Annotated in this window: 65 protein-coding genes, 1 pseudogene and 1 other annotated feature (1 of these 67 only partly in view); of the genes and pseudogenes, 42 read left to right on the forward strand and 24 right to left on the reverse strand. The window is 32.4% G+C overall.

Translation table 11 applies throughout. The features are described from left to right. Nucleotides 1-704: the 3' portion of a glycosyltransferase family 4 protein gene (locus tag DW1_RS00370; RefSeq protein ID WP_074348475.1), read on the forward strand. 478 nt of this gene lie to the left of the window's left edge; 704 of the gene's 1182 nt are visible here — the last part of the coding sequence; its start codon lies off the left edge, out of view; the stop codon is at nt 702-704. Nucleotide 705: 1 nt separating this feature from the next. Beyond that, nucleotides 706-1008 (forward strand): hypothetical protein, encoded by a 303-nt coding sequence (locus tag DW1_RS00375; protein ID WP_074348477.1) that lies wholly within the window; start codon nt 706-708, stop codon nt 1006-1008. Nucleotides 1009-1170: 162 nt separating this feature from the next. Here the strand turns inward: DW1_RS00375 and DW1_RS15085 are convergent, their stop codons facing one another. From DW1_RS15085 to DW1_RS00415, 6 genes are all read right to left on the reverse strand, one after another. After that, nucleotides 1171-2229, reverse strand: coding sequence for a muramidase family protein (locus DW1_RS15085; RefSeq protein ID WP_083605430.1), 1059 nt, complete (start codon nt 2227-2229; stop codon nt 1171-1173). A gap of 120 nt (nt 2230-2349) precedes the next feature. After that, nucleotides 2350-3126, reverse strand: coding sequence for an ABC transporter ATP-binding protein (locus tag DW1_RS00395; RefSeq protein ID WP_074348479.1), 777 nt, complete (start codon nt 3124-3126; stop codon nt 2350-2352). Continuing rightward, complete coding sequence (locus DW1_RS00400; RefSeq protein ID WP_074348481.1) at nt 3110-4018, reverse strand: ABC transporter permease; 909 nt, start codon at nt 4016-4018, stop codon at nt 3110-3112. The genes DW1_RS00395 and DW1_RS00400 overlap by 17 nt, the downstream gene beginning before the upstream one ends. 1 nt (nt 4019) lies before the next feature. Beyond that, on the reverse strand, nt 4020-5039 hold the full coding sequence (locus DW1_RS00405; protein WP_074348482.1) for an ABC transporter substrate-binding protein: 1020 nt from the start codon (nt 5037-5039) through the stop codon (nt 4020-4022). Nucleotides 5040-5286: 247 nt separating this feature from the next. Then, nucleotides 5287-5706 (reverse strand): HutP family protein, encoded by a 420-nt coding sequence (locus DW1_RS00410; protein WP_074348484.1) that lies wholly within the window; start codon nt 5704-5706, stop codon nt 5287-5289. Nucleotides 5707-5824: 118 nt separating this feature from the next. Beyond that, a complete protein-coding gene (locus DW1_RS00415; RefSeq protein WP_074348486.1) occupies nt 5825-7216 on the reverse strand; it encodes a sodium-dependent transporter in 1392 nt (463 codons plus the stop codon). Between the two features lie 243 nt (nt 7217-7459). Between DW1_RS00415 and DW1_RS00420 the strand changes: the two genes are divergently transcribed. Then, nucleotides 7460-7843, forward strand: a complete 384-nt coding sequence (locus DW1_RS00420) for a lactoylglutathione lyase (RefSeq protein WP_074348488.1) — start codon at nt 7460-7462, stop codon at nt 7841-7843. 530 nt (nt 7844-8373) lie between these two features. After that, on the forward strand, nt 8374-10239 hold the full coding sequence (locus DW1_RS00425; RefSeq protein WP_074348490.1) for a methyl-accepting chemotaxis protein: 1866 nt from the start codon (nt 8374-8376) through the stop codon (nt 10237-10239). 258 nt (nt 10240-10497) lie between these two features. Here DW1_RS00425 and DW1_RS00430 read toward each other — a convergent pair whose 3' ends face one another. Then, the gene (locus tag DW1_RS00430) at nt 10498-11274 is read right to left on the reverse strand and encodes a DUF364 domain-containing protein (RefSeq protein ID WP_074348492.1); all 777 of its coding nucleotides are present in this window, start codon (nt 11272-11274) and stop codon (nt 10498-10500) included. A 233-nt stretch (nt 11275-11507) separates the two neighbouring features. Between DW1_RS00430 and DW1_RS00435 the strand changes: the two genes are divergently transcribed. The 7 genes from DW1_RS00435 to eutH all read left to right on the forward strand — a co-directional run bounded on the left by DW1_RS00435 (nt 11508) and on the right by eutH (nt 18863). Next, nucleotides 11508-13154, forward strand: coding sequence for an ABC transporter substrate-binding protein (locus DW1_RS00435; RefSeq protein ID WP_074348494.1), 1647 nt, complete (start codon nt 11508-11510; stop codon nt 13152-13154). A 4-nt stretch (nt 13155-13158) separates the two neighbouring features. Next, the gene (locus tag DW1_RS00440; protein WP_074348496.1) at nt 13159-14106 is read left to right on the forward strand and encodes an ABC transporter permease; all 948 of its coding nucleotides are present in this window, start codon (nt 13159-13161) and stop codon (nt 14104-14106) included. Then, nucleotides 14107-14916, forward strand: coding sequence for an ABC transporter permease (locus DW1_RS00445; protein ID WP_074348497.1), 810 nt, complete (start codon nt 14107-14109; stop codon nt 14914-14916). A gap of 10 nt (nt 14917-14926) precedes the next feature. Continuing rightward, entirely contained in the window at nt 14927-15574 is a 648-nt protein-coding gene (locus DW1_RS00450) for an ATP-binding cassette domain-containing protein (protein WP_074348499.1), read from the forward strand. After that, on the forward strand, nt 15561-16307 hold the full coding sequence (locus DW1_RS00455; protein WP_074348501.1) for an ABC transporter ATP-binding protein: 747 nt from the start codon (nt 15561-15563) through the stop codon (nt 16305-16307). The genes DW1_RS00450 and DW1_RS00455 overlap by 14 nt, the downstream gene beginning before the upstream one ends. A gap of 52 nt (nt 16308-16359) precedes the next feature. Continuing rightward, nucleotides 16360-17601 (forward strand): glutamate-5-semialdehyde dehydrogenase, encoded by a 1242-nt coding sequence (locus DW1_RS00460; RefSeq protein ID WP_074348503.1) that lies wholly within the window; start codon nt 16360-16362, stop codon nt 17599-17601. A gap of 143 nt (nt 17602-17744) precedes the next feature. Next, nucleotides 17745-18863 (forward strand): ethanolamine utilization protein EutH, encoded by a 1119-nt coding sequence (gene eutH / locus DW1_RS00465; protein WP_074348505.1) that lies wholly within the window; start codon nt 17745-17747, stop codon nt 18861-18863. Between the two features lie 59 nt (nt 18864-18922). Here the strand turns inward: eutH and abc-f are convergent, their stop codons facing one another. The 5 genes and pseudogenes from abc-f to DW1_RS16000 form a co-directional block, all read right to left on the reverse strand. Next, entirely contained in the window at nt 18923-20578 is a 1656-nt protein-coding gene (gene abc-f, locus DW1_RS00470) for a ribosomal protection-like ABC-F family protein (RefSeq protein ID WP_074348507.1), read from the reverse strand. A gap of 545 nt (nt 20579-21123) precedes the next feature. After that, nucleotides 21124-21585: a chemotaxis protein CheX gene (locus DW1_RS00475; RefSeq protein ID WP_074348509.1), complete on the reverse strand. Its 462-nt coding sequence runs from the start codon at nt 21583-21585 to the stop codon at nt 21124-21126. A 5-nt stretch (nt 21586-21590) separates the two neighbouring features. Further along, entirely contained in the window at nt 21591-22004 is a 414-nt protein-coding gene (locus tag DW1_RS00480) for a bacteriohemerythrin (RefSeq protein ID WP_074348511.1), read from the reverse strand. 316 nt (nt 22005-22320) lie between these two features. Further along, complete coding sequence (locus DW1_RS00485; protein WP_083605432.1) at nt 22321-23664, reverse strand: MATE family efflux transporter; 1344 nt, start codon at nt 23662-23664, stop codon at nt 22321-22323. A gap of 262 nt (nt 23665-23926) precedes the next feature. Beyond that, nucleotides 23927-24295, reverse strand: a pseudogene (locus DW1_RS16000) (hypothetical protein); the annotation flags it as partial. A gap of 281 nt (nt 24296-24576) precedes the next feature. Between DW1_RS16000 and DW1_RS00495 the strand changes: the two are divergent. The 7 genes from DW1_RS00495 to DW1_RS00525 all read left to right on the forward strand — a co-directional run bounded on the left by DW1_RS00495 (nt 24577) and on the right by DW1_RS00525 (nt 30217). Then, nucleotides 24577-25884: a putative DNA modification/repair radical SAM protein gene (locus DW1_RS00495; RefSeq protein WP_074348517.1), complete on the forward strand. Its 1308-nt coding sequence runs from the start codon at nt 24577-24579 to the stop codon at nt 25882-25884. A gap of 1 nt (nt 25885) precedes the next feature. Then, a complete protein-coding gene (locus DW1_RS00500; protein ID WP_074348519.1) occupies nt 25886-26620 on the forward strand; it encodes a TIGR03915 family putative DNA repair protein in 735 nt (244 codons plus the stop codon). Between the two features lie 107 nt (nt 26621-26727). Beyond that, a complete protein-coding gene (locus DW1_RS00505) occupies nt 26728-28506 on the forward strand; it encodes an aminopeptidase P family protein (protein ID WP_074348521.1) in 1779 nt (592 codons plus the stop codon). Nucleotides 28507-28677: 171 nt separating this feature from the next. Beyond that, the gene (locus DW1_RS00510; RefSeq protein WP_074348523.1) at nt 28678-29034 is read left to right on the forward strand and encodes a NifB/NifX family molybdenum-iron cluster-binding protein; all 357 of its coding nucleotides are present in this window, start codon (nt 28678-28680) and stop codon (nt 29032-29034) included. A 23-nt stretch (nt 29035-29057) separates the two neighbouring features. Continuing rightward, the gene (locus DW1_RS15225) at nt 29058-29243 is read left to right on the forward strand and encodes a hypothetical protein (protein WP_074348524.1); all 186 of its coding nucleotides are present in this window, start codon (nt 29058-29060) and stop codon (nt 29241-29243) included. Further along, nucleotides 29221-29667 (forward strand): DUF134 domain-containing protein, encoded by a 447-nt coding sequence (locus tag DW1_RS00520; protein ID WP_074348526.1) that lies wholly within the window; start codon nt 29221-29223, stop codon nt 29665-29667. Before DW1_RS15225 ends, DW1_RS00520 begins: the two co-directional genes overlap by 23 nt. Nucleotides 29668-29863: 196 nt before the next feature. After that, complete coding sequence (locus DW1_RS00525; protein ID WP_074348528.1) at nt 29864-30217, forward strand: DUF4870 domain-containing protein; 354 nt, start codon at nt 29864-29866, stop codon at nt 30215-30217. Nucleotides 30218-30281: 64 nt separating this feature from the next. On the opposite strand, the gene DW1_RS00530 is transcribed toward DW1_RS00525, so the two are convergent. After that, on the reverse strand, nt 30282-30614 hold the full coding sequence (locus tag DW1_RS00530; RefSeq protein WP_074348530.1) for a 4a-hydroxytetrahydrobiopterin dehydratase: 333 nt from the start codon (nt 30612-30614) through the stop codon (nt 30282-30284). Between the two features lie 122 nt (nt 30615-30736). Between DW1_RS00530 and DW1_RS00535 the strand changes: the two genes are divergently transcribed. The 3 genes from DW1_RS00535 to DW1_RS00545 all read left to right on the forward strand — a co-directional run bounded on the left by DW1_RS00535 (nt 30737) and on the right by DW1_RS00545 (nt 32110). Then, nucleotides 30737-31045, forward strand: coding sequence for a YaaL family protein (locus DW1_RS00535; RefSeq protein ID WP_242942408.1), 309 nt, complete (start codon nt 30737-30739; stop codon nt 31043-31045). 68 nt (nt 31046-31113) lie between these two features. Next, complete coding sequence (locus tag DW1_RS00540; RefSeq protein ID WP_074348532.1) at nt 31114-31386, forward strand: pro-sigmaK processing inhibitor BofA family protein; 273 nt, start codon at nt 31114-31116, stop codon at nt 31384-31386. A 97-nt stretch (nt 31387-31483) separates the two neighbouring features. Then, entirely contained in the window at nt 31484-32110 is a 627-nt protein-coding gene (locus DW1_RS00545) for a 50S ribosomal protein L25 (RefSeq protein WP_074348534.1), read from the forward strand. 76 nt (nt 32111-32186) lie between these two features. On the opposite strand, the gene DW1_RS00550 is transcribed toward DW1_RS00545, so the two are convergent. Together DW1_RS00550 and DW1_RS00555 are read right to left on the reverse strand one after the other, a co-directional pair. Beyond that, the gene (locus tag DW1_RS00550; RefSeq protein WP_074348535.1) at nt 32187-32366 is read right to left on the reverse strand and encodes a hypothetical protein; all 180 of its coding nucleotides are present in this window, start codon (nt 32364-32366) and stop codon (nt 32187-32189) included. Nucleotides 32367-32480: 114 nt separating this feature from the next. Next, a complete protein-coding gene (locus tag DW1_RS00555) occupies nt 32481-33416 on the reverse strand; it encodes a helix-turn-helix domain-containing protein (protein ID WP_143474322.1) in 936 nt (311 codons plus the stop codon). A gap of 539 nt (nt 33417-33955) precedes the next feature. On the opposite strand from DW1_RS00555, the gene DW1_RS00560 reads away from it, so the two are divergent. Next, on the forward strand, nt 33956-34279 hold the full coding sequence (locus DW1_RS00560) for an ATP-binding cassette domain-containing protein (RefSeq protein ID WP_074348539.1): 324 nt from the start codon (nt 33956-33958) through the stop codon (nt 34277-34279). Beyond that, nucleotides 34243-35061: an ABC transporter permease gene (locus DW1_RS00565; protein ID WP_074348541.1), complete on the forward strand. Its 819-nt coding sequence runs from the start codon at nt 34243-34245 to the stop codon at nt 35059-35061. Before DW1_RS00560 ends, DW1_RS00565 begins: the two co-directional genes overlap by 37 nt. A 631-nt stretch (nt 35062-35692) precedes the next feature. Here the strand turns inward: DW1_RS00565 and DW1_RS00570 are convergent. Continuing rightward, the gene (locus DW1_RS00570; RefSeq protein ID WP_074348543.1) at nt 35693-36370 is read right to left on the reverse strand and encodes a protease complex subunit PrcB family protein; all 678 of its coding nucleotides are present in this window, start codon (nt 36368-36370) and stop codon (nt 35693-35695) included. 205 nt (nt 36371-36575) lie between these two features. On the opposite strand from DW1_RS00570, the gene DW1_RS00575 reads away from it, so the two are divergent. The 10 genes from DW1_RS00575 to rsmI all read left to right on the forward strand — a co-directional run bounded on the left by DW1_RS00575 (nt 36576) and on the right by rsmI (nt 42854). Next, nucleotides 36576-36758, forward strand: a complete 183-nt coding sequence (locus tag DW1_RS00575; RefSeq protein ID WP_074348545.1) for a sigma factor G inhibitor Gin — start codon at nt 36576-36578, stop codon at nt 36756-36758. 282 nt (nt 36759-37040) lie between these two features. Beyond that, complete coding sequence (gene tmk / locus DW1_RS00580) at nt 37041-37676, forward strand: dTMP kinase (RefSeq protein WP_074348547.1); 636 nt, start codon at nt 37041-37043, stop codon at nt 37674-37676. A gap of 2 nt (nt 37677-37678) precedes the next feature. Continuing rightward, the gene (locus DW1_RS00585; protein WP_074348548.1) at nt 37679-38005 is read left to right on the forward strand and encodes a cyclic-di-AMP receptor; all 327 of its coding nucleotides are present in this window, start codon (nt 37679-37681) and stop codon (nt 38003-38005) included. A 71-nt stretch (nt 38006-38076) separates the two neighbouring features. After that, nucleotides 38077-38406, forward strand: coding sequence for a cyclic-di-AMP receptor (locus DW1_RS00590; RefSeq protein WP_074348550.1), 330 nt, complete (start codon nt 38077-38079; stop codon nt 38404-38406). Between the two features lie 12 nt (nt 38407-38418). Further along, on the forward strand, nt 38419-38871 hold the full coding sequence (locus DW1_RS00595) for a YaaR family protein (RefSeq protein ID WP_074348564.1): 453 nt from the start codon (nt 38419-38421) through the stop codon (nt 38869-38871). Nucleotides 38872-38884: 13 nt separating this feature from the next. Continuing rightward, nucleotides 38885-39865, forward strand: coding sequence for a DNA polymerase III subunit delta' (gene holB, locus DW1_RS00600; protein WP_074348566.1), 981 nt, complete (start codon nt 38885-38887; stop codon nt 39863-39865). 3 nt (nt 39866-39868) lie between these two features. Next, nucleotides 39869-40771, forward strand: a complete 903-nt coding sequence (locus DW1_RS00605) for a PSP1 domain-containing protein (protein ID WP_074348568.1) — start codon at nt 39869-39871, stop codon at nt 40769-40771. Nucleotides 40772-40869: 98 nt separating this feature from the next. After that, complete coding sequence (locus tag DW1_RS00610) at nt 40870-41040, forward strand: DUF362 domain-containing protein (protein ID WP_074348569.1); 171 nt, start codon at nt 40870-40872, stop codon at nt 41038-41040. Between the two features lie 214 nt (nt 41041-41254). Next, complete coding sequence (locus DW1_RS00615) at nt 41255-42001, forward strand: tRNA1(Val) (adenine(37)-N6)-methyltransferase (RefSeq protein WP_074348571.1); 747 nt, start codon at nt 41255-41257, stop codon at nt 41999-42001. Nucleotides 42002-42008: 7 nt separating this feature from the next. Next, nucleotides 42009-42854: a 16S rRNA (cytidine(1402)-2'-O)-methyltransferase gene (gene rsmI / locus DW1_RS00620; protein ID WP_074348573.1), complete on the forward strand. Its 846-nt coding sequence runs from the start codon at nt 42009-42011 to the stop codon at nt 42852-42854. 117 nt (nt 42855-42971) lie between these two features. On the opposite strand, the gene DW1_RS00625 is transcribed toward rsmI, so the two are convergent. From DW1_RS00625 to DW1_RS15720, 7 genes are all read right to left on the reverse strand, one after another. After that, entirely contained in the window at nt 42972-43211 is a 240-nt protein-coding gene (locus tag DW1_RS00625; protein ID WP_074348574.1) for an AbrB/MazE/SpoVT family DNA-binding domain-containing protein, read from the reverse strand. 82 nt (nt 43212-43293) lie between these two features. Next, a complete protein-coding gene (locus DW1_RS00630) occupies nt 43294-44061 on the reverse strand; it encodes a TatD family hydrolase (protein ID WP_074348576.1) in 768 nt (255 codons plus the stop codon). Nucleotides 44062-44073: 12 nt separating this feature from the next. Beyond that, nucleotides 44074-46041 carry a methionine--tRNA ligase gene (gene metG / locus DW1_RS00635; protein ID WP_200800447.1) on the reverse strand — a complete coding sequence of 656 codons (1968 nt, stop codon included), beginning with the start codon at nt 46039-46041 and terminating at the stop codon, nt 44074-44076. A gap of 219 nt (nt 46042-46260) precedes the next feature. Beyond that, nucleotides 46261-46506, reverse strand: a binding site (T-box leader). Nucleotides 46507-46699: 193 nt separating this feature from the next. Beyond that, nucleotides 46700-47149: a hypothetical protein gene (locus DW1_RS00640; RefSeq protein WP_074348579.1), complete on the reverse strand. Its 450-nt coding sequence runs from the start codon at nt 47147-47149 to the stop codon at nt 46700-46702. Between the two features lie 263 nt (nt 47150-47412). Continuing rightward, nucleotides 47413-47946: a spore maturation protein gene (locus DW1_RS00645; RefSeq protein ID WP_074348581.1), complete on the reverse strand. Its 534-nt coding sequence runs from the start codon at nt 47944-47946 to the stop codon at nt 47413-47415. A gap of 4 nt (nt 47947-47950) precedes the next feature. Next, a complete protein-coding gene (locus DW1_RS00650; RefSeq protein ID WP_074348582.1) occupies nt 47951-48526 on the reverse strand; it encodes a nucleoside recognition domain-containing protein in 576 nt (191 codons plus the stop codon). Nucleotides 48527-48838: 312 nt separating this feature from the next. Next, the gene (locus tag DW1_RS15720) at nt 48839-49513 is read right to left on the reverse strand and encodes a hypothetical protein (RefSeq protein ID WP_242942409.1); all 675 of its coding nucleotides are present in this window, start codon (nt 49511-49513) and stop codon (nt 48839-48841) included. Nucleotides 49514-49914: 401 nt separating this feature from the next. Between DW1_RS15720 and DW1_RS00660 the strand changes: the two genes are divergently transcribed. The 6 genes from DW1_RS00660 to DW1_RS00685 all read left to right on the forward strand — a co-directional run bounded on the left by DW1_RS00660 (nt 49915) and on the right by DW1_RS00685 (nt 55157). Then, nucleotides 49915-50946: a 3D domain-containing protein gene (locus DW1_RS00660; RefSeq protein ID WP_074348586.1), complete on the forward strand. Its 1032-nt coding sequence runs from the start codon at nt 49915-49917 to the stop codon at nt 50944-50946. A 267-nt stretch (nt 50947-51213) separates the two neighbouring features. After that, on the forward strand, nt 51214-51762 hold the full coding sequence (gene rnmV / locus DW1_RS00665; protein WP_074348588.1) for a ribonuclease M5: 549 nt from the start codon (nt 51214-51216) through the stop codon (nt 51760-51762). Continuing rightward, complete coding sequence (rsmA, locus tag DW1_RS00670; RefSeq protein WP_074348589.1) at nt 51746-52624, forward strand: 16S rRNA (adenine(1518)-N(6)/adenine(1519)-N(6))-dimethyltransferase RsmA; 879 nt, start codon at nt 51746-51748, stop codon at nt 52622-52624. The genes rnmV and rsmA overlap by 17 nt, the downstream gene beginning before the upstream one ends. Before the next feature lie 62 nt (nt 52625-52686). Continuing rightward, a complete protein-coding gene (locus DW1_RS00675; RefSeq protein WP_074348591.1) occupies nt 52687-54345 on the forward strand; it encodes a hypothetical protein in 1659 nt (552 codons plus the stop codon). Between the two features lie 109 nt (nt 54346-54454). Then, entirely contained in the window at nt 54455-54820 is a 366-nt protein-coding gene (locus DW1_RS00680) for an ArsR/SmtB family transcription factor (protein WP_074348593.1), read from the forward strand. A gap of 112 nt (nt 54821-54932) precedes the next feature. Next, nucleotides 54933-55157: a glutaredoxin family protein gene (locus DW1_RS00685; protein ID WP_074348595.1), complete on the forward strand. Its 225-nt coding sequence runs from the start codon at nt 54933-54935 to the stop codon at nt 55155-55157. A gap of 101 nt (nt 55158-55258) precedes the next feature. Here the strand turns inward: DW1_RS00685 and DW1_RS00690 are convergent, their stop codons facing one another. Further along, the gene (locus tag DW1_RS00690) at nt 55259-55444 is read right to left on the reverse strand and encodes a DUF1858 domain-containing protein (protein WP_074348596.1); all 186 of its coding nucleotides are present in this window, start codon (nt 55442-55444) and stop codon (nt 55259-55261) included. A gap of 198 nt (nt 55445-55642) precedes the next feature. On the opposite strand from DW1_RS00690, the gene DW1_RS00695 reads away from it, so the two are divergent. From DW1_RS00695 to DW1_RS00705, 3 genes are all read left to right on the forward strand, one after another. Then, the gene (locus DW1_RS00695) at nt 55643-56038 is read left to right on the forward strand and encodes a phage holin family protein (RefSeq protein ID WP_074348598.1); all 396 of its coding nucleotides are present in this window, start codon (nt 55643-55645) and stop codon (nt 56036-56038) included. Nucleotides 56039-56253: 215 nt separating this feature from the next. Further along, a complete protein-coding gene (locus DW1_RS00700) occupies nt 56254-56940 on the forward strand; it encodes a cytochrome c biogenesis CcdA family protein (RefSeq protein WP_074348600.1) in 687 nt (228 codons plus the stop codon). Between the two features lie 20 nt (nt 56941-56960). Next, nucleotides 56961-57551, forward strand: coding sequence for a TlpA family protein disulfide reductase (locus tag DW1_RS00705; protein WP_074348602.1), 591 nt, complete (start codon nt 56961-56963; stop codon nt 57549-57551). The last annotated feature ends 120 nt before the right edge of the window (nt 57552-57671 follow it).

Consider the following 57671-nt stretch of genomic DNA (forward strand, 5'->3'; position numbering starts at 1 on the left):
GGTCTTTAATTTCTTATGGGATTAATAAGCCTATTAGTATAATACCTACAGGCATTGATTTGTCAAGATTTAGATTAGGTGACCAATATACAGAAAAGATAGAAGAATTAAGAAGGAGTATAGGAATAAAGAAAACGGACAAGGTTCTTATATTTCTTGGAAGACTAGGAAAAGAGAAGAACATAGACGAGATAATATTGAATGTAAAGGAATTAAATGAAAGTCAGGACATTAAGATGTTAATAGTAGGAGGAGGTCCCTACGCCGATAATTTAAAGAAACTAGTAGATGAATTAGACCTTAATGAAAAAATTATATTCACTGGAATGGTACCTCCTGAAGATGTACCACTATACTATTCCCTAGCAAATATTTTCGTGACAGCATCTACTAGTGAAACTCAAGGATTAACTTATATTGAAGCATTAGCCAGCGGTCTTCCTGTAGTATGCAGATATGATGAGGCTGTAGAAGGTTTGATAGACAACGGGTTAAATGGGTATATGTATAGAAGTAAGAATGAGTTTAAAGAAAGTATTAAAGCATTAACAAAGAGCAGTGATGATTTCCAATGGATTCGAGCAAAAGCTAAAAATTCAGTTGATAGGTTTTCACTTGATGTTTTTGCATCTGAAGTTGAAGAATTGTATCTAAGACATGTAGATAGTACCAGTCTATTACAATTAAATGAAAGGAAGTGGTGAAATGTTTAAGCTGAAAAGTAAAGAAGATGTGTTAAAGAACTATGTAAGTAGGTATCCGGAGTTAGATGAACATTTTAAGTCAAGGCTTTCAGAGGAATATGACAGGTATGCAAAGCTTCTTGAGAATTGTAAGACAAAGGAAGATGCACTAGAGGTTTTTGATAATGAAATAAGAGAAAACGAGAATCGATACAGGGATAATGCACTATCAAGAGGACTAGAAGACTCTCCATATAATCAGTACATGGAAATACTTGCACACTATGGACTAATTGTATTTTTTAGAGACAATATTTTTGAATAAGAGTAATCAAACACCTTCGCCAAGGCTCAGGATGACTTAAGCTAAGTCATCCTGAGCAGCATACTAATTATATCCTTGAGATTACAATTAGACTGGGAAGGTTTTTTCTTTTAAGCCTCTATAAAAGGGGCTTACATAAAATCGATGATTTCAGTAATCTGGTTATACTTGAGCTTCAGGTGGTATACAGATTCTTTTTCCAGCAGTGAATTCACTTGGAGCCATAGTTGGATTATATCTTAGTATATCAGTTGCAGATACAGTAAATTCTTCTGCAATACTTGACAATGTATCGCCTTCCTTAATGATGTATGTTTTACCTGTTGGACATAGTTCAGCAGGCTCATAAGGTGGGATACATATTTCCTGACCTATTTGAAGATTTTCTACGTCAATGCCTGGATTAGCATCTACAATAGCTCTAAAGGATATATCGTATCTCTGTGCTAATCTGAAAAGAGTATCTCCCGTTCCAATTACATGTATTCTACCTCCTGGACATCTTTGCTCTCTTGGTATACAAATCCTCTGACCTATTGTTAATCTAGTAGGATCTACACCAGGATTTGCAGTTTCTAAATCTCTAACTGTTACTCCAAATCTAGTAGCTATACTGAAGAATGTGTCACCTGCTTCTATAGTATAATAAGCGCCCCCAGGGCATGGAGGTGTTCCAGGTGGAACTACCTTAGCAGGTATACAAATGATTCGTCCAACTACTAAGCTATTAGGGTCAACAGTAGGATTTGCTTCTTGAAGTTGTCTAATGGTTACATTAAATCTATTAGCTAAACCAAAGAATGTGTCTCCAGGTCTTATTACATAATAAGTACCATCAACACATGGAGGTATAGCAGGTGGCTCAGGTGGAGCTGGTGTCCTAGGTATACAAATCCTTTGGCCAACTACTAAATTAAAAGGATTTACTAATGGATTTGCCTGCTGCAACTCTCTTACAGTTATATCAAATTCATCAGCAATTCTATAGAATGTGTCTCCTGCCTTAATTGTATAGATGGTTCCATTTGGACAAGTAGGTGTTATAGTAACTCTAGGAACGCATATTACTTGACCAACTTGAATGCGGTTGACGTCGATAGTAGGATTTAAAAATCTAATAACTGCAATAGTTGTGTTGAACTCTGCAGCTATTCTGCTAATAGTATCCCCTCGCTTTACCGTATAGGCTTGAGCAAAAGGAGGGCATGTTCTTTCGCGCATATTACATATCACCTCACTTAGATTTGTAGTATATAATATTCATAGTAGAGATTAAATGTGCATATGAGAAAGACCATACAAAAACCCTTCTCAGTACATGTTTTGTACCGAGAAGGGTTTTTAGCTAAATAGGCTTCTATCACTAATATCTTTGAAGAGCGATAGAAGTTTTTCTTTTGTAAGACTAGATTTTTCTTTTCCTGATATATCTGTTACTATTTGACCTCTATGCATCATAATAAGTCTATTTCCGTACTTTATAGCATGGTCAATATTATGAGTAACCATGAGGGCAGTTAAGCTTTTTTCTTTAACAATCTTATCTGTAATTTCCATGACTATTTCAGATGTCTTAGGGTCTAGTGCAGCAGTATGTTCATCTAAAAGTAGCAGATTAGGATTTGTTAATGTAGACATTATTAAGGCTAAAGACTGTCTTTGTCCACCTGACAACTTAGATACAATTGTATCTAGCTTTTCCTCCAATCCTAAATCAAGTATTCTTAATGAATCTTTGAAAAAATTTTCATTCTTTTTACTAACTAAGAAAGAAAAGTCAAATTTTTTTCCTTTATTAAGAGCCATAGAGAGATTCTCTCTAACTGTCATAGAAGGCACAGTACCTAGGGCTGGATCTTGAAAAATCCTAGATATTTTTTGACATCTCAAACTTTCTGACTCTTTAGTAATATCTGAACTACCTAGAATAATTCTTCCCTTATCTATTCCAAGCTTTCCTGATATTATGTTAAGAAGAGTAGATTTACCTGCACCATTACTTCCTATTATACAAATGAAATCGCCTCTATTTATATTTAAAGAAAATCTGTCGAATATTTTTTCTTCGTTGATATCGCCAATATTAAATGTTTTACTTATATTAGTTAGCTCTAGCACTTAAATCACCTGCTTGTCTTTTTTCTTTGAACAACTGAAAGTTGCTAAGTTTGAATGAGGATTCTTTTCCTCCTAAATATAGTGCAAGTATTACAATTATACAGCTAACAAGCTTTAAATCACTTGGGTTAAAGCCTACTTTTAAGCTTAAAGAAATACTAGCTCTGTATAAAATTGCACCTATTATACATAAAAAACTTGGTTTTATTAGTCTGAAATTCTTGAATATAGAATGCGCCATTATAATAGATGCCAAGCCTATAACCATAGTACCAGTTCCCATATTTATATCACTATAGCCTTGGTATTGAGCGAAAACACTTCCAGATAGGGCAACTAATCCATTTGATAATGCAAGCCCGAGTACCTTAATACTTCCCGTACTTATTCCTAAAGAAATCACCATACCTTCATTGCTTCCTGTTGCTTTTAAAAGATAACCAAGTTTAGTCTTGAAGAATATTAAGAAAATAGTAGCACAAATAACTGCTAGGATTAAAGCTATAAATAAACTACTAGCTAAGCTACTTTTTGGGAAAATAGTTTCATTATTAAACATAGGCAGATTTGCCTTTCCCATTATTCTTAAGTTAATGGAATATAAAGCTAGCATTACTAAAATTCCTGAAAGCAAGTCTTTTATTTTAAGCTTTAAGTTTAATATTCCTGTTAAAATTCCTGCTAAAGCTCCTGCTATAACAGAGAATAAAAGGGCTACAAAAGGGTTAAACCCTTTTATAATCAAAATCGCAGATACACTTGCTCCTAATGTAAATGTCCCATCAACTGACATATCGGCAAAATTAAGAAATCTAAAGGTTATATATACACCCATTACCATTATGGAAAAGATAAAACCTTGGAGAAAAATGCCCAATATAAAATCATTCATATTATTCAGCTCCCTTCACTAATGTTGCTCTATTCAATATTTCTTCGGGGATGCTAATACCAAGCTGTTCTACAGCTTTTTCGTTGATTATCAATTCTGTCTCCTTTAGCATAGAAACCGGTATATCCTTTATACTTTTACCTTCAAGTATTTCAGCAGCCATTATGCCTGTTTGATGCCCTAATTTATAATAATCAACTCCCTCACATGCAAGGGCACCGCCTTCAACATGCCCTTTTTCCGAGCCTATTATGGCTACACCGTTATTCGTAGCTATTTTAGAGATTATTGGTATATTTGAAGCTACTAAATTATCAGTTGGAAGGAATAAGAAATCTATATCCTTAATCTTAGCATTTAATGCTGGTTCAAATTCTGTTGTATTTATAACTGGAATCTCTATTACTGTCATACCCAAATCTTTTGCTGCTTCCTTTGCCATATTAACCTGAAGCTGAGAATTAACTTCACTAGTGCTATATAGTACACCTACTTTACTTGCACTAGGGATTAATGTTTTTCCAAGCTCTAGCTGTTTAGCTATGGGACTAAGATCGCTAGTGCCTGTTACATTACCCTCTGGTGCATCGGCTTTTTTAACTAGTCCAGCATGTACAGGGTCGGTTACAGCAGTAAATAATACAGGGATATCCTTAGTAGAGTTATGTGCTGATTGTGCTGAAGGTGTGGAAATAGCAAGAATTAAGTCTTTTTTCTGAGACACAAAATTCTGAGCAATAGTAGTTGTTAAAGCAATATCTCCTTGAGCAAACTGAGTGTCTAGCTTTAGATTTTTACCTTCTTCATAGCCTTTTTCTTTCAAGGCATCAACAAAACCAGCCCTAGCATTATCTAATGCAGGGTGCTCTACTATTTGACTGATTCCTATAGATACTACTTTTTGAGAATCACTACTTGAATTGACAGGTGAACAAGCACCTAAAAATAAAGTGATAATTAAAAGAAATGAAATTAAGCCTAAGCTTTTACTTAGACTAGTGGGATGTTTTTTTCCTACCATACTACCGTCCTCCAATTTTTAATTTTTGGTTTGAAGCTCTTCTACATATGCTACCTAACTTCCCTTAGCCTCTAAGGCTACCTACAAAAACTACTAAAGCTACTATATAAGCTATTTACACGAAATGGTGATTTGTGTAGTCTGCTTGATTAATATTTAGGAATGATTTTATAACTTTTTAAATTATATGTCAATAGAAAAATAAAAAATATAAACAATAAAATAATGACTAATTTGTTTATTTTAGTTAATTCATATTTGGTATTGACCTATGTCCTAGTCCAATTGCTAGATCGTTAAGATGAAGTAGTCCAATACTTATGAATAGACAGACGCTAACATGCTCATCATATCTAGCTATACCTATTTTACCTCCAAAATTAAAACCAGTTGCCTTTGGGCTTACTTGGGTTATGGCCTCCATTATAGCTCCAGCCACAGCTCCTTCGTGGACATGATAATCTTTTATTATTCCAGTTTTCTTAGAAGCCACTAGGGTTCTTTCAATGATTTTTGGTATAGAATTGATTAAGTCTCCACCTATGTCTACAGCAGCAGCTTTAAAATTTTTTTTGGTAAGCTCTTCAACTATGGCTCTTTCTTCGTCCCTAGTAGAGATCGCAAGCCTTACTGCAGCTTTAGCAACATCAGTACTACCATTTTTCATACAATCACCTCAAAATCATATTGTAAACAAAATTATATAAGATATACCTCATTTTGTAAATGTTTGAATCAGATTAAAAAGGCTCGAGGAAAGAGAGATTCTTTACTTGAGCCATATACTAAAGTTTTAACAAACCTACAGAATTCAAGAAAATAATTATCAAGAGTATTGGAGTAACATATCTTAATATCAATCTAAATAACTTCAAATAAATAGCCATATTTAATTTTCCTTGATTAGATAATTCATTAATTAGATCATCTTTAGCTACAAAATACCCTACAAAAATCGCTATTAGTAGGCCACCTATTGGCATGAATATATTAGATGAAATATAATCGAATAAATCGAAGAAGTTAAGACTCAATATTGTAATATTACCTAAAAGGCTGCTTGGATGGACAGTTAGTATTCCGATAAATATAATTACTCCTCCAGTTAATAGTACAGCTTTCCCTTTTTTCATGTTTAGTGATTCTGTAAGGACAGATACAGGTACTGCAAACATTGATGTCATAGCAGTAGTAGCTGCTATAGAAGCTAAAAAGAAAAATGCAGCTAACAATACATTTCCAAAGGGTATCTTAGAAAAAACCAGAGGAATTGTATTAAATAAAAGTCCACGTCCACTCCCAGGTTCAAGTCCAAAGGTAAAAACTACAGGGAATATAGCTAAACCTGCAAGCATAGATATTCCCGTGTCTGATAGTGCAACTCTAGCTGAAGTAACAGGCATGTTATTGTCATCAGTAAAATAGCTAGCATAAGTCATCATAGTACCCATACCTATAGATAGTTTAAAAAATGCAAGACCAAGAGCAGATAGTATTACTGATGGAGTGATAGCTGAGAAGTCCATGCTAAATAAAAAATTAATTCCTTCTTTAGCACCTTCAAGAGTTAAAGCTCTTATGGCGCATAAAATAATTAAGACTAATAGTACAGGCATTAAGGTTTTAGTCACCTTTTCAATACCTTTCTTAACCCCTGCAAATATTATGATAGATACTATTGCGATGACTATTAGCTGCCAAAGCATAGGAGAAAGAGTCCCATTTACTGCGATGTTAAACTCATTAGAGACAAATATTCCAGCTTCTTTTATAGGTAAGCTTGCTATATTTGTAAAGTCACCTTTTATAGCCTTAAATGTATAGAGATACACCCAACCTGCTACGGAGGAATAGAATAGCATGACAAATAAACTAGTTAATACACCTAAATAGCCTATTATCTTCCAAAAAGAGCTTGCTTTTAGCTTTTCGAAGGCTTGTATTGGATTTGTCCGAGCCCTTCTGCCAATATAGAACTCAGATATTGCTACAGGCATCCCAACTAATGCGACACATATTAAATATACTAAAATAAAGGCTCCTCCACCATTGATACCAACTAAATAAGGGAATTTCCATATGTTTCCTAAGCCTACAGCAGAACCAAGGGTAGCAAAGAACACTGCAAGTCCTGATGAAAAAGTCTCTCGTTTTGTATTTGGATTTAGATTTGACATGGAAGCCTCCTTATAAGTAGTCTTAAATGCTACTCATATTATTATTCTGTCCTAAGTACGAATAGCATATATAAAATTTTTTTAATATTTCAATATATTATAATGCCTACTGCAATCTGTCAAGAGGGAGAATGATATAAATGCATGCTTTTCCTAAATTATTCTCTTTGAAGTGCTTGAGAAGTTTAGTTTAGAGTTATTAAGGATATAAATAAATATAAATACTTTTGAGGGGTGATATCTATGAAATGTAAATTGCTTCACACATGTATAAGAGTAATGGACTTAGAGAAATCTTTAAAGTTTTATGAGGAAGCTCTAGGTCTAAAAGAAACAAGGAGAAAAGACTTTCCAGAAGATGAGTTTACATTAGTCTTTTTAAGTGACGAATCAGGACAATATGAGATTGAGCTTACATACAATTATAACCCTGAGAAGCCTTATGAAATTGGAAATGGATTTAGTCACATAGCAGTTTCCGTTGAAGATTTAGAGGCTTCTAGAGAAAGACACTTAGAAATGGGATATGAAGTTACTGAGCTTATGGGGCTACCGGGAGAAAAACCTAGATATTATTTTGTAACAGATCCAGATGGATATGATATAGAAGTATTAAGAGCAAAATAACCCTATTTCATAATTAAACTAAAAAGAGATTCTTCGCAAATGCTCAGAATGATAATTAGTAAAATAAGTCATTCTAATGACTCAAGTCCGAAGAATCTCTTTAATTATGCAAACTCAAACTACATATTATGTAAGTTCCTCTTTACAGTCATTTTTTAAACTCAATTCTGCCTATTGCTGTAATTCAACTACCCTTGTAGGTATCAGATAAAATAAGCATAAGAATTTATCTTAGAAGTAAAAAACTAAGGACTTTATATCTTTTGTCGATATACATATAATATGCAAAAAAGTGCAGAAAAATACTAGTTTATAACGGGATAGAAAATAATAAAGTTTAAATAAAGCATAAGAAAAATTAGCAATACTTCTTCTATTAGTTAAATGATAACTTATTCATATATAATTTTTTAAATTACCAACTCTATTAGATGCAGAATAATATCTATAAATATAATGTGGTAGCAGTAGTATTATATGGAAGGAAAGCAAATTTTTCAAGAAAATAAGTTTAGGGAGGATAAAAGAAGTTGAAAACAATAAGATTAAGCACAAAGTTATTGATACCTATAATATTAGTTATTATTTTTAGCACATTTATAATGGGATATATAGCTGTAAATAGTTATATAAAAGTAGCTGTAGAAACAGAGAAAAGAAACTTAGAAAATGTGAACAATATAGCAATTGATGCAATGGCATCTGCTAGTCGTGCATCACGCTATGTAAGCTCTCTTTTTGATAGTGCAGAAGCAAGCGAAGCTCAAGGAGATATATACAATGACAATAATAATGAGCCTGATGCAATTACTTCTGCTAGTCCTATAATTCAATTTAAGAATCCAAATCTTCAGAACAAAAATCAAGAGTTAGATAAAATACTTTCTGCTCAGAACTACATAGAGAGTTTAAACATAGGCAAAGAAGGTTATTTTGTGGCATTTAATAAAGAGGGAGAAATAAAGTTGCATTCGGACATGAAAAACCTAGACAAGTATGATTTTAAGACAAACGGAGAATATGCTTTAATATATGAAGACATACTAAATTATTGTCTAGAAAATACTCCAAGTATAGTTAATAATACTGATGACTTTGAACGGTATCCAATAGGAGAAAAACAGTTTATTCTAGATGGAAAAAGCTACTATGCAAGAATTGAAATGTGGGAGAGTCTCTATATAGCCAGCATATTAGATGAATATTCAATAATTGAAGAAGCAAGACAAGAATCAAGAGCTTTATTTATTCCTTTGATTTGTATAATCATAGTAGCTTCAATTATCTTTATTATATTAGTCAAAAAAATCGTAAGTGACAAAATGAAAATTATAAGACAAAATGCTTTAAAATTTGCTCAGGGTGATTTTGGAAAATTAGAAGAAATAAAATCAAAAACCAGAGATGAGATTGATGAAACGAATAAAGTCCTATTAGACTCTTCAAAAAAGATGCTCAATATAGTCAAAAGCTTAGGTGAACATAGTAAGGAGTTAGTAATAAAAAGTGAAATTTTATTCAGATTAAGTAAAGGATATAGTTTTGATAGTAGAGAGATTTTAGCTGCAATGGAGGAAATAGAAAGAGGGAGCGAAAGTCAATTAGGAAATACTATTAATGGTGCAAAAGAGTTAGATTTATTAAAAGAAATAATTTATGAAGACCAAGAGAACCTAAAAGTACTAAACCTAAGAACTGAAGATATAGATAATCTAAAAGAAGAAGGGAATAGAATAATAGAAAAGTTAATAGAGTATACAAAGGAAAACAATGAAGCTACTGCTAAATTAAAGGAAGCTATAGAGCAGTCTAGTTTTAATGCAAGTAAGATAGAAGAAGCTAGTTCTAAGATAAAAGCCATAGCAAAACAGACAAATCTTTTAGCTCTTAATGCAAGTATAGAAGCAGCTAGAGCAGGAGAGTATGGAAAAGGATTTGCAGTAGTAGCAGAGGAAATCCGATTATTAGCAGAAGAATCCAATACATTTGTTTTAGAGATAGAAGAAATTATAAAGATACTATTACAAGGAACAGAAGAAGCAGTAGGCATAATAAATGATGTTGGAATAATAGTTGATTATCAAACAGAAAACGTAGAAAAGACGGGAGAAAAGTTCCATAGAATAAGAGAAAAAATTGAAGAAATTAAAACTGTTATTGATTCTCTCAACCATAGTGGTAAAGTACTCGTAGAAAAGAAAGAAGAAATAGTTAATATTATTGAATATTTAAGTGCCATTGCAGAAGAAAACAATGCGAGTACAGAAGAGGTTAGTGCAAAATTAGAAGAACAGAATAATAGCACTTTAGAATTAGAATCCTTAAGCACAGAGTTAAAGTCTGTAGCAGATAGCTTAAAAAGCGAGCTAGAAATTTTAGAAGGTAAAAGACAATAGCTTTAAAAGAGTAATGATATTAGCAACAAAACCCATATTTTATACATTTAGCAAAAGATATGGACTAGATTTAATAGTGCTATAGAAGAAAATAAAATAATCTTAAATCTTAGGCACCTAAACCCCGATTTCATATAAAAATGAAACCGGGGTTTGTGAAATCAATAACTTGTATAAATAGTAAAAAAAGTCAAAATCAGAAAAACTCTTTAATTGCTATATTAGTCTACATATTATGTAAATTCTTCTTTAATAATTTTAGTCTACAATCCTACAAAAATGACCATTTCCATACTCATGCATAGTTAGTCTACCACAGCCTCTAGAGATTTTCTTAAATAGCTCCTCTTTACAGTCATTTTTAAACTCAATTCCACTTATTGCTGTAATTCCACTACCTTTGTAGGCATCAGGATAAAAAGGAACTGAGAAGCCTACTAAGGCTATTTCACGAGCATTTGTACACATCTTAAGTATTTCATCAGTAGTATGGTTAATCATAGTTGTTCCAGTTATTATAACTACATCACATTGAGGCAATAGGTTAGCCTGCATTGAAACAGGATAAACTGATGCACCTTCAACACTACCTTGGATATCTATTGCCCTGTCAAAAGAAATATATCTTTTCACCCTTGAAGCTAGATTTTTAACTAAAGGGGGCATATGTCCGATTACACCAACAGTATCATCAGATGTTATTTTTTCATATAATGTATCCATATCTTCAGTAGATTTATTAGAACGTATATATTTATTTGCTGCATTTATAACAGCACACCCCAAACCCCTTTGTAAATCCTCGGCTCCTGTAATAGCCCATTTTGCACAGTCAATTGCTTCCATACCTATCATTTCTTCACCATATGAAAAGATAGAACATCCGGAAGGAAGTTTTTCTCTCATTAAATATATAAAGGCAACATTATCATTTGAAAGCTGAACACCTGCAAAAGATATTCCTATGATAACGTCCTTTATATAAAGACCTTCCAAATCATTTTTTGCAATATCAAAGACCTTTTCAATTAACATTTATCCAATATACCCCCTTTACAAAAAATATGATGTAACAAAAGAATTATAGCATATCAAAACAGGGCTTTTATATGATTATTAAACATTTCTATTTAACCATCAACGCTGATAGAAATTATCAATAGAGGTATTATTGAATGATTTCAGGACATGCCATATAATTGGGTTGTACATAAATAAATTAAGGATTTTATCAATTAATGATTATTTGAAACTGGAGGGATTGTAAAATGAAAACGAAGCTATTAAAGAAAATTCTTTTATTATCCATAGCCTTGATAATGATTATAGGATTAGTTGGCTGTGGACAAAAAACACCTGTAGAGAACCCAGTTATTGAAGATAATACTCCTGTAACTGAAGAAGAAACACCTTCTGTTATAGAAGAAAAAGTTATTAGAATGGATTTAAGTGATGTAGGTTATCCATCTGTGTACACAGTGTCTAAAAAGGGGCAGGGCTACGTTGCTCTTCAATTTATTTTTGATACACTTATATGGAAAGACAGCACAGGAGAGGTTCCATATCTTGCAGAAAGATATGAGGTATCCGAAGACAACAAAACTTATACCTTCTATCTAAGGAAGGGAGTTAAATTCACTGATGGAGAAGAATTTAACGCTGAAGATGTTAAGTTCACATTTGACTATACTAAAGACCATCCTTATCATTATGCTTCAACTAGCATGGTTAAGGAAACAAGGATTGTTGATGACTATACTGTAGAAGTGGAGCTTTCAGATGTATATGTTCCATTTATAAGTGATGTTGCAGGCTGCCTACCAATACTTCCTGAGCATATCTGGAAGGATGTTACTGAGCCAGAAACATTCACAGCTCCAGAGGCAGTTATTGCTACAGGACCATTTAAATTAGAGTCCTATGACAGTGCTGCCGGAGTATATGTATATACTAAAAACGAGAACTACTTTTATGGAGATGTTGCTGTTGATAAGTTAATAATAAGCGACCTTGATGATGCTAGAGAGGCTTTCGTTGCCGGGGATCTAGATGTTTCTGCTACTATGGGATATAATAAAGCTACTAGCTTTAAGAATGATGATAAGTATAAGGTACTAGAGGGTCCAGGACTTTGGGTGAGCAGACTATACTTTAACTTTAATGAACCTGCTTTCAATTCAAAGGAAGTAAGACAAGCTATACATCATGCTCTTAATCTAGACGAAATAGTGGAAAAGGTTAAAGGTGGAGCTGCTATTCCAGGTAGTGCAGGACATATCCAACCTGACACACCATGGTATAACCCTAGCGTTCAACAATATCCTTACGATGTAGAAAAGGCAAAAGAGCTCCTTATAGAGGCAGGAGCAGTTGATTCAAATAACGACGGAGTAATGGAATACGAAGGAAAAGAAATGAAGTTCGAAGCATTATTTGGTGAAAAAGATGTTCAATATGCAGAGCTTGTAGCCAACTACTTAAAGGAAATAGGAATCATACTTGAAGTGAAAACATCTGATGACAATACTGTTAAAACTCTTATAGGGGAAGGAAACTTTTCCATAGCTGTGAATGGACATGGTTCCTTTGGTGGAGACCCGATTCTTCTTGGGCGTTTTGCTTCTGATTCAGATGGAGCGCCACAAGTTACAGCTCAAGGTGGAAAGGTTTGGCATAATGAAGAATATAATAAAATCTTTGCACAATCAGCAATGGAGCTAAATAAAGAAAAAAGAAAAGAATTAGTGAATAAATTACAAGAGATTATAGCTGAAGAGTTACCTACTATAACAATGTTCTACAATCTTAATGCTACAGTATATAATCCAACTGTTTATGATGGGTATTACTATACTCCAGATGGAATAGGTGTTGCAATTCCTTTCCCATACAATAAGCTTTGTTTTGTGGAGTGATTAAATGAAATCACTAATTAAGTATTTGGTGTATATATCATTAATAATAGCACTTTCATTTGCACTGCCAAGGTTAATCCCTGGCAGTCCTTTGTTTGCAATGGTAGAAGATATAAGCTCTGTAGATAATATGACAAAGGATGCCTTAAAAGCCTTTGAAAAGTATTACTCTCCAGAGCTTCCCCTACTGGAGCAATTTATAAAGTATATTAAAAACCTTTTTAATTTGGATTTTGGCTATTCCTTCTATTATAAAATGCCAGTACTTCAATTGATAATGGAAAGGGTTGGTTGGACTCTTTTGCTTTCATTTTTGTCTATTGGACTATCATCAATAATCGGAATTGTTCTTGGAATACGGTCTGGACTTAAGGACAGAGAAAGCAAGTTATTAATTAGCACTTTTATATGTATCCATGCTACTCCTACTTTTCTTTTAGCAGCTATTTTTCAGATAATAATAGCATACAAGCTTAGATTATTGCCAGCTACAGGTGCTTATACTATAGGATTAAGCTTTGGACAGCCTGGATATATTCTTGATGTTATAAAGCACATGATTTTGCCATTATCTGTTCTAGTTATATCACAAATACCGCCTATATATTTATTTGCAAAAAATAGTACTGCAAATGTTAAGAAAGAGCAGTTTGTCAAGATGGCAAGCTATTTGAATATTGATAAAAGGGATATCTATTTTAAATATATTTTCAAAAATATTATACCAGAGCTTTTAGGTAGACTAAATATTCAATTTGTTCTAGCAATAACAGGGTCTATTTTTGTAGAAGCTGTTTTTTCCTATCCTGGTCTCGGACAGCTTTTAAGAAGCTCAATATCCTATAGAGACTATCCATTATTACAGGGAATACTCTTAGTCTGCTGTACATATGGAATTGTGGTAAACTTCATTTTTGAGTTCATCGCTTTAAGAAATATTAAGAGGTGTTAAATGCTAAATTCATTTAAGAAATTAAGTAAAACAAAAAAGGCTAGTGCAATTATTCTGATAACCTTTTTATTGATAGCTGTTTTTTCTAATTTGTTGATGCCTTACTCACAGGAAGACATAAGCCATCCTAGACTACTAAAGCCAAGTACAAGCCATTTACTTGGTACAGATGAAATAGGTCATGATATTTTTTCTCTCTTAATATATGGCTTTAGAATAACGATTCTTACGACTATTGTATCAGGATTTTTCACTACACTTATAGGAACTTCTCTTGCATATATATCTGCCTACTATGGAGGAATTATTAAAACTGCTATTTCTGAAATAGCAAACCTGTTCGTAATAGTTCCTGAAATTGTAATGATTATGTTTTTTTCTTCATTAGCAAGGCCTAAACTAATCTATACCATTATGGCAATTGTATTTTTCTCATGGCCTAAAGTATATAAAATAGCACTTTTTAAAATTATGAACTATATGGAAAAGAGTAAAGTCAAATACACATTATTAATAAAAGGGAATTGGTTTGATGTATTAAAGAAGTTGCTTCCTGATATTTTACCAGTGATGTCTACCTTCTTTGTCCTTCAATGTAATAAGGCTGTTATGTATGAGGCATCTCTCTCCTTTTTTGGTATAGGAGATCCGCTTAAGAAAACATGGGGAAAACTCATAAGAGCGGCACTAGATTATGACGAATTATACTATGATAGTACATTCTTATGGTACTTGATTCCACCAGTTTTGTGCTTAATACTATTTGTTATATCTCTTACACTTCTCTCAAGTGAAAATAAGGAACTTTAGAGGTGTTTATATGATAACTATTGAAAATCTTAAAATAATCTACAATAAAAAAGCCATAAGCTATCCTAATATTCATATTAAAAGAAATGAGTTTGTAGGATTATTTGGTAAGAGCGGCTGTGGGAAAACATCGCTTTTAGAGGCTCTCTTTGGTTTAGACTTTCAAGGAGAACTAGTATATGATAAATGCACCATAAATGATGTGGATATTAAGGAGTTAGATAGCAGTAAGTATGATTATATAAGCTATTGTCCGCAGTTTTCACAAAATGCTTTTAACCCAAAGCTAAGTGTAATGGAGCATATACACCTAACACTTAAAGGTAATGGACTGCAATATAACACAGAAGAAATAGGTGTTCTTATGGAAAGACTAGCACTAGAGCCTATTCTTCTAAACTATTATCCATATATGCTATCTGGAGGACAAAAACAGCGGTTGATTTTACTTATTTCCATATTAAAAAGACCTAAATTATTGATTCTTGATGAACCTTCTTCAGCAATAGACCTAATCACATTAAGGAAGATAGTTGAGTTTTTAACTTCATATAAAGGCAAGCTTACCATAATAATGGTAGCTCATCAAAAAGTGCTTTTGGAAAAAGTAACGGATAGAATAATAGTCCTTGAGGAGTATGATAATGCTAAAGGTTAGAAATATTATGAAAACCTATGGAAAGTTTAGGGTTTTAGAGGATATAAGTTTTGATTTGGAACTGGGAGAAAGTTTAGTTTTAGCAGGAAGGTCTGGAAGTGGAAAAACTACTTTAGCCAAGATAATTATTGGACTTGAACAATGTGATTCAGGAGAGGTTTTTCATTTTGGTAAGAAGCTGAATAATAACTATCGCAAAAGAACATTTTCTGAACTGGCAAAGGTTCAATATATATTTCAAGACCCTTATAGTGCGCTAGAGCCTAGCTTTACCTTGGAACGAACCTTGATGGAAACAGTTAATATATGCAGGAGAAATAACTATAAACCAATGGATATAGATGCTGCTCTTTCCATGGTAGATAAGGGATTTTTAAATCAGAAAAAGCGCAAAATATCAACCTTTAGTGGAGGTCAGCAACAAAAAATATGTATAGCAAGGGCCTTACTTACATATCCAAAGTTGATAATTGCAGATGAAGCAACATCAATGCTTGACTTTGACAATAGAATAGAAATAAATTCTCTATTGAATAAAGTCAAAAAGGAATATGAGTTGTCTATAATAGCCATAGTTCATGATATAGAATTCCATAATGACAAGTGGGATAAGATAGCAGTAATAAACGAACACAAGCTAGTAGACTTTATGGAGTTTAAGGACTTTTTTCAGTATGCATCAAGTGATTACTCAAAGGAATTGATAAATAGTCATAAATATTTCTATGAGTAAGAATAGATAAGGTGTGTACTATTAAATAATTTGAGTAAAAGGGGTGCGGCTAATGGTTGGAGATATAACATATATTGCTAAGAAAAGTTCTCGTGACCTTGCATTAGTTGAGGGAGAGACAAGAAGTAGGGTTATTCTTAAGATGGCAGAGAATATTTTGGCTAATAAGGAACAGATTTTATTGGCTAATAAGCAAGACATTGAAATAGCTAAAAAGAATGGCTTAGACGAATCTCGACTATCAATACTTACACTAAATGAGAAAAGTATTGACGCTATGGAAGAAAGCTTAAAGAGAATGTCAAGACTAATAGATCCTGTTGGAGAGAGAATTAGCTATTTGGCAAAAAAAGATGGTCTAATTATTGAGAAAAAATATGTGCCATTAGGGGTAGTTTCTGTTGTTTATGAAGCCAGACCTGATGTAGTTACGGATTCTGTAGGTATTTGTATTCGAACAGGAAATTCAGTTATTCTAGCAGGAAGTCGTCATAGTACCAATACTGATAAATGTACTTCTGAAATACTGAGAGATACATTGAGTGAATTTGGAATATGTCCTGATAATATTCAATACTTATCTGATTGTTCTCATGAAAGTAAAATTGAACTAGCAAGACAAGATAGATTTGTAGATTTAATGGTTATTAGGGCAGGGGTAGAAGCCGTAGACAAATTAAGAGAATATGCAATTGTGCCTATTATTGTAGCAGGCGAAGGAAATTGTCATATCTATATTGATGAGGATGCTAGCTTTGATATGGCATGTGATATTGTAGTTAATAGCAAGGTTCCAAGACCAAAGGCGTGTAATGCGGCTGAAACTATTTTGATTCATAAAGACTGGGGGGTACAGCATTTTACAGAGCTTATAAATAAGTTGCTTGAAAATAATATTGAAATATTTGGTTGTGAAAAATCTACACAATTACATTCAAGTATAAAATCAGCTAATGAGTTCCATTTTCAACATGAATTCTTCGCTCCTGCCCTTGCAGTGAAAATAGTTGAGGATATAGATGAAGCAATTAACCACATAAATCAATATAGAACACCACATACAGAAACCATTATAAGCAATAATCTTGAAAAAGTATCTTACTTTAAGAATTATGTAGAGGCAAATGTCATATGTCACAACGCCTCAACAAGATTAACAGATGGAATTGAGTTTGGTTTAGGTGGAGAAATCGGCATAAGCACTCAGAAATTTCATGTAGGTGGACCTATAGGTATATATCATTTAATGCATCAAAAGTACTTTTTGTCTGGAAACGGCAACTTAAGGTATTAAAAAATATGTTATTTTTTCTATCTAATTTTGCCATATACATATTTAAGTATTTTTATTATAATTACTATCAGAAGTAAACTAAAAACTATATACAGTAGAAAAATACTACTAAATCATATTCGGATAAGGAGAAATGAAATCAAATGAACGAAGTAGTCCTTTATACTATTTTTGCATTTGCCGTATTAGGATGTATAGATAGAGTATTAGGCAGTAAATTTGGATTAGGAGAAAAGTTTGAAGAAGGTTTTAAGTCGATGGGTAGTTTAGCTATGAGCATAATAGGAATATACTCGCTAGCACCAGTGATTTCAAATCAATTGTCAAGGATAATTGCTCCAATGTTTACAGCTTTAGGTGTAGATCCTTCCATACTACCAGCATCTATTCTTGCATGTGATATGGGTGGCTATATATCAGCGGCTAGAATGGCTCAAACGGAAGAAATGGGGATATTTTCTGGTCTTATTTTGGCATCCATGCTAGGTGCTACAGTAGTGTTCACAATTCCTATTGCAGCAAGTGCTATTGATAAGAAGGATCATTATTTTTTTACCAAAGGAATATTATCAGGTCTGATAACCTTACCTATAGGTAGTATTGTTGGAGGAATACTTCTAGGAATCAATATATATAAACTTATGATTAATATGATACCTGTAATTGTATTATCAGCTATCTTAGCTGTAGGACTTATTAGATGTCCTAATAAATTAATAAAAGGATTTAACTATTTTAGTAAAGTAATAGTTGCTATTGGTGCAATTGGACTTATGGTAAGCATATTTGAGAGGATATCAGGTATTACTATTATACAAGGGATGGAGCCCTTTGATGAAGGACTAAAGATAGTTGGAAGCATTGCCATAGTCCTCTGTGGAGCTTATCCAATGATGAGCTTGTTTACGAAAGCATTTAAAAAGCCCTTATCTAAACTTGGAGAGAAGGTAGGTATAGGTGAAAATGCAGTTGCAGGAATTGTAGTATCTTTAGCTAATAATGTTCCCGCATTTGTAATGATGAAGGATATGGATGATAGAGGAAAGGTGCTATGCTCAGCATTTGCAGTAAGCGGAGCTTTTACATTTGGCGGACAGCTTGGATTTGTAGCTGGAGTTGATAAAACAGTCATAGTTCCTTTTATTGTTTCAAAGCTATTAGCAGGAATCTGTGCTATTGCATTAGCTGTATTGCTTACAAGAAACCTAGACGAACATAACAGAAACACTTATGTTGAAAAAAAGAGATCAGGCTTGAATTAATAATTCAAGCCTGATTAAATCTATATGATATTTATAGTATAAGTTTCTTTTTAAATCAATTATTTCTTTAGTTCTTTAAGCTTTTTAGTGACTTCAAAATATTCCTTTTCTAAATCAGATTTTTCGTCATCCTTGCAGTTCATAAGCCTAAAAGATATATGAGATAGCTGCATCTCTAGCCTAAGTATTTCTTCATTTATATCAATATTCTTCTTTGATTGAGATTGTTTCTTTTTATTAAGATAATAAGAGTAATTTCCCAAGTATTGGATAAGATCATTGTTAGAAAGCTCCCATATTTCTTCGGCTATTTTTTCTACAAAGTACCTATCATGAGATACAAACAGTATAGCTCCTTCATAATCAAGAAGTGCCTCCTCAATTATTTCTCTTGTAGGTATATCAAGAAAGTTAGTAGGCTCATCTAAGATTAATAGATTGTTTTCCTCAAGAATTAGCTTTAAGAAAGCTACCCTAACTCTTTCGCCATAGCTTAAGTTTTCGATTCTTTTATATACATCATCTCTTCTAAAAAGCATACAGCCTAGTAATGTTCTAACATAGCTTTCGTCACTGTTTATCTTTTTTAGCTCCTCTAGTATTGTAGAGTTTAGGTTTAGTTCTTCAAGCTCTTGAGAAAAGTAGCCTATTTTTACGGAAGGAGAGATGCTTATATCCCCATCCAATGAGATCGTTCCCATTAGTCCTTTAAGTAAAGTGCTTTTTCCAACTCCGTTTTTACCTATAAGTCCAATTCTGGCATTTCTGTATATGCTAAAGCTAATATTTTCAAAAAGTGTTTTATCATAGGTTTTAGATATATTTTGTACTCTAATCAGAATCTCACTAGTTTTATCACTACTACCCTCAAGCTTAATGCTTATATTCTTAGGAATTTTAGGCTTTTCTTTTTCTTCAATATTCTGAAGCCTTGATATGATTGCCTTTGACCTTTTGACTATTTTATTTGCCTTGCCTCTTTGAAAGTCATTTGCAGACATATCATTGTATCTATTTGCCCTTTCCATATGCTTTCTAGCGGCAATTTCAAGCTGTCTTTTTTTCTTGATGTATTCTTCGTATTCTAGCCTTGCTCTGTCAAGTTCAATTTTCTTTTGAGTAGCATAGAAGGTATATCCCCCACTATACTCTCTAATAGTTTTATCTTCTAACTCGAATATTTTAGAGACAGTCTTATCTAGAAAGTATCTGTCGTGGGTTACTATTAGAACAGCACCACTAAATTCATTTATGAAGTTTTCTAGCCATTCAATAGTTTCATAATCTAGATGATTAGTAGGTTCATCAAGTATTAATATATCTGGGTTTTGAAGGAGAAGCCTTATAAGGTAAAGCTTAGTTTTTTCGCCGCCACTTAATGTTTCAACTTTTTGCTTTTCTGCATCACTTAATCCAAATCTATTAAGTAACTCTAAAAACTCTCCATACTTCTTTGTTTCCTCCATTAGTTCATATACAAACAAATTATTATTTATAAATAGATTTTGTGGAAGATAACCATATCTGCCATAGAACTTTATACTACCGCTGTCAGTTTCTAACTCTGATGTTATCACTCTAAGTAATGTAGTCTTACCGATACCGTTTCTACCAACTATTCCGATTTTATCCTTTCTATATAACTTAAAATTTATATTTTTTAATATTTCCTTATCTTCAATAAACTTTGATACACTATTTACATCTAATAGCATAGACTCAACTCCTTATGTGATTTTCTCAAAAAAATAAAGCTATAGGTTTACCCTATAGCTCTATACAGGTTGCTATAATCCTCATGAACTAGCCAGATTTTTCAAGCATTTGCGCAGAGAATTAAGGAAACTTAGAATCAAGTTTCTGGGTACTACAATTTCTCTAGCCATCTACAGCTAGATATGTCTGTAAAGACCAAACCATAGATTTAGATAATTGCAGCATAGTTCAAAGATTATAGAACACAAAAAAGCCATAGATATACAATACCCATGGCTTGAATTCAATATATAAATACAAATATTATATAAACATAATTAGCTTAAGCGCTAACTCCAATTAGACAAGGGGTACTATAAACCTAGTAAATAAACAACTCTATAGATTTTTGTTGAGTTAGGTTTATTTTTATTTTCACTGCATTGTACCTCCTGTATTTGATAAAAATATTATACCATATTATCCAGAAATTATCAAGAGAATAAAGCTAAGCTAAAATATTTATTTAATCACATAAGTCAAGTTAGCTTATAATCATGTTATTTTATTTTTCTTTTAAAAATATACAAATATCAAATTCTCCTATTGGTGTTTTTAAAGTAAGTAATAATGCCTTATCGCTTGCTAAAGAAAAAGACTTATAGTTCCCTAAAAAAATCTGAGGAGGAGATATGTCACATGTACAGTTGTTTTGTGATAAATTTGTTAATGCATTTCCTCCAATAATGTTAGCTACCTCTCCTAAGGCTGAAGAAGCAAATCCATCAATTGTATCCATTTCCATGCCTGACATTATTCTTATCATTTCTAATGCCATATCTTTTGGGAAGTTAAAAAGTATGGAACCCATTAAATCCCCAGTGACTCCAAGCAACACATTAGCATCTTTGCTACATATCATGTCTTCAACTATCTTCATATCTCCCTTTTTTGGCTCAATGTCAAGCATAAGTTTGAAAACATCTACAGTTGCCTTATAAAAGGAGTTTATGTATTCTGCTTTCATTATACTTATCCCTCCTTAGATTTTGCATATTCTCCAATTTTTTGATCTATTTTACCTACATGCATAATTAACCATGTCATGAGTTTACCGCCAAACTCTTGGACTTTTTCTTCTGTGAAGCCCTCCTCTTTGAAAAGTCTTACATAATTATTTATTCCTTCTCTAAACTTAGAATGAGCTTCTTTATGAGCTTCAATATCTGGATAATTAATTTGCTCTTGATAGATTTCCTCATCATGGAAATGAACAATAACATATTCCTGCATGAAGCTCATGGTTTCTTTTACTTTTTCTAGTTTGTCATTCCAATTTTCATTGCTTCTAATAATTTGTGTAAAATCTGATACCCGCCTAAATAATTCTTTGTGCTGTTCGTCAATGAGTTCTACCCCAACTGCATACTTGTCTTTCCACATCATATAAATCTCCCCATTTTGAATTATAATTCATATAATGATATAAATATATAATAAATTATACCATTTTTCTATCCCAAAAAAGCATAAATAATCATTAAAAAGTTATAATATAATCAAAATATATTTGTGATGTAACTATTTATAGGACAAGCGAAAACTATTAGAGAGTTATTTAGATATTTTTGAGATTCAATACATAATAAAAAAATAAAGCTTTGTTCATAACACCTTATCTCTATACAACATTCTCCTCATGCAGCAGCATGTCTTAGCTAATTAATATCCATTATATAGCTTGTTATAAAAAAGTGCTATATTAAATTAAATTTTCTTTCAATTTATTTATTTTCATATATATAATGGATACTGTTATAGATGTTACAGAGGCTATTGGTGCGGATAAACCTAATCCTATTAAGCCTTTTTGGAGTACTAATACCATTAAAAATGCTACTGGAATTCTGACTAATATAGATGACAATGTTCCATTTATCATTGTAAAGTTAGTTTTTCCACATCCATTTAAATATCCATTTAGATTAAACTTAATAGCAACTAGCATAAAATCTATACTATAGGTTTTAAAATATAGGCTTCCTGATTTTATTACATCTGAATCTGCTTTAAATATTCCCATTATAGATTGAGGATGTAATTGGGTCCATGCAAGGAAAAATAATGAGCATATAAAAGACATTAGTATACTTATTTTTAATGCTTTAGCAGCCCTTTCTGGTTTATTTGCTCCTACATTTTGAGCAGTTAGTGCCGCTAGAGCATATGATATTGCCATAGGTGGAAGCATTGAAAACACCTCAAATTTAGCAACTATACCTACTGCTGCTGACTCTGCTACCCCCATACTATTTGCAATGCCGGCTATAACTAAGAAAGAAGCCCAAAGTAATACTTCTTGTAAAGATAAAGGAGCTCCGACTTTTAATAGCGTCAGTATTTTATCTTTTTTAATAATAAAATTCTCTTTTTTAAACTCAAATATAAATTTTCTCCTAGATAGATAAACTATTGCTAAAACCATACTAATTCCCTGTGAAAGTACAGTAGCCAAAGCAGCACCTGCAGCTCTCATATCAAATAATCCTACAAAAGTTAAATCTAAAACTATATTAAATACACAAGCTATAGCAATAAAATATACTGGTCTTTTAGAGTCTCCTAGTCCTCTAAGTATAGCGCTTATAGAGTTATAACCAGTTATAAATACAACTCCGCTAGAACATATAATTACATACTTCATAGCATCTATATAAGCTTCTGTTGGTGTTCTTAAAATATTGAGCAAAGGTTTGGTTATTAAAAGCATTAAACCAGTTATAAGCAGTGATACAAATACTCCTAAGCACAGCATATTGCCTATTGTTTCAGATGTATCTTTATTTTTCTTTGCCCCATAGTACTGACCAATGAGAATAGTTCCTCCCATAGTAAGCCCTGTTATTAGCCCATTTACAATTTGCATAACTTGTGTGCCAACAGCTACAGATGATAGGCCTGCAGTATCTGTAAACAGACCTACAACTAACAGGTCTGCTGTACCATATAAAGCCTGTATCAAATTTGCTATTATAAAAGGAATTGAAAAACTAATAAGTGATTTATAAATGCTCCCTTCAGTTAAATCCTGTTCTATTTGCTTCAATTTTCTCATCTCCCTAGTTAATTTGCTCTCAGTTTATCTTGAGTAGTTATAGTAGTTTATAGTGCCATTATTAATAACGCCTATTATCTTTTTACCTAAGCTATGGTCTAATCTACTTAAGTAATATCTATTATACTATAATTATATTATGATAGGCTAACTACAATCAATCCATAAGTATATTACCATGTTCACTTGAATTTCTTTTGGAAAAAATAGCGGGTCAGACTTATAAGAAAAAGTCTAACCCGCCATTATAAAACTAAATATACTTCACATCTAAATTAATCGCTAAAGCTTTTTGACCTACAAAAGCCTTATCCTCAGAGCGTCCAATAAAGTCATCCCCAAACATTGTATATACATCTCCTGAAATAGTTAACTCAGGAAGTCTTCCTATTAGTCTTTCTCCATCAGTTAAGAAAGCCAGTTGAACAGGTGTACCAAATACTCCTTCTGCAGTGAAGTCGCCGCCAGAAGCTATTAGAACTGCCACTGCTAGCTGGCCATTTAGAAGCTCTTTTAATGTCTTGCCGCTGGAAGCTATCTTTAAGTATTTAGGAGCTAAGGAAGGTACTTTGTCATATTCTGCTGAGGCACTTCCTGTTAGAGGCAGATTAAATGATATTACCCATCGGTAGTCAAATTACCATACATAACTATATGTATTAGGAGAATTGGATAATATATCCTTTAGACTATATTACTATTACACCTTAATAATGTCAAGCTAATACTAAATAAAATTAATTATTTATTTAAATTATTTAATGATCGGTTGATATGGATTTTTTAAAAGATCTAATATTATTGGAGAATAGGAGATAGAAGAAAAAACATACGAACATATGTTTGCAAAATTAAAATTTAGTGGTAAAATATTGATAACAAGCAAAGGTTTGGAGTGATGCTATGGATATGCTTAATAAGCTTAAAATATTATCTGATGCAGCTAAATATGATGTATCTTGTTCATCTAGTGGTAGCAATAGGAAAGGAAAAAAAGGAGAGATAGGCAGTACTAGTGAATGTGGTATTTGTCATAGTTGGGCAGATGATGGCAGATGTATATCACTACTTAAAATACTTTTCACCAATTATTGCATATATGATTGTGCCTACTGTATAAACAGAGCTTCAAATGATGTACCTAGAGCAGCCTTTACCCCCGATGAGGTAGCGGATTTAACTATTAATTTTTATAAGAGAAACTATATTGAAGGGCTTTTCTTAAGCTCGGCTGTATATAAGAGCCCAAACTATACAATGGAGCTTTTGACCAGTGCAGTTAAAAGGCTTAGGGAGGACTATAAATTTAACGGATATATTCATCTAAAAGCAATACCAGGTGCAGATAAGACCTTAATTGAAAAAGCAGGTACTTATGTAGATAGGATGAGTGTAAATATTGAATTGCCTTCTGATGAAGGCCTGAAGCTATTGGCACCACAAAAAAAGAAAAATGCTATCATTAAGCCTATGAGTTTTATTAATTCAAGGATACATCAGGCAGTAGAAGAAAGACAAAAATTTAAATACTCTCAAAATTTTGTTCCTGCTGGGCAAACCACTCAGCTTATTATAGGTGCAACTCAAGATAGTGACCTAAAGATACTTAGACTTTCAGAATCATTATATAAAGGATTTAGACTTAAAAGAGTATATTATTCAGCTTTTATACCAGTATCTAAGCATCCTAATCTTCCGGTCCTTGCTTCTCCGCCATTAGTTAGAGAGAATAGGCTTTACCAAGCAGACTGGCTATTGAGATTTTATGGATATAATGCTAGCGAGATTCTTACCGATGAAAAGCCTGATTTTGATTTAGCTCTTGATCCTAAGTGTGATTGGGCACTGAGGAATATTGAACTGTTTCCTGTAGAGATAAATAAGGCAGATTATTATCTTTTATTAAGAGTTCCGGGTATAGGAGTCAGATCTGCTAGAAGAATAATTTCTGCTAGAAAGTTTGGGTCACTGAACTATGAAGATTTGAAGAAGCTTGGAGTAGTTTTAAAGAGAGCTAGATATTTTATAACTTGTAGCGGGAAGCACTACGGCATAAAAAGCATGAATTCTTTAGACATTAGAAACAGTCTATTGTTTAGCTCAAATAATAATGGATTTAACCCAGCAGGAGAACAGCTTTCATTGTTTTCCGTATATCCTCAGTTACTACCTACAAATGATATAGTATCAACAATAACGGGGGAGTTTTAGAATGCTACAATACATATTTGATGGAAGCTTTGATGGGCTACTAACTGCTATATATGAAGCCTACTATAGAAAAGAATTGCCAGATGAAATACTATCACAGGATAGCCCTCAGCAGAGCTTTTTAGTTGAAAAGGTACATATCGAAACAGATGAAGAAAAGGCAAAAAAGGTTTACACATCAATAAAGACAAAGATTTCAGAGTTTGCTCTAAAAAACTGCTTCTATGTTTTTATATCTGAAAGAGAAGATAGAGGAACTTTAATTTATAAGTATCTAAGATTAGGATGGAAAGTTGGAAAAGATATAGACAAAAATCTAAAAAATGATACAGTTTTAGCAGTACATAAGATTCGGCAAAAAGTAAGCAAAGAAGTGCACTTAATGTTAGGGCTTATTAGATTTAGTCAATTAAGTAGTGGTATATATTATTCTCAGATAGAACCTGATAATGACATAATAGGTCTTCTAGCCCCTCATTTTACAGAAAGGTTATCTGATGAATACTGGATTATCCATGATGTAAAGAGAAATATGGGAGTAATGTATAATAAAGAAGAATGGATTATTAGAGACTTGAATATTACAGGAGAAATTAGCTTTCAAGACAATGAAGAGGAATATCAAATGCTTTGGAAGGAGTATTTCAATACTATTGCAATAAAGAATAAAATAAACCCAAGACTGCAAAAGCAATATATGCCTAAAAGGTATTGGAAGCATTTAATAGAAAAATAAGATTTTATTTATACATATACATAATATAAAAATTTTTATATAATCATATTTAGTAGAAGATAAATATAAGTATACATTATATAGCAGAGAGCTAAGGGGGAGTTAGTATGCAAGTAAATGAAAAGCTTCAAGCTCTTAGAGAGCTAATGAAAGAAAGAGGAATGAATGCCTATGTAATACCTAGCTTTGATGCTCATCAAAGTGAATATGTACCTGAGCATTGGAAATCAAGGGCATGGATATCTGGCTTTACAGGTTCAGCAGGTACAGTAGTAGTTACATTAGATGAAGCAGGACTATGGACTGATGGTAGATATTTCATACAAGCAGGGAAAGAGCTTGAAGGCTCTGAGATTAAGTTGTTTAAAATGAGACAGCCAGGAGTACCTACATATTCAGAATGGATTAGAGATGTACTAAAGGAAGGTGACTGCCTAGGCTTTGATGGTAAGGTATTTTCGTGCAACCAAGCCAAAGAATTAGAAGGGAAAATAAGAGACAAGAACATAAGAATAGATGATAGATATGATTTAGTTGACTTGATATGGAAGGATAGACCTGAATTGCCTTTAGAAAAAGTGTATATTCATGAAGTAAAATACACAGGAAAGTCAACTAAAGAAAAACTTAACATGGTCAGAGAAGAAATGAAAAAAAAGGGTGCAGGATATTATATACTAAGTAGTCTTGATGATATCGCTTGGCTATTTAACATAAGAGGAAATGATGTAAGAAATAATCCTGTAACTATTTCCTATGCTCTTGTTTCAATGGATAATGCAACACTTTTCATAGATTCAAGAAAATTAACTGATGAAGTTAAGGGGTTCTTAAAGGAAAATGGTGTGGATGTAAAGGAATACGGAGAAATAGCAAATGCATTAAAAAATATTGGTGAAAGTATAAGTGTTTACTTTGATCCAAATAAAATAAGTAGATGGCTATATGGATGTATGCCTAGAACTAATAAGAAAATACCAGGAAAAGATATTGTCATGCTTCTTAAGACTATAAAAAATGAAGTAGAGATTGAAAACCTTAGAAATTGCCATATAAAAGATAGTGTTGCAATGGTTAAGTTCTTATACTGGTTAGATAAGGCAATACATGAGGAAGAGATTACAGAAATATCTGCTGCGGATAAGCTTGAAGGCTTTAGAAGCCAGCAGGAAGGTTTTATAGGAACAAGCTTTGATACCATAGCAGGGTACAAGGACCATGCAGCTATGATGCACTACAAGGCTACAGAAGCAAATCAATATACCCTAAAACCTGAAGGAATGCTTTTAGTAGACTCTGGAGGACAGTATTTTGATGGTACTACAGATATTACGAGAACAATAGTTTTAGGACAGATTTCAGAGGAGGAAAAGAGAGACTTTACCTATGTTTTAAAGGGACATATAGCATTATGTAGAGCTAAGTTCCTATATGGTGTGACAGGAACTAATCTGGACGTATTAGCTAGACTTCCGCTATGGGAGCAGGGAATAGATTATAAATGTGGTACAGGACATGGAGTAGGATATTTATTAAGTGTACATGAAGCACCTCAAAGATTTAGCATAGAATACAATGATACAGTATTAGAGAAAGGCATGGTAATAACTAACGAACCAGGCGTATACAAGGAAGGTAAACACGGAATACGTACAGAAAATACGCTTCTAGTAACTGGGGACCAACTAACAGACTCAGGACAATTTATGAAGTTTGAAGTATTGTCTTTCTGTCCAATAGACTTAGAGGGAATAGATGCTAGTTTACTTACTAATATAGAAAAAGACTGGCTCAATGATTATCATAAAAAAGTATATGAAAAATTGTCACCATATTTAAATGATGAAGAAAGAGAATGGCTTAAGAGAGAGACTAGAGAAATATAATAAATTAACTTTTAAGTGATTTCAATTACTTTAAGCTTTTTAGGCTGCTGGCAAATGTATTTTGTCAGTAGCCTTAATTTTTTTGTTATTGGCATTTGACAATAATAAAAATTAGGAGTAATATATAATTAGCAAATGCCAATAATTAAAATAAAAATGGGAGGAATTCAAATGAAAATAGCTATAGCAAGTGAAGAAAAATATGTGAGTGGACATTTTGGGCATTGTGAAGGTTTTACAATCTATGAAGTAAGCGATAATAGAATCTCAAGCAAGGAATTTACTCCAAACCCAGGTCATAGACCAGGATATCTTCCAGTGTTTTTAAAAGAAAGGGATATAGATGTGATAATATCAGGGGGTATGGGGGAAACAGCACAACAATTATTTAATGAAAATGGAATAGAAGTAATAGTTGGTGCCCAAGGACTTTGTGATGATATGGTTCAAAAATATATTAATGGAGAACTTAAGTCAACAGGAAGTATCTGTAGAGAGCACCAACATGAGGGTCATTGCAATGATTAGTTAAAAAGCCTCTCCATTTACATTTGAAATGCTACGAATGTGATAATATAATAGATATAAGCAGTAGTGGGTTAAGTATAGAATACTTAAGGCTGAATAAATTAATTGAAGAAAAAAACGATGTTGAGATTTTCAATATTGATATCATGTTTGTAGGTTTATGTAGACAATGTAAGGAGGAGAAAAATGGCGAGACCGACAAGGTTTAGAAGAGTAGAGTTTCTTCCAGAGGAAACTTTCTTTGTACCCTGGGGAAAACCAAAATGTGAAATACAAGAAGTAGCACTAAATATAGAAGAGTTAGAAGCAATGAGACTTAAGGACATAGAAAAGCTAACACAGGAAGAATGTGCTGAAAGAATGCATATTTCAAGGCAAACCTTTCAAAATATTATAGATAGTGCTAGAGAAAAAGTTGCAGTGGCATTGACAGAAGGGAAAGCCATAAGAATAGGTGGGGGTTTTTATACCACAAAACACTGCAAATTTATATGCATGGATTGTAATACTGTCTATCAAATCAATTTTGAAAGAGATAAAGCCAATTGCCCTAACTGTGGCTCCAAGGACGTTATTTGTAGCAAAAAAACTAAAGCATGTAGAAGATGGTGTAGAGAAGAAGCAAGAGAATAGATTGCCAATATATATTTAATACCTATATTGAAGCAAGATTTAAGGGAACTTTTCTAATCTTGCTTTTCTTTTTTAAAAATTTGCTGACTAACAGGCGAATTATTGACATGTTAGGTGTTTGGGAATAATATGATAGTATAGGATATATTACATATTTTTATATAGTTCCTAATAAAAGCTAACAGGAGGTGAAAACATGGATAACAATAATAATGTTACAAACAAGGGAAAAAGCTCATTAGGGATGGAGGAAAACATAGCCGCTTTATTGAGCTACGTTTTGGGATTTATTACAGGAATTATTTTTTACGTATTAGAGAAGGAAAGCAAGTTTGTAAAGTTCCATGCTATGCAGTCAATTATTTATAGTGTTGCACTTATGATACTAACATTTATACTTGGCTTAATACCAATCATTGGATGGATTTTATCGCTATTTATACCACCACTGAGCTTGATTTTATGGATAGTATTGCTAGTCAAATCATACAAATATGAATATTTTAAGCTCCCGGTAATTGGAGATATAGCTGAAAAGCAAGTAAAATAATTGATAATTATACTATTGGGATTAAATTAAAAAATGAGCGTATTATTAACGCTCATTTTTTGATTTAGCTATTTAGCTGGTCAATTTTTGCTGCCAAAATAAAGTCATTTTCATGAAGACCACCAATTTTATGAGTCCATAGTTTTAGGATAACCTTCCCCCATGACAGGTAAATGTCTGGATGATGACCTTCTACTTCAGCTAATTCTCCTACTTGAATAGTGAAATTCAAAGCTTCCTTAAAATTTCTGAACTTGTAGGCTTTTTCTAATCTTTGATGGTCTATTATCTTCCATCCTTTATTTAAGGATTTATACAAGTCATCTATTTCACTTTCTTTTAAAGGTTCTGCTCCAATGCTGCAAGGAATACATTTTTTTGCTAGTAAATCGTTCATAAAAACTCATCCTCCTTCTTTTATAGTCATATATATTATGTATACCACAAATTTAAAAGGTATAACTTATCCACAAAAAGTTAATAATTATAACAACTATTTTGTGGGAAAGGGGTATAACTGTGGATAATTTAAAAAATAAGGAGGTAAGGACTGCAGAATTGAATAAGAATATAAGTCAATTTCTAACTAAATTGAAGAATAGTTTTGTAGCAAACGAGTTTAATGAGGATGAAAAATTCTTAGAACAATTAAATCAAGCTCATGAAGAATGGTACAATGCAGAACTTTACTTTCAAAGCGTAACAGAACCTGATTTAATTGACTATGCAATATACAAAATGGAGGCTTCAAGAACAAAATACATTTATTTATTAAAGCAAGCAAGGGAAAAGGGAATTAAAGCTGAAAATGTAAGCAATAGCTTGTAATATTTGTCCTTAAAAGCCTATATATTAGGTAGTATAGAACCATAATATCTAATATAGAGGTGATAACTATGGGCTTAGATATAGAGTTAGGAGTTATAGTTGCTTATGCAGCAGGACTAATACTTTTGTACTTTGTTGGGTGGATTCTTATTATTCCCTTAAAATACCTAGTGAAATTAATAATAAACGGTATAATGGGCGGAGTTTTGCTATTTTTAATCAACTTATTAGGAGGATTTGTAGGCTTATACATAGCTATTAATCCATTAACTGCTGTTATAGTAGGCTTTTTAGGCGTGCCTGGAGTTGTGTTGCTAATTGTCCTGCAATATATATTATAAGAAAAGCTTTTTACTATAAATAAATAGAAAATTTGAAATTTCATTAATTTTCTGGTTTAATATATATAAGGACAAAAAAACCAAGGGAGGAATATTAATGAATGATCTTAAATTAAAAGCTGAAGTAAGAAACGGAGCAGGGAAGAGAGAAAGTACTAAGCTAAGAAATTCAGGATATGTTCCAGGAGTAGTATATGCACAGGGAGAAGAAACTAAATCAATTAAATTAGAAAACAGGATGTTAAACAGAGTCCTTAACAAATACGGAAGTACTGGAACAGTTGAACTTGAAATAGCAGGAGAATTAGTTCCTGTATTAATAAAAGAAGTTCAAAGAGATCCAATAAAGGAAACTGTACTTCATGCAGATTTTCAGAAGCTGTCAGCGGATAGAAAGGTTAGACTTCGTATACCAGTAGCTATTCAAGGAAGAGAATTTTGTGAGACAAGGACATCAGGAGTTGTAGAACAGCAATTAATGGAAATAGAACTACAATGTCTACCTAAATTCATTCCTCAATACGTTACGGTAGATGTCACTAATCTTGAATTTGGAGACGTAATAAAAGTTTCAGACCTTGATATTGCAAAAGATGAGAACTATGAAATATTCTCGGAATTAGATGAAATAGTAGTGTCCTTAACAGCGAGCAGCAAGCATGAAGAAGTTGAGGAAAAAGAAGTTCCTATTTATGAAAGTGATAAAAGTATATTAGACAAGTAGAAGATAATGTAAAACCCAGGATAAAAAATCTATCCTGGGTTTTTTCGACCTAATTTATGATGTGAGCCTCTGAACCTTATTTCATTACTTTCAAATTAGATCTTTTTGATGTTTTTCTAGCATCAGCTGGTACAGTCTCCATATCTGCAGATGTTTTGTCAGCAGGGATCCTAATACTGTTAATAGTATTGACAATAACGTATACATGGAATGCAAAAATAGGAACTAGTAGTACAACTAATATGAAGACTTTCATACTATCATCTCCATGACAAAATTTTACAACAAGTAGCAAAAGATGCAGATTAACTTCCTATTCTTACATTATATCAATATAAAGTACTTTACACAACACATTAGCAATTCATGATTATTCAAATATTTCCGACAATCTAATATACAAATCCATACCCAAAAATTCTTTACAGTTATTTATTATAGTATTTTCTAATTTAGCCTGCCCAAAGGCTTTACAAAGATATATAGAAGTCTTAAGAGATTCTATATATGCTTCTTTGTTTAACCTATACTCAGCAACTCCTTTGCCATAATATAAAAGAGGTAAGCCATTTAAGTTTCTATTCTCTCGGCAAGACTTGATACCTAAATCAAAATATTTTAGAGCCATAGTAAAATCTTTATTCCTTATATAAGCACCTGCTAAATTATGACACAGTTTATGATATATTTCCTCATCAGGATCCACTGAATTTATACAGAATTCAATTACTTCTAGATATTTTTCTTTATTATTTAGTCTATTTAATATAAAAGCTATATTCATTAATATCCTTATTTCCATAGAAGAGTATACAAATGAATCATATGTTTTAAGAGCAAAGAGAGGAGTAGTTATTTTAATAGCATTTATTAGCGTTTTAAGAGATTTATCATTATCTGAATTTTCATATAGTATGATAGCTTTGTTAAATAGGACTAATTGTTTAATGAGCATTTTATAATATGGATTATTAGTAGAAGTTAATAAATTTTCTAAGCTTTTCAACTCGAGATGTAAGGTATAAAATTCACCCTTATCAAGCTTTGTCTCTAATACATTTTTAATTTCATAAAAAGTAGAAAAGTCATCTAATCTATATTTAAGAAGTAATTCAGATAAATCTTGTTTGAAAATAGGAGACAAAATTTCCAGGGTATCTAATCTAGGAACAACTTTACCTTTTTCGATTCTCCGAATGGTTACAGGGTCTATGCCTGTTAATTCACAGATCCGATTTTTGGTAAGACATAAATTCTGTCTTATTTGCATCATTTTTTTCCCAAATAAATCTAGATTATAAGCCAAGAGGGCACCTCCTATATACAAATTTTTCATGGTTATAAATGGTAAGTTAATAAAAGAGACATAAAAGTCGGTTGGAAAAAGCTACCATATTATATATTATAAAGTTAAGAATCAATAAAGTAAAGGAGAGGTAGTGAAAATGAAAAAAGGTTAACATTAGTTATTATGTTACTTACAATGGTTTCAATATTGACATTATATTGTGGACAACCTGCTAAGTATATAGTAGAAAAAGATGAAGTAATTGAATGGCACACTTTATAGTGGTGAAGAGTTAATATAGTCTAGAAATAATGCAGAGTTTATGTGATAGAAAAGAAATTAATCAAAAGGTATCATTAATTATAATTTAAGAAGCAGAATAACTTGAATGTTAAAACGCATATTGTTGTGTTTGGATAACGCAAAAAAAGACGTAGTAGACTAAGCCTAATAGAATAGTGTAATAAGACTATATAACTATGTATTCTACTTAATCTAGCATACATAGAAGGCTAAGTTTAAGATGCATTATCCTTTTGTTATCAGGAGGGAGCCGCTTGAATATAAGTGTGAAAAATCTCAGTAAGTCATACATAAAAAACAATAGAGAAATACAAGTAATTAAGGACTTCACATATTTCTTTAATTCTGGAAATATGTATCTTTTGAATGGAGAATCTGGAATCGGCAAGACCACTTTGCTTACTTTGCTTGGTCTTCTTCAAAAGGAAGATAAGGGAGAGATTTTATTTGATGGCAAAATAGTAAATAACCTTAGTAATGATAAGAAGTGTTCAATTCGAAGGAAACATATAGGTATTGTTTTTCAGGACTTATTTTGTTTGTGTCTATTAAAACTCTGGCAATTAGTGGGGAATTAATTAGCCAAACTGTTTTACCAGATGTCATATTTACTGGAAGTGTGTACCATCCGGAAGATGGAAGTTATCCTTTTAAGGTATACAATGGAATAGAAGGATTTAGCCAAAAAGTTAGAGAGATAGCAGGTAGTGATATGAGAACCTATGGTGTGGTATGTAGAAGCATATATAACTATTATGATGAGCTTACAAAAGTAGGTTTTGGAGGAAGAGTGTATGGTGTGGATAATGACTTTTTTAATCAAGAACTTAAGGGATATTTAAAGGAAGGAAGATTCCCAGAAGAGGGTAAACTTGAAGCAGTAGTAGGAAGCTATTTTGCTAAAAGGTTTAATATTAGTCTAGGGGACAAGATACCTCAGACAATAACATTGAATGAGACTTGGACTGAAGATGATTTAAATAAATATATTCTCGTTAGTAAGTCTTGTGATATTGTACCAGTTAATAAGCTATCTAATGAAAGGTCTGACAAAAAAATTGGAATTCTTAAGGCTATTGGTATATCTGACATATATATCACAAAAACATTTATCGGAGGAATGAGTCTTATAATCTTCATATCAGTAGCAGTTGGATTGTTGTTGGCTTATTTTATATCAAATACGGTAAATAATTATGTATCTAATTTCTACGGCTTCAGAATAGAGGAATATATGTTAAACAGTGCTGTATATATAGTTGTAGGTTTACAAACTGTTTTGTTCTTATCAGTTTCATACTTATTGATATTCTTAAAGGGAATGAAAATCTCACCGAAAGATGCTATGCTCAAAGCTTGATTTAAATTGTATGATATTCCGCTTAAAAAATTATTGCTTCTATCTAAGACGGAATTATCATAAAGAAACACAATAGGTAGTTGCAGAATGTAATTTTGAAATTATCCACAGAAAACAGGTAATTAAATGCCTTTTAAATAATCTAAGCCTTAGGAGATTCACAAAAAAGGCACGAAAAAACAAAGGTCCAATAAAGCCTTTTAAAATTAATTATTTAGTTTATCTGATTGAGCTTAAGCAATTAAAGATTTAATAGCAAGAGGAGTTTCGTAATTTTTAGTTTTAAACATAAGTATAAAAGCCACTAATTGAGAAATACAAGCAAGTAAAATATCGGATTTTAAAGATACTGTGTTTCTAACTTTACTTTGAACTAGTGCAAGGGTTATCACAATCTAGAATGTAAGTAGTTTTGCCATTAATCTTGTTTTTTTTAGCTTTAGGGCAGATATATTTTATCTTGTCAGCACGGCCATTTTGCCGAGTGATACCATCATAGACCATTGGCAATAAAAAAGTTAGAAATTTATTACATGCCTTTTACTTAAAAGTAAGTTGGATAGACTTGATTAATCCAACTTACATATACAACCCCTATGGTATAGTTAGTCACTGTGTACAGCAAAACCTACTACTCTTCTATTTTTTCAATCTCAATGATGACCATTTGCTCATACTCATTCAGATAATAAGAGAATTTCACTTTCTGGTTCATTTCTATTTTAGCTGCGATTTCTTTTACTTCTTCTGAAAGTCTAAATGGCGTAGCCTCATCATCTACTATTATTTCACAGGAATTGCTGTCAGCAAGACCAACAAATGTTCCTGTTCCTTCAAAAGTATCTATTTGACTTTCGTCCTTTGAATTATCTTCTGATATCGTATTTATAAATTCTCCAAGAACCACCTTTCTTGAATCCTTAGAAATTTTTATTAAAGTGCTTGGATAAGTTAGTGCTTGAGTAACTATTTCATCAGCCTTTGGAGCATTTACCTTAGCATTGACTAAGATAGAATCTTCCTTTCCAACTACTGAGGTTATTTCTACAGAATATCCACCAGTAGGCTTTTCACCAGCTCCTACTAAAATATATTTGTGGTTCTTAAAGTCAAAAGAAAAAATCCCCTCTCTATTATTATTCTCATTGTACCACTCTTCCAGACTGCTATCAGTTAATGCATCTGTACCTATTACTTCAAAGTCTATATCTCCCATAATAGCGGACTTTTTTTCAGTTGAACATGCAGTAAACAATGATAAACTAAAAATTATTATTAACACTAAGCTTATTATTTTTTTCATATTCATTGTTACCTCCTTAAAAATTATTTTGTATATTAGACGTAAGTTTATTATAATAGTTCCACAGAAAAAATGAAAGAAAAGTAAACTAAGAATACTGAAATAATAGTTCAACCCCTAAAGTATAAAAATGAGAACAATGGTCATGCAATAGGAATAGAATATAATATAGAGGCAATAATTAAGATAACTGATTTAAGGAGTTGATCTTGTGAAGCCTATTTGCCAGATATGCAATGGTACAGAAAATAATGGAATAAATTTATTAGGTCTACAATTATGTAAAGATTGTTTAGATGCAATATCAAAAACAGAGATTGGAGATATAAAATACGAATACTATAAATCTGTAATTAAGAAAATTTGGCTTGATTACATAATTGAATGCTGTTAAAACAAAAGGTATAGAGGAAGCTCTATATCTTTTTAATTTTATATATCATATAAATAAAAATAAAGGAATTAGCCATCCTTAGTAGAAATAATATATGAGGATAAAAATATTATTCCTATATAGAAATTTAACTGAATATTATATATACAAACAATAAGTTTTTAATTTGGGCTGAAAATAATATACAAATATTAGTTTATTTAGATTATAATAGAGGAAAGATAAATATCCTATACAAGCAGAAGGCATCAAGTAGGAGCAGGACGAAAGGATGATCATAAGATGAGAGGACTATTCATAACTTTAGAAGGGCCAGATGGTTCAGGTAAAAGTACAATAGCTAGATTTTTAGCAGAATATTTAAGAGATAAGGGCTATGATGTAATGACTACTAGAGAGCCTGGAGGAACGAAAATAAGCGAGGATATAAGAGATATAATACTTGACAATAAAAATACTAATATGTCATATGTAACAGAGGCTTTGTTATATGCTGCTTCGAGAGCACAGCATGTTTCTCAGAAGATACGACCAGCACTAGATGAAGGAAAAGTAATAATTTGTGAAAGATTCGTTCTTTCAAGTCTTGTATATCAAGGTATTGGCAGGGGACTTGGCATTGAAAAGGTGAAGGAGATAAATGACTTTGCAATTCAAGGAGTAGAGCCTGACCTAATCCTTTTCTTTGATATACCGCCAGAAATAGCAATTAAAAGAAAAACTAAAAGAAATCAAGGAGATAGGTTAGAAAGGGAAAAAATAGACTTTCATAAGAAGGTTTATGAGGGCTATTTGAGTTTGATGGAGTTTTACGAGGGTAAAATTACAAAAATAGATGCAACTAAGACTAAAAATGATTCTTTTCAACAGGTTAAGCTGGCTTTAGATAACTTACTAGAAAAATCAAAGGAGGAATAGTCATGAAACTTGTTATTGCTATAATTCAAGATGAGGATACGGCTAATTTAGTATCCATGTTAACTGAAGAAGGATTTAGAGTAACCAAACTAGCCTCCACAGGAGGATTCCTAAAATCTGGGAACACAACTTTACTAATAGGAGTAGATGATGATAAAGTGGAGGCATTAGTAAAGGTTATAGAGAAGGTATGTAGACCAAGAGAAGTCACAACCTCTGTAGCCCCAATGCCATTAGTAGAAGAGGCTTACATGCCATATCCTTATAACATAAAAATAGGAGGAGCTACAATATTTGTTTTAGATGTTGATAGATATGAGAGGATATAGGAGGATATAATGAAATATATGCTATTTCATTATATTCTAGTGTGTTTGTGAAAATGAAAGGAGGGTAAAACATGAAACTCGTTATAGCCATTGTTCAAGATGAAGATGCTCCTAGGCTAGTAGATAAATTAATGAAAACCGGATATAGTGTTACTAAGCTTGCTTCTACAGGAGGCTTCCTAAGATCAGGAAACACAACCATACTAACAGGAGTGAAAAAAGAGGAAGTGGATAATGTAATTAAGATAATTGAAGAGCTATGTCGTTCAAGAAAGATGATTACTACTCCTCCACCACCTGTTGCATGGTCATCTGGAATATACATGGCTTATCCAGTGGAGGTTCAAGTAGGGGGAGCCACAATATTTGTAGTAGATATAAGTAGATTTGAAAAAATATAGGAGAGGTTACCTATGAAGATAAATGATGTTATGAATAAATCGGCCCAAGCCATTGATTTACCAAATCCACAAGAAGCTAAAAAAAGGGATATACAACGGTCAAGATTTACTGAAGAGCTGAAAAGAGCTGATGAGTTAACAGTAAAAGAGAGACTTGAAAAACTTCTTGAGAAAATAGATATGCAAGCAGATAGGCTAGCAAAGAATGTTACAATAAAAGAAGTATTAGCATATAAAGCTCTGATTTCTGAATTCTTAAAGGAATCTGTAGATTCAATGGTTAAATTTAAAAAGAGCAATTTTTTGGATAGTAGAGGAAGACATAGAGTTTATGGTATTATTAAAAGAGTTGACGAAGAATTAGAAGGACTTACAAAGGACGTATTATCTAAAGAAAAAGATAACATAAAGATACTAAAAAGACTAGATGATATACGAGGACTCATATTAGACGTATACATGTAAGAGAGGGTTTAATATGGACTTTAATGAAATAATAGGGCATGAAAATATTATTGAAAGCCTAAAAAATGCAATAAGGAATGACTCAGTTTCGCATAGCTATCTCTTTGAAGGACCTAAATCTATTGGCAAAGAAAAGTTAGCTAAAGTCTTTGCCAAAACATTATTATGTCAAAGAGGTGGAGATAATCCATGTAACACATGCCCATCCTGTATGAAAATCGAATCAGGAAACCATCCTGATTTTTATATGGAATACCCAGATAAAGATTCATTTAAGAAGGAGCAAATAGATGAATTGCAGAGGACTATTAGAAAGCTGCCCCTAGAGTCAAATAGAAAAGTCTATATATTAGATGATGTAAACAAAATGACTCAACAAGCACAAAATAGCTTTTTGAAAACCTTAGAAGAACCACCAGCTTATGTAATTATTATACTATTAGCTACTAATGGTTATAGTTTACTTCCTACCATAGTTTCAAGATGTCAAATAGTAAAGTTCACTCCTATAGAGAGGCAAAAAATTGAAAAGGCATTAATCAAAAACTACAATAGGTCAGAAGATCAAGCAAGGTTTATAGCTGTGTTTTCAAATGGTATAATAGGAAGAGCTATAGAATTGTCAAGCTCAGATGAGTTTAAAATGCTTAGAGATGAGACGATAGAAAAGATAGACATAGTTATAAATGGAGATAAATTAAAGGTTTTTTCTGTTAGTGATTTTTTTGAACATAATAAAGACATTATAGACGAAATCTTGGATATAATCTTATTATGGAGCAGGGATTTATTGATATATAAAGAAACAGGGAATGTAGATATTCTTATCAATAAAGATAAGGTGGATTTGATTTTAAACCAATGCAAGAAATTATCAAAGCCTAAAATAATGGATATACTAGATGTAGTGAGAAGGACTAAAGAGGACATCCACTCCAATGTAAACTTTCAGCTTGCAATTGAAGTAATGCTTTTAAATATACAGGAGGTATAGATTATGGTAACAGTCGTAGGAGTAAGATTTAAAAAGGCCGGGAAAATATATTACTTTGATCCAGATAATATAGATATAAAAAAAGATGATTTTGTTATAGTAGAGACTGCAAGAGGAATAGAGTTTGGCCAAGCTGTAGTAGGAATTAAGGAAATAAAAGAAGAAGAAATAGTCCCTCCTCTTAAAAGGGTATTAAGAGTGGCAACAGAGGAGGATATTGCGTTAAATCAGGAGAATATCCAAAAGGAGAAGGAAGCATTTGAAACCTGCCTTAAAAAAATAGAAGAGCATGGTTTGGATATGAAGCTAATAGATGTAGAATATACCTTTGATAACAATAAGGTCATATTTTATTTTACAGCTGATGGAAGAGTTGATTTTAGGGAGTTAGTTAAGGATTTAGCAGCCATATTTAAGACGAGAATAGAGCTTAGACAAATAGGAGTTAGAGACGAATCAAAGATGATAGGTGGTCTAGGACCATGTGGGCGTACTCTTTGTTGTTCAACCTTCCTAGGTGAATTTGCTCCAGTATCTATTAAGATGGCTAAAGAGCAAAGTCTATCACTGAACCCAACTAAAATATCAGGTATATGTGGCAGACTAATGTGCTGCTTAAAATATGAGCATGAAATGTATGAAAAGATATTAGAAAAACTTCCAAGCATTGGTTCAGTAGTAATGACCCCAAATGGAAAGGGTATAGTAGTAGAGACTAATACACTACTAGAAATTGTAAAAGTAAAAGTTAAACTCCCAGACGACACAGAAGATATAATTCCTTTTGTAATCGATGAAATTAAAGAAGTAGAAAAGCCAGCAGCTCCTGTAGATGAAAATATACATATAGATGTTGAAGATATAGAAGATTTAAAGAAACTAGAGGAGTTAATGAAAGACGAATAGACTTTGTTAAATATTTTAAAAATACTTTAATATTTATCGAATAAGTGGTACAATATTAACGAATGAGCGTAAAGTCCTTTTCTAAGGAGGTGAACTCTATGTCATATAAAATTACAGATGCATGTATTAGCTGTGGAGCATGTGAACCAGAGTGCCCTGTGAATGCTATTAGCGCAGGAGACGATAAATACGTTATAGATGCAGAAACTTGCATTGACTGTGGAGCATGTGCAAATGTATGCCCAGTAGATGCACCTATACCAGAATAATAAATACTTACTAAATGAAAAAGACCTGAAAGGGTCTTTTTTGTTTATATTTAGTTTCTAATGTTATGAGAGATTCTTTTATTTAAATGGTATAATACTATTATGATACTTACTAATATAGATTCTTCATCTGTGATTAGAATGACAAAGAACTTGTTATTTTGAACTAAAGTTGAAGAATCTCTCTTTTAAGATATTGATGAGGAGAGATTTTATGCAAGTTGAGTTAAAAGATAATGAAAGAATAGACGAACTTCAATGTAAGGGACTTAAGATAATACAAAATACCGAAGGTTTTTGTTTTGGAATGGATGCAGTACTTTTATCAAATTACTGTGATATGAAAAAAGGTTCAGAAGTAGTAGATTTAGGTACAGGTACTGGAATAATACCACTTCTAGTGTGGGCAAAAAATAATGTAAAAAAAATATACGGAATAGAGATACAAGAAGAAGTTGCAGAAATGGCTACGAGAACCATGAAAATGAATGGTATTGAGGAACATATAAAAATCATTAATGCAAATCTTATCCAAGCTCCAGAAATATTAGGGGTGAATAAGTTTGACTCTGTAACCTCAAATCCACCTTATATGCTACAAGGTGGTGGCTTAATAAACCCTGAGGATAAAAAAGCCATATCAAGACACGAGATTACTTGTACATTAGAAGATATTATAAGGACAGCTAGTAGACTTTTAAAACATAATGGAAGTTTCTTTATGGTACATAGGCCACATAGAATAGTAGATATCTTTTGTTTGCTTAGACAATACAAGCTAGAGCCTAAGAAGATTAGATTTGTACATCCAAAGGTTGGTGAAAAGCCAAATCTAGTACTAATAAAGAGCGTCAAAGCATCGAAACCAGAGCTTAAATTTGAGCCGCCCTTATATGTATACAATGATGAATTAACATATACTGAGGAAATATACAAGATATACGGCATGGAAGTGAGGTGAATGACTATTGGAGAGTCAGGGAAAATTGTATGTGTGTCCAACACCTATAGGAAATTTAGAAGATATTACATTAAGAGTATTAAGGGTCTTAGGAGAAGTGGATTTAATAGCTGCAGAGGATACTAGGCATACAATTAAACTATTGAATCACTTTAATATAAAAAAGCCTCTTACCAGCTATCATGAGCATAATAAGAGGGAAAAAGGGAAAGTCCTTATTCAAAAATTATTAAATGGCGAAAGCATAGCATTAGTATCAGATGCAGGAATGCCTGGGATTTCAGATCCAGGAGAGGATTTAATAAGGCTAGCTATAGAAAATGGAGTTGAGGTCACAGCTTTACCAGGACCCACTGCATCAGTTTTAGCATTAGTACTTTCTGGATTGCCTACAGGGAAATTTGTATTCGAAGGGTTCTTGCCATCTAACAAAAAAGACAGAAGAGATACACTGCAAAACATTAAGAATGAAGAGAGAACAATTATACTATACGAGTCTCCATATAGAGTAAAGGCATTGCTTCAAGATATGTTAGAAATATTTGGAGAAAGAAATATTGCAGTATGTAGAGAACTTACAAAAAAATATGAAGAGGTTTTCAGAGGAAGTATAGAAGAGTCTATAGAAAAATTTACACAGGATGAGCCAAAAGGAGAGTTTATAATAATAGTTAAAGGTGCTGATAAGGCAGAAGATAAGCCTCAAGTTGAAGAACTAGAAGGATTATCTATAAAGGAGCATCTGCTTAAATACATAAATGAAGGCATGTCTAAAAAGGATGCAGTAAAAAGAGTATCAGAAGAGAGAAGCTTACCCAAGAATGAAGTATATAAAGAGAGTATCGAAATATAATTTGCACAGTAGTTTCAGATAAAATCATTCATGAAATAAGATAGGTAATTTAGGTCATAAATAAAAGAGATTCTATAAAAATAGAATCTCTTTCATTGTCATAAGTAAATATTTGAGTTATTTATTTAGTTCTGATAGACACTCAGGACAAATATTTTTGCCTTTGAAAATAGTGATATCCTTAGCTTGTCCACAGAATATACAAGCTGGGGCATACTTCTTAAGTATGATTTGCTCACCATCTACGTAAATTTCTAGAGAGTCTCTTTCAGCTATGTCAAGAGTCCTTCTTAATTCTATAGGAATAACTACTCTGCCAAGCTCATCTACTTTTCTTACAATACCTGTTGACTTCATTTTACAACCTCCTTTATTATACGTCAAAAATCGACTAATTATTACAACAAAAATTGTACCATATATTCCAATTAAAGTCAACTTATTTAATAGAAAATAATTTTTTAACATTTTTGCTTGTTGAAGTAGCTATTTCATCAAAAGGAATGCCTCTTAACTCTGCAATCATAGCAGCTACATATCGTACATTTAGGGGTTCATTTCTCTTTCCTCTTTTTGGTTCAGGCGACAAATATGGTGAATCAGTTTCTATTAGCATCCTATCTAGAGGTATGTTTTTGGCAACCTCCTTTGAAACACGTGAGTTTTTGAAAGTCACTGGTCCAGCAAGAGATATATAGAATCCCATCTTTAAATATTCTCTTGCCATTTCAAGGCTTCCAGAATAACAGTGAAGTACTCCCCTAAGATTACCATCAGCTTCATTCTTCAAAATATTATACATATCCTGACTAGCTTCTCTTTCATGGATTATTATAGGAAGCTGAAGCTTTTTAGCAAGACGTATTTGTTCTACAAACCATTTTCGCTGGATATCTCTAGGAGAATTATCATAGTGATAATCTAAGCCTATTTCCCCAATTGCTACTACCTTTTCATTGTTAGCAAGGGAGGATAGCAGCTGTATAGTTGTGTCATCCATAGTTTTTGCATCATGTGGATGGACACCTACAGCTGCGTATATATTATTATATTTTTTAGCCAAAGATACTGCCTTTACAGATGATGCCACATCTGCTCCAGGATTAATTACAAGTTCAATGCCTTGATTAGTTAGGTCTTTAATTATTTCATCTCTATCCTTGTCAAATCTTTCATCATCTAAATGTGCATGACTATCAATTAGCATTTTATATCCTCCTTACTTAACTTTAGCTCCACTTCCGATATCATCCATTGTAGTGACTAGAGTGAGCTTTTTACCCTTATCAGCAGCTAGTATCATTCCGTGTGACTCTATGCCTCTAAGCTTAATTGGCTTAAGATTATATACTAATACTACGTTTTTACCAATTAGATCTTCAGGGTTGTAGTACTTAGCTATGCCTGACACTACCTGTCTTTTTTCATTTCCAACCTCAAGCTGTAAAACTAACAATTTATCTGCATCAGGATGTTTTTCGGCTTCAACTACCTTTGCTATTCTTAAGTCTACTTTATCCACATCATCTATAGTAATAAGGCTTTCATCTTCTGCTTCTTCATTAGAACTTTGTTCGTCATTATTTGCTTTACCATATCTTTTAGCAATGAACAGTTCATTAGCTTCATTAACCTTTATAAGTTCTTGTTTTACATCAAGTCTTGGGAACATTGGAGATTCTTTTCTAACTTTAAGCCCTGTAGGAAGCTTACCCCACACTGAAATATCACTCCATGATGTACCTTGACCATGATCTATGCCAAGCTGTCTCCATATACTGTCTGATGTTTTTTCCATAAAAGGTCTAATTAGAACAGATACTATTCTAAGTGAATCTGCTAGATTATATAAAACAGTATTTAGTCTATTCTTCTTGTCATCTTCCTTAGCTAATATCCAAGGAGTAGTTTCATCAACATATTTATTTGCTCTACTTATTAGCTTCCATATTTCCTCTAAAGCATTTCCAAAGCTTAGATTATCCATGTGCTTTTCAACTCTACTAGCAGTAGAAGTTGCTAAGGATATTAGACTGTTATCTACATCTTCTTTTACTTTACCTTCAGGAATTATTCCACCATTGTATTTATCAATCATGGCCACTGTTCTGCTTACAAGGTTTCCTAAATCATTGGCAAGGTCTGAATTAATTCTATTTAAGAACTTTTCTTTAGTAAAGGAACCATCTTGCCCAAATGAAAACTCTCTTAATAAGAAGTATTTCAATGCATCTACCCCATAAAGCTCTATTAGCGGTTCAGCATAGACTACATTTCCCTTTGATTTTGATATTTTGTCATTATCAAATAGTATCCAACCATGGCCAAATACCTTCTTTGGAAGCTCAATATCTAATGCCATTAAAATCGCAGGCCATATTATAGCGTGGAATCTGACGATTTCCTTACCTACAAGATGTATGTCTGCTGGCCAGTACTTTTTATATTCTTCATCATTGTCTGTAAGGTATCCTAAAGCAGTTATATAGTTGCTTAGTGCATCTATCCAAACATATATGACGTGTTTTTCATCAAAAGGAACTTTGATTCCCCAGTCAAATGTAGACCTTGATACACATAAATCTTCAAGACCAGGCTTTAAGAAGTTATTTAACATTTCATTTCTTCTAGATTCAGGTTGTAGGAAATCTGGGTTTTCCTCATAAAGCTTTAGAAGTCTATCCTGATATTTAGATAATCTAAAGAAGTAAGCTTCTTCCTTTGCTAGCTTTACCTCCCTATTACAGTCTGGACATTTTCCATCTACAAGTTGGCTTTCTGTCCAGAATGATTCACATGGAGTACAGTAGTGTCCTTCGTATTCACTTTTGTAAATATCTCCTGTGTCATAAAGCTTTTGAAATATTTTTTGTACAATTTCTTTATGATCCTTATCAGTAGTCCTTATAAACCTATCATAAGTAATATCTAGAGTTTTCCATAGTTCTTTAATGTTTTTCACTATTCCATCTAGATATTCTTTTGGAGCAACACCCTTTTCATGCGCTACTGTTTGAATCTTTTGACCATGCTCATCAGTACCTGTTAAGAACTTTACATCATATCCAAGTATTCTCTTAAATCTTGCAATTGTATCTGCAGCTACAGTGCAGTAGGTATGACCTATATGAAGATTATCGCTTGGATAATAAATAGGCGTAGTCACATAAAATGTTTTTTTCATTATAGAACCTCCTTATAAATTAATAATAATTGCAAATGGGTTTATATACTTTTATTATTAGTATTACATTAAAAATTGTTAAACACTACCAATTCTCCATTTTCAAACTTCAATTTCAATTCTTCTTTAGCTCCTTCCCTATCATTCAGGATGACAAGCTTGCTAATTTTCAATTGCCATTTTTAATTTTCATTAAAATATAAAAAGCCTTCATCCCTATATTATAGAGACGAAGGCATATTCCTCGTGTTACCACTCTAATTTATCTAAGCCTCACGACTTAGAACTCAGTAAGTTACTTTCATAACCTTGTAATTATAACGGAAACAAATCCGATATAGCCTACTTGAACTTTCAGCTACATAACTCAGGGGCCATGTTCAGCTTAACATCTAACGCTAGCTTTCACCTAACCTAGCTCTCTTTCAGATAGACATAGAAGCCTACTCTTCCCTTCATTGCCTTTCAATATTATTATTTATTATATTATTATCAAAAACTATACACAATATGCTTAAATTTGTCAAGCTGCTATTTATCATAAGCTAAATTATCATTAATATTACAAAAAATAACTATAAATTACATGGACAAATACTATTAAAGATTAGGTATGTTTTCTTATCCTATCCTAGTTTACTTTATTTTTATAATCAATACTTTAACTTGCCTTTCTTTTTATATTTTCATATAAGTTTATAAAAATATTTGCGGGGAATAATTTTTCTTTGAATAAAATAATCATAGCTAGAGTGCCTTGAATGAATCCAATAATAAGGTATATTACATGTAAAAAAATAACTTGTTGAAGCATAATACATTGAACTACAATCCATATTACTAAGGCCCAGCCAAAAATATTGCTAATATAGCCTTGATATCTTGATTTAAAACGAAACATAAAGGCACTGAAGATATTACCAAGACCAATTATAGTAAATAAAATAATTCCTGGTATAAGAAAACTGGTAAATGGTGAATTTTTTAATGCTTCAATTGCGTTGATTCCAGCTGCATTATGGGGATTAAGAATTGCTAATAACCCTCCTAATAATGCCCCTATACCCACAAACAAATGAAGTATAATCGAAATGCTATTTATCTTTTTCAATCAAAGGCCTCCTTACTTTTTACAATACAATAAAACCTTCGTCTTTATTCTATGGAGACGAAGGTATATTCCTCGTGCTTCATCTAAGGCTCATGACTTAGAGCTCAGTAAGCTGCTCTCATAACCTTACAGTCTAACTTAAACAAATCCAGTTCAGCCTACTTTTTCCTTCAGTACTTGTTAATACCATTATTATATTAATAAAATCATACTAGCAATGCTTATAATTGTCAAGAAACTAATGCCTAATTTTAACGATTCAATTAGCCGAACACAATATTGCATATAAGTACAGATGCAATTATAGAAGCCAAATGAGATAACATAGCTGCAGGAAGTGTATGTCTAGAATTTTTAACTCCAACAACCCCAAAATACACAGCCATAGTATAGAATATTGTTTCAGCAGAGCCCATCATAGTAGAAGCAACTCTTCCAATAAAAGAGTCAGGTCCATATTCAGTTATTATCTCATTTACAACAGCAAGTGCTCCACTCCCAGAAATAGGTCTCATAAGTGCAAGAGGTATGACTTCCTTTGGAATACCAGCTAAGCTTGCAAAAGGGCTTAATATATTAACCAGTATATTCATAGCACCTGATTTCTTAAATATCCCTATGGCTACAAATATAGCTATTAAGTAAGGCATTATCCTTAGAGCTGATTGAAAGCCTTCTTTAGCACCTTCTACAAATGCATCATATAAGTTTATTCCTTTTATGTAACCATGAAGCAAAATTATACTCATTATTGCGGGTATAATAGCTATGGACAATATTTTTAAAATCTCTATCATGTAATCATTCCTTTTTCTCTAATATTTTTGCACTTAAGATACCTACAATAGTAGAAATTGTAGTAGCAACTAAGGATGTGCCTATAATTTCCGTGGGATTTAATGAGCCAGCATCTGCCCTAATTTTTATAACCGTAAGAGGGACTAATTGTACAGAGGACATATTGATTACTAAAAACATACACATAGCATTTGTAGCTCTTTTTTTGTCTCTATTTAAACTATTCATTTCTTCCATAGCTTTAAGCCCAATTGCAGTAGCAGAGTTTCCTGCACCAAACATATTTGTTACCATATTCATTACTATAGCACTCATAGCAGGGTGTCCCTTTGGTATATCAGGAAACAAAAACCTTGTTATAGGAGTGAGTAACTTACTAAAAGTTTTTATTAATCCAGATTTTTCAGCAATATTCATTAATCCTAGCCAAACTGCCATTATGCCAGTTAAGCCAATGGCGAACATAACAGCATCAGAAGCATCCTCTACAACAGCAATATTTATGACATCAACATTGCCTGTAGTTACTGCAGTTACAATGCCTATAATTATCAAAAAAAACCAGATACTATTTATCATTATGCAGTCTCCTTTTAAATTGTACTGAAATGAACTGTAAGAGTTATCTATGTTCACGGCATAATCAAATGTTTTATATTAAACTGAGAAGTCACTATATATAGATTATATGCTTGTAAAAAGCTCAGAATTACAATATCAGTCGAAATTAAAACAACTCTAAATTAATAAAACTATGTCGTATTTCCCGGGAAATCAAAACTAATTGTTGACTTTCGTATATTTCTATTGCATTTTTTCTAATACAAAAAATAAGACCAAGTGCAAGCACTTAGTCTTATTTTTATCTTTATCTTTATTGTCTAATGTAGTTTATTGATCCTCATCCATGTATACTTCATCATCCATTATTGGCATAATAGGATACATGGAATCTATTGCTTCCATTGCAGGATACATTGGATTATTTGGATACATGGGATTATTAGGCCCAATAGGACTTACAGGATGCATAGGGTTGTTAGGTCCAATAGGGCTTACAGGGTGCATAGGATTGTTAGGCCCAATAGGACTTACAGGATGCATAGGGTTGTTAGGCCCAATAGGACTTACAGGATGCATAGGGTTGTTAGGTCCAATAGGGCTTACAGGGTGCATAGGATTGTTAGGCCCAATAGGATTTACAGGATGCATAGGGTTGTTAGGCCCAATAGGACTTACAGGATGCATAGGGTTGTTAGGCCCAATAGGACTTACAGGGTACATAGGATTATTTGGAAGCATAGGGTTATCTGGCAAAGCAGGAAAAACTGGGTGCATTGGCTCCATGTAATCTTCTTCGCCTCTAACTATAGGTCTACCCATATTTGACATACACATCATCATGCATCTCATCATCATAGGGTTCATCATTGCACAATAGTCCATTGTAGGATACATAGGATACATTGGATATGTTGGATGTTTTGGCTTTTCATAATCAGGCTTTGGTGAAACTTCTTCAGGTTTTTTTGGCGGCGAATAGCGTTCTCTAGGTCTTCTAAACAAATCTGCTCAACTCCTTATTTATAATTAATTCACAAAGAAATATTTATTAGCTATTACTATTATATGAACCAAATTTTTAACCGTTACTTCTTTGTTTTATGAATAGTTAAAAGGAGATATAGAAATTGAGTTAAGAGAAACCTCATATGGGTAAAAGTGTATAAAACCGTAAAAAATAGTTAAAACTATAGCCAGTATAACAAGGCTAGATAATTTTTCTTACAAAAAATAAACTCTAAACGAGAGGAAAATGTTAATTATTTTGGAAAAATTGTTTATAAATTTGACAAATAATTATATTTAAAATAGAATATAAAAATGGTTTTCCATATAGCAGGGAAAAAAGTATATGTGTACCTGCAAAAACATATTATATTATATAAACTTTAGGAGGTTTCAAAATGGAACAGAAGAACAGGGGATATAGGCACCTAGCTGTTATGGCCATTATCCTGACTGGAATTACTGTATTCACACTAGCAATATACGATATTGTAACAAAGAAAGTTGATATTGTAGTTGATGGTAAAGAACTGTCAGTGAATACTAGTAAAAAAACTGTATCAGAAGTACTTAAAGAGAGAAACATATCGTTAGAGAAATGGGATGACATAAATATACCTTTAGATAGTACCTTAGAAGATGAGATGAAAATAGAAATAAAAAGAGCAGTACCAGTATCCATTAATTACGGAGGCAACATCATAGAGCTAAATACAACAAAAAAGACTGTAAAAGAGCTGCTAGACTCACTAGATTTAGACTATAAGCAAGATAAAATAGAACCTTCACTTAAAGATAAGATTATATCTGGTACAGAAATAAATATTGTAAGGGTAGACGAAAAAATAGAAACTATAAATGAATCAATACCATATGAAACAGTGACAAAAAGCAACACTGAATTAGACAAAGGAAAATCAATCACTGTACAGGATGGACAGGAAGGAATTAAGGAAATAAAGATTAAAAAGGTATATGAAAATGGAAGGCTTCAGGCTAAAGAAATTATTGAAGAAAAAATAGCCAAAGAACCAATTAGTAAAATCGTAGAAAAAGGAATAAAAGAAACTGGTTACACTATAGCTTCAAGGGGTACTTTTGCAGGAAAAAAAGAAATCATAATGATAGCTACAGCCTATGATTTGTCTTATGAAAGTACAGGAAAGAGACCAGGAGACAAATGGTATGGTCTTACTGCATCAGGAACTAAAGCAAGACCAGGTGTGGTAGCAGTAGACCCTAAGGTTATTCCTTTAGGTACCAAGCTTTACATTGAATCATTAGATGGCACACCTGACTATGGCCATGCAGTAGCAGAAGACACAGGAGGAGCTATAAAAGGAAATAAAATAGATCTTTTTATGGAAGATGCTAAAAAAGTAAAAGCGTTTGGTAGAAGAAAGGTTAAAGTTTATATTTTAGGAAAATAGAGCAGGCAACTGCTCTATTCTTATGTCCCAACCCGATTTTCCGAATGCTTTTTCGGAAAGTCGATGGTAGGTCAAACTAGGTGTGCATCAAATTTATGGAGGGTAGTAGAGCAAATAAATTTGTGATGGGAGACTACAGATCATGAGTGTATACTTCTATTACATTTCCGTAACGGAGAAGCACTTTTCCAATGATGAATATTTATAAATGCAAAAATAAAAGTTATAATATAGAGAGTATTTTTACAATGATTGTGAGGAGAAAAGATGATAAAAGAAATAATAGTAGTAGAGGGACGAGATGATATATCAGCAGTAAAAAAAGCAGTAGATGCAGAGTTAATAGCTACAGGTGGCTTTGGAATTACAGAGGAAACAATAAAACGAATACAAAAGGCTGCAGAAAGAAGAGGCGTCATAATATTTACAGATCCAGACTATGCAGGAGAAAAAATCAGAACCATCATATCTCAAAAAGTAAAAAACGCAAAACACGCATTCTTACCTAAGGATAAGGCAACAAAAGACGGAGATATAGGTATAGAAAATGCAAAACCGGAGGACATAATAGAAGCCTTATCTAAGGCAAGGGTAGAATCATCAGAGCCCACAAATGAATTTACAAAAGAGGATTTAATAGAAACAGGCCTTATAGGCTCTACAGATTCAAGTATAAAAAGAGATTTAGTAGGAAGAATGTTAGGAATAGGGTATTGCAACTCAAAGCAGTTTTTAAAGAGGCTCAACAACTATGGAATAACTAGAGAAGAGTTCGAAGAAAGTATTAGGAGGTTGTATGATGAAAGGAGAGAATAAGAGGCTTTATTCACCAGCTGTAGTAAAAGAAATCATTGAAAAACATAGTTTTAGATTTTCTAAAAGTCTAGGACAAAATTTCTTAATAGATGGAAATATAATCGATAGGATAATAGAAGGTGCAAATATAGAGCATGATGATGGAATAATCGAAGTTGGGCCAGGCATAGGAACCCTTACACAGAAATTATGTGAGAGTGCAGAAAGAGTAGTTGCCATAGAGTTAGACAACAATTTACTTCCTATTTTAGAAGAAACTTTGGGAAACTACAACAATATAGAGGTGGTACATGGAGATGTTCTAAAGGTTAATTTAAATCAGCTAATAAAAGAAAAGCTAGATGGTAAAAAGGTAAAGGTAGTTGCAAATCTCCCATACTATATAACTACACCTATAATAATGAAGCTATTAGAAGAGAAGCTTAATATAGACAAGATCGTAGTAATGGTTCAAAAAGAAGTTGCATTAAGAATGAAAGCTACGCCAGGAAACAAAGATTATGGGGCTTTATCCATAGCAGTACAATACTACTCTAAACCTGAAATAATAGTGGATGTTCCAAAAAATGTATTTATGCCAAGGCCAAATGTAGACTCGGCAGTTATAATGCTAGATGTATATGATGAACCTGTAATAAAAGTTAAAGACGAAAAAATATTTTTTAATGTGGTAAAGGCTGCCTTTGGAAAAAGAAGAAAAACCCTTTTAAACGCATTGGCTGGTGGAATAGACCTAGGAAAAGAAAAAATAGAGGAAGTATTAAAGAGAAGTGAAATAGAACCAGTAAGAAGAGGCGAAACCCTTAGTATCATAGAATTTGCCAGAATTGCTGATGAAATATATGAAGTGATGAATAACTAATAGTTCACTATTTCCCTTTTTATACATATATTAATAACAAGATGTATAAAGGAGGGAATAATTTGAGTGCGTTTATGAGGAAGTTCGTCATATTGGAGGAGCAACCCGATTACTATAAGAAAGTGCAAGGAGTAACTCCTAAAGGCCATGTGAATATTGAAGTCAGAGATGGTAGAGGAAAGCTAATTGTGAATGTGGAAAACCTTAAAGTAGATCCAGATGAAGAGAAATTCTATAAAGCTTGTTTAATAGGATTAAATAATAAGGACTATGTAGATGTGGACTTAGGAGTCATAGTTTTAAACGACAAAGGCAGAGGAAGCATAGAGTGGAAATTTGACCCAGCATCAGTAGGAGGTACAAGTCTATCTATAGACAAATTTAACAATATACTTGTAAAAGAAGTAGATATGAATAATGAGAATAAAGGTGTAGTTGTTCCTTTATCAGGCTATATTTATAAAAAAGATGGTAGCCTAGTTAAGTTGATGAAAAAGCAATTAGAAAAGGAGTCCCCTAAAGAACAAGAAATACAAAAAATAGAAGAAACAAAACCAGAAGAGCCTAAGGTTGATGATGAGAAAGTTTTACAAGAAATAGAACTTAAAGAAGATTTACAAAAATATGAAGTAGAGACTGAAAAAATACAAGTTGAACAAATACAAGAAGATACATACGTGCCTTCTGAGGAAGAAGTTAATATAGAAGAAAATATAGAAAGTACATGTATAGAAGAAGAAAAAATAGAGCCAGATGATATGGAAAATACTCTAATAGAAGAACAAGAAATAGAGCATGAAGAACTCCCAATAGAAACACAAGATAGTTTTAAGCCAATTGAAGTAAAAACAGAAGGAGTAAATGTGGAGGAATTGTTCTTTGAAGATATTGTTCCACTTGATTTAGGACTAAATAATTTTGACCAAAGTAATATGGATGTAAAATATGAGAAGCTAGAAGAGCAAGAGTTGCAAAAAATGGAATATTCACAAGAGGTAGAAGACTCAAAAAAAATAGAAGAATTAAAGGAAGAAATAGCACCACAAAAAATACAAGAAGAACAGGAAGAGATTGAAGAACAGGTAGAAAGCACAGGTACTATTTGGATAGACCTAGAAACTGGAGAAGAAGTAGAAGAAGAAGAGGATGACCTTGATAGCCATTTTATTCATCTCCAAAACAACCAAGTAACCTATAATTATGGAGACTATATAGACAATACTTATGGTAGCAAGATAGATCCATATATGGATACTGTAAAGAACTATAGTATGCAAGTAGCAAATTATACAATGGACATACTAAAGTTTTTTAACAAAGTAGAGCCCTTTAGTGAAAATTTAAGGGATTGCACTTGGTGGAAGATTGAGCATAGTAGTGAAGATATTAATAGAGGCTTTCTTCCATTTTATAATTATCTAATTAATGTATATTATCCATATCCGTTGACATCAAGAACTACTACCTGTCAGAGCATGATAGAGAAATATGGGCACTATATTTTCGGCACTGTAAAAAATCAAGAAGAAGTGAAATACTATGTATACGGAGTGCCAGGAAAATTTACTATAGCAGATCACCCATATAATGGAGCCACAGGTTTTAATACATGGCTAAAAAATAAAGATTCATCAGAGGACTTAGGATATTGGCTTATATATATAGATGCACTAAGTGGCAAAATAGTAAATCCAGTAAATCCTACAATACCTACGAGATAACCTCTATATTTAGGGGTTATTTTTATTGTTTTGATATAAGTTTTTTTATTAAGGTAATACTATAAGTATGCTATAATTTAGTAAAAGGTCACTAAAGGGGGGAATGAAAATGGTAGATTTAGAACAAGATAGTTTATGTGACACGAATGAAGTAAATAAAGAAACCGTAAACAAGATTAAAAAGGACATTCTTCCAGATTCAACAATAGAAGGATTATCAGAAATTTTTAAGGCGTTAGGTGATCCTACAAGACTTAAAATTATTAATGTGCTCTCTAAACAGGCTTTATGTGTTTATGATATAGCAGATATACTTAGCATGAGCCAATCAGCCATATCCCATCAGTTAAGAGTCCTTAGAGGACTACGATTAGTGAAGTACAGAAAAGAAGGGAAACATGTAATTTATTCATTAGATGACGACCATGTACTCCAACTATTTAATCAAGGTATAGATCATATATCACATGAATAACCAATATTTAATTTCTTTTGGATTAAAAAAGGTTTTTTAGGGGTAATATAGAAAATAGTCTATAGATACAATATACTAAGAAAGATTATATTTAATATGGGAGGTATATTTAATGGCAAATGTAACTATTTATACAAGCAACACATGTCCACATTGTGTATCTGCAAAGCAGTATCTTTCAGAGAAAGGCATAAACTATACAGAGAAAAATGTTCAGACAGACCCTAGTGCACGAAAGGAGTTAATTCAAAAAGGCATCATGTCAGTACCTGTAATAGTAGTAGATGGGCAGGATATAGTAGGATTTGATAAAGCAAAGCTAGAAGAGCTTTTATAAGCAGATAGGCTCATCCTCGCTTTTGGTTCTAGTAGTTTATCCATAAGCTTAGGCATATGATTAAAAGTGTACCATAAAAAAACCTTGGCATAAAGCCAAGGTTATTTGTTTAATTCTTCAAGAAGTTTTTCTAAGTCAATTCCATGTACCATAGCAGCTTGCTCTAGTGATTCCATTTGAGAAGAAGGACATCCAACACATCCCATGCCAAATCTTAAAAGAGTCTCAACAGATTCTGGCTTTTCTCTTAATATTTCACCAATAAGCATATCTCTAGTTATAGTCATCAAAATTCCTCCTTAAAATCAGTTTAATTTAATAATACCATAAAAATAAATAATTAATGTGACTAAAATCACATTAATTATTATTATAACACTTTATTACAAATTATAATATACCAATTAAGAGAAAATAACAATATGTAAATAAAAAATGAATAAAAAATAATAAATTAGCCAAAATACTTATGAGGAGGGATAAAAATGTCAGATGATGAAAGAAACAATGGAAGAGATTATGACAGAACAAGAGATAACAACAACTTTAGTATTACCGAAATGATAGTTAGAGTAATAATTACAGCCATAGTTGTAGGCTTAACAGCATTTTTTACACCAGGTTTCAGTATTGACGGTTTATGGAGTTTACTAATAGCAAGTATTGTCATAGGGGCTTTAGACTACTTAGTAGAAAGATTTACAGGAATAGAAGCTTCTGCTTTTGGTAAAGGTATTAAAGGATTCTTAATTACAGTAGTTATCCTTTATGTAACTAAACTCATTGTACCAGGATTCCATATAACTTGGTTAGGAGCAATTATTGGTGCTCTAGTGATAGGTATAATCGATGCTATAATACCAGGTAAAGCAGTAGTATAGGAAATAACAGTTCACGTCAGAAATAAAATATAAATAATTAATGTAAATAGAACCTTTTGTCTTTATAGATATGAGGTTCTATTTATTTTAAAAAATTTTTGTAATTTTCATCAGTTTTATTACATATCTAATAGTAACTTGAAAAATATACCCCCACATGGTATAATTTTAGACATAAATAACAGCTTTACATTTGATAATAGAGGAGTGAGTATATGACTGATATTTCAATATCTGCATCCTTTGCTGCAGGATTATTATCTTTTTTTTCTCCTTGTGTACTTCCACTAATACCTGCATATATAACATACATAACAGGGACTGCATTAGAGGAAGAATTGGAAAACAAAAGATTTCTTGCACTTACTAGGACTTTAGGCTTTGTACTAGGTTTTACAATTATTTTCATGGCAATGGGAGTGTCTGCTAGCTTTATTGGAAGACTATTTAGGGTATATAAAAGGCAGTTTTCAATGATTAGTGGTTTATTAATAATTGGTTTAGGATTTAATATGATGGGTATTTTAAAATTAAATGTTCTTAATAAGGGAATAAGGTTTAAGCTGCCAAAGGCATCTAACTGGTTTAGTTCAGTTCTAGTAGGTATGGCATTTGCTGCTGGCTGGACTCCATGTGTTGGAGCTGTTTTAGGAACCATACTTTTACTTGCAGGAAATACAGGAACAGTATCATCAGGTTTCTTTCTATTGCTGTTCTATTCATTAGGTCTTGCAATTCCATTTATTTTAACAGCATTGCTTATAAGCAGATTTGGAAGATTTCTAACTAAGTCTGAAAAGGTACTTCCCTATATAACGAAAATAGGAGGATTGATTATAGTGCTCCTTGGACTTTTGATTTTTTTCAATAAAATGCATTTATTAACGAATTTGCTTTTATAGAAATAATTTAGGAGGGTTTCATGAAAAATAAAAAAATAGTCATTATCATATCAGTCATTGTGGGCATTATAGCCTTATCCATAGGTATAGGATTTTTAGCAATTAGGCATTTAGAAAAAACTGCTATAAAGAAACAACAGGAAATTATTGAGGCTAGAGACGATGCAAATAAAATAAACTTTGATGATATTATTGATGTAGGAGATTTTGCTCCAGATTTTACTTTACAAGATCTAGATGGAAATACAATATCTCTTGATGACTTTAAAGGTGAGAAGGTTGTGTTCTTAAATTTCTGGGCTACTTGGTGTCCACCATGTAGAGCAGAGATGCCTGATTTAGACAAGGTATATCAAGAAAGCAAAGGCGAAGATTTTATAGTTCTGGCCATAAATTTGGGAGAATCTGAAAAAATAGTTAAAGAATTTATGGCAGAAAACGGATACAGCTTCCCAGTACTATTAGACAAAACTCAAAAAGTTGGATTTGCATACAATACATTTTCCATACCAACTTCTGTGCTAGTAGATAAAGAAGGGAAAGTTAGAGTCTATAGACCTGGAGCTATGACATACAATCAAATGATAGAAATGGTAGAAAGTATACAGTAATGAGAACCTTAAGCTTAATAACCAGTTAAAAAATATAATAATATTTGCATATATGAGTAAATTAAAGCAGGAATAAATATAAAATATTGACCCTAAACTAAATATGTAGTAAAATTTGTT

This window comes from Proteiniborus sp. DW1, assembly GCF_900095305.1.
In the GTDB taxonomy this organism is placed as follows: domain Bacteria; phylum Bacillota; class Clostridia; order Tissierellales; family Proteiniboraceae; genus Proteiniborus.

Excerpts from the sequence above, each read along its gene's own strand:
- DW1_RS00375 (WP_074348477.1), top strand. The coding sequence starts at position 706 with ATGTTTAAGCTGAAAAGTAAAGAAGATGTGTTAAAGAACTATGTAAGT.
- DW1_RS15085 (WP_083605430.1), bottom strand. The coding sequence starts at position 2,229 with ATGCGCGAAAGAACATGCCCTCCTTTTGCTCAAGCCTATACGGTAAAG.
- DW1_RS00400 (WP_074348481.1), bottom strand. The coding sequence starts at position 4,018 with ATGAATGATTTTATATTGGGCATTTTTCTCCAAGGTTTTATCTTTTCC.
- DW1_RS00405 (WP_074348482.1), bottom strand. The coding sequence starts at position 5,039 with ATGGTAGGAAAAAAACATCCCACTAGTCTAAGTAAAAGCTTAGGCTTA.
- DW1_RS00410 (WP_074348484.1), bottom strand. The coding sequence starts at position 5,706 with ATGAAAAATGGTAGTACTGATGTTGCTAAAGCTGCAGTAAGGCTTGCG.
- DW1_RS00415 (WP_074348486.1), bottom strand. The coding sequence starts at position 7,216 with ATGTCAAATCTAAATCCAAATACAAAACGAGAGACTTTTTCATCAGGA.
- DW1_RS00420 (WP_074348488.1), top strand. The coding sequence starts at position 7,460 with ATGAAATGTAAATTGCTTCACACATGTATAAGAGTAATGGACTTAGAG.
- DW1_RS00430 (WP_074348492.1), bottom strand. The coding sequence starts at position 11,274 with ATGTTAATTGAAAAGGTCTTTGATATTGCAAAAAATGATTTGGAAGGT.
- DW1_RS00435 (WP_074348494.1), top strand. The coding sequence starts at position 11,508 with ATGAAAACGAAGCTATTAAAGAAAATTCTTTTATTATCCATAGCCTTG.
- DW1_RS00440 (WP_074348496.1), top strand. The coding sequence starts at position 13,159 with ATGAAATCACTAATTAAGTATTTGGTGTATATATCATTAATAATAGCA.
- DW1_RS00445 (WP_074348497.1), top strand. The coding sequence starts at position 14,107 with ATGCTAAATTCATTTAAGAAATTAAGTAAAACAAAAAAGGCTAGTGCA.
- DW1_RS00450 (WP_074348499.1), top strand. The coding sequence starts at position 14,927 with ATGATAACTATTGAAAATCTTAAAATAATCTACAATAAAAAAGCCATA.
- DW1_RS00455 (WP_074348501.1), top strand. The coding sequence starts at position 15,561 with ATGCTAAAGGTTAGAAATATTATGAAAACCTATGGAAAGTTTAGGGTT.
- DW1_RS00460 (WP_074348503.1), top strand. The coding sequence starts at position 16,360 with ATGGTTGGAGATATAACATATATTGCTAAGAAAAGTTCTCGTGACCTT.
- eutH (WP_074348505.1), top strand. The coding sequence starts at position 17,745 with ATGAACGAAGTAGTCCTTTATACTATTTTTGCATTTGCCGTATTAGGA.
- abc-f (WP_074348507.1), bottom strand. The coding sequence starts at position 20,578 with ATGCTATTAGATGTAAATAGTGTATCAAAGTTTATTGAAGATAAGGAA.
- DW1_RS00475 (WP_074348509.1), bottom strand. The coding sequence starts at position 21,585 with ATGAAAGCAGAATACATAAACTCCTTTTATAAGGCAACTGTAGATGTT.
- DW1_RS00480 (WP_074348511.1), bottom strand. The coding sequence starts at position 22,004 with ATGATGTGGAAAGACAAGTATGCAGTTGGGGTAGAACTCATTGACGAA.
- DW1_RS00495 (WP_074348517.1), top strand. The coding sequence starts at position 24,577 with ATGGATATGCTTAATAAGCTTAAAATATTATCTGATGCAGCTAAATAT.
- DW1_RS00500 (WP_074348519.1), top strand. The coding sequence starts at position 25,886 with ATGCTACAATACATATTTGATGGAAGCTTTGATGGGCTACTAACTGCT.
- DW1_RS00505 (WP_074348521.1), top strand. The coding sequence starts at position 26,728 with ATGCAAGTAAATGAAAAGCTTCAAGCTCTTAGAGAGCTAATGAAAGAA.
- DW1_RS00510 (WP_074348523.1), top strand. The coding sequence starts at position 28,678 with ATGAAAATAGCTATAGCAAGTGAAGAAAAATATGTGAGTGGACATTTT.
- DW1_RS00520 (WP_074348526.1), top strand. The coding sequence starts at position 29,221 with ATGGCGAGACCGACAAGGTTTAGAAGAGTAGAGTTTCTTCCAGAGGAA.
- DW1_RS00525 (WP_074348528.1), top strand. The coding sequence starts at position 29,864 with ATGGATAACAATAATAATGTTACAAACAAGGGAAAAAGCTCATTAGGG.
- DW1_RS00530 (WP_074348530.1), bottom strand. The coding sequence starts at position 30,614 with ATGAACGATTTACTAGCAAAAAAATGTATTCCTTGCAGCATTGGAGCA.
- DW1_RS00540 (WP_074348532.1), top strand. The coding sequence starts at position 31,114 with ATGGGCTTAGATATAGAGTTAGGAGTTATAGTTGCTTATGCAGCAGGA.
- DW1_RS00545 (WP_074348534.1), top strand. The coding sequence starts at position 31,484 with ATGAATGATCTTAAATTAAAAGCTGAAGTAAGAAACGGAGCAGGGAAG.
- DW1_RS00550 (WP_074348535.1), bottom strand. The coding sequence starts at position 32,366 with ATGAAAGTCTTCATATTAGTTGTACTACTAGTTCCTATTTTTGCATTC.
- DW1_RS00570 (WP_074348543.1), bottom strand. The coding sequence starts at position 36,370 with ATGAATATGAAAAAAATAATAAGCTTAGTGTTAATAATAATTTTTAGT.
- tmk (WP_074348547.1), top strand. The coding sequence starts at position 37,041 with ATGAGAGGACTATTCATAACTTTAGAAGGGCCAGATGGTTCAGGTAAA.
- DW1_RS00585 (WP_074348548.1), top strand. The coding sequence starts at position 37,679 with ATGAAACTTGTTATTGCTATAATTCAAGATGAGGATACGGCTAATTTA.
- DW1_RS00590 (WP_074348550.1), top strand. The coding sequence starts at position 38,077 with ATGAAACTCGTTATAGCCATTGTTCAAGATGAAGATGCTCCTAGGCTA.
- DW1_RS00595 (WP_074348564.1), top strand. The coding sequence starts at position 38,419 with ATGAAGATAAATGATGTTATGAATAAATCGGCCCAAGCCATTGATTTA.
- holB (WP_074348566.1), top strand. The coding sequence starts at position 38,885 with ATGGACTTTAATGAAATAATAGGGCATGAAAATATTATTGAAAGCCTA.
- DW1_RS00605 (WP_074348568.1), top strand. The coding sequence starts at position 39,869 with ATGGTAACAGTCGTAGGAGTAAGATTTAAAAAGGCCGGGAAAATATAT.
- DW1_RS00610 (WP_074348569.1), top strand. The coding sequence starts at position 40,870 with ATGTCATATAAAATTACAGATGCATGTATTAGCTGTGGAGCATGTGAA.
- DW1_RS00615 (WP_074348571.1), top strand. The coding sequence starts at position 41,255 with ATGCAAGTTGAGTTAAAAGATAATGAAAGAATAGACGAACTTCAATGT.
- DW1_RS00625 (WP_074348574.1), bottom strand. The coding sequence starts at position 43,211 with ATGAAGTCAACAGGTATTGTAAGAAAAGTAGATGAGCTTGGCAGAGTA.
- DW1_RS00630 (WP_074348576.1), bottom strand. The coding sequence starts at position 44,061 with ATGCTAATTGATAGTCATGCACATTTAGATGATGAAAGATTTGACAAG.
- DW1_RS00645 (WP_074348581.1), bottom strand. The coding sequence starts at position 47,946 with ATGATAGAGATTTTAAAAATATTGTCCATAGCTATTATACCCGCAATA.
- DW1_RS00650 (WP_074348582.1), bottom strand. The coding sequence starts at position 48,526 with ATGATAAATAGTATCTGGTTTTTTTTGATAATTATAGGCATTGTAACT.
- DW1_RS00660 (WP_074348586.1), top strand. The coding sequence starts at position 49,915 with ATGGAACAGAAGAACAGGGGATATAGGCACCTAGCTGTTATGGCCATT.
- rnmV (WP_074348588.1), top strand. The coding sequence starts at position 51,214 with ATGATAAAAGAAATAATAGTAGTAGAGGGACGAGATGATATATCAGCA.
- rsmA (WP_074348589.1), top strand. The coding sequence starts at position 51,746 with ATGAAAGGAGAGAATAAGAGGCTTTATTCACCAGCTGTAGTAAAAGAA.
- DW1_RS00680 (WP_074348593.1), top strand. The coding sequence starts at position 54,455 with ATGGTAGATTTAGAACAAGATAGTTTATGTGACACGAATGAAGTAAAT.
- DW1_RS00685 (WP_074348595.1), top strand. The coding sequence starts at position 54,933 with ATGGCAAATGTAACTATTTATACAAGCAACACATGTCCACATTGTGTA.
- DW1_RS00690 (WP_074348596.1), bottom strand. The coding sequence starts at position 55,444 with ATGACTATAACTAGAGATATGCTTATTGGTGAAATATTAAGAGAAAAG.
- DW1_RS00695 (WP_074348598.1), top strand. The coding sequence starts at position 55,643 with ATGTCAGATGATGAAAGAAACAATGGAAGAGATTATGACAGAACAAGA.
- DW1_RS00700 (WP_074348600.1), top strand. The coding sequence starts at position 56,254 with ATGACTGATATTTCAATATCTGCATCCTTTGCTGCAGGATTATTATCT.
- DW1_RS00705 (WP_074348602.1), top strand. The coding sequence starts at position 56,961 with ATGAAAAATAAAAAAATAGTCATTATCATATCAGTCATTGTGGGCATT.